We start from the raw sequence: 57671 nt of genomic DNA on the forward strand, positions 1-57671 counted from the left end.
TTGTTACCTATTATTAGAAGGTATACACGGTTTACCGAGATTATTGACCTCTGCCGGTGGCTTAAACTCAGGCATGATGATCCCGCAATATACCACTGCTTCTCTGGTCACAGAAAATAAATCTCTTTGTTTCCCACCTTCTGCTGATAGTGTACCTACCTCTATGGGTCAGGAGGATCATGTCTCTATGGGTAGTATTTCGGGTCGACAATTAAATCAAATCTTAGGTAATTTAGAAAAAATATTGGCTATCGAGTTAATGTATGCGGCACAAGCTATCGAATTTAGACGCCCTAATAAGTGCTCAGACATTATCGAACTTAACTTGAAAGTGATCAGAGCAAAAGTTGCTAAGCTGGAAGAAGATAGACTATTGAAGCCTGACATCGATGCCATGATTACCATGGTTAAGACACAAGCGTTTACCGTAAGCTTTAACCATTAATAAAGGGGTCATTGCTATGACAACAACGATGAATGTTCAAGAGCTAACGCTGTTAAAAGAGACTATTAAGCAAGGCATCCCTAGCCAATTACCACCAGTAAGGGTTTATCCAGCAGATGCCAATCGTGCTCCTAAGCGTAAAGACATTCTATCAGCTGACGAAAAACAGTTGGCCGTTAGAAACGCCTTACGTTACTTCCCGAAAGAATGGCATCAAGAATTGGCGGGTGAGTTTGCTCAAGAACTAAAAGATCTTGGTCGTATCTATATGTACCGATTCAAGCCAAATTATGCTTTAAAAGCACGCCCACTTAGCGACTATCCTGCACAATGTACTCAGGCCGCGGCAATCATGTTAATGGTTGATAACAACCTAGATCCTGCCGTTGCTCAGCATCCACAAGAGCTAATTACTTATGGCGGTAATGGTGCAGTTTTTCAAAACTGGGCGCAATACTTGTTGGTAATGAAGTATTTAAGTGAAATGGAAAATGACCAAACCTTGCATATTTATTCTGGCCACCCAATGGGGTTATTCCCGTCATCGCCAGATGCGCCTCGTGTTGTGGTAACTAATGGCATGATGATCCCTAATTACTCAAAACCTGATGACTGGGAAAAGTTCAATGCCTTAGGTGTCACGCAATACGGGCAAATGACGGCCGGTTCTTTCATGTATATTGGCCCACAAGGCATTGTCCATGGCACCACAATTACGCTGATGAATGCCTTTCGTAAAGTCCTTAATAATGGTAAGAACAAAGGCGAAACGACTAAGGGTAAAGTATTCCTAACATCAGGCTTAGGTGGCATGAGTGGTGCGCAACCTAAAGCGGGTAATATTGCTAACTGTATTACTGTCTGTGCAGAAGTGAATGAAAATGCAGCCACTAAACGTCATCAGCAAGGTTGGGTTGACGAGCTTATTGATAACATGGATGAACTGGTAACACGCGTCAAAGCAGCACAAGCAAATGAAGAAGTCGTCTCGATTGCCTACATAGGTAATATCGTTGATGTATGGGAGAGTTTCTATGAAAAAGACGTTTTCATTCACCTAGGCTCAGACCAAACGTCATTACATAACCCATGGTCAGGCGGTTATTACCCAGTAGATATTAGCTATGAAGAATCGAATCGATTAATTCGAGAAGAGCCGGAAGTGTTCAAAGTTAAAGTACAAGAAACACTTAAGCGTCATGCCGATGCAATAAATAAACATACCGCTAAAGGTACTTATTTCTTCGATTATGGCAACGCTTTCTTACTCGAAGCCTCACGCGCCGGTGGCGATGTTATGGCTGAAAATGGCATTGACTTTAAATACCCATCCTACGTGCAAGACATCTTAGGGCCAATGTGTTTTGACTATGGTTTTGGACCATTTCGTTGGGTATGTGCTTCGGGTAAATCTGAAGATCTAGATAAAACTGATGTTATTGCCGCAAGCGTGCTTGAAAAAATTATGCAAGAGTCGCCAGAAGAAATTAAGCAACAAATGCAAGACAACATTACTTGGATTAAAGACGCGAAGAAAAACAACTTAGTGGTTGGCTCACAAGCTCGAATTCTTTATGCGGATGCCCAAGGCAGAATGGAAATTGCTAAAGCCTTTAACGATGCCATTAAAAGTGGTGAAATTGGCCCTATAGTACTTGGTCGTGATCACCATGATGTCAGTGGTACAGATTCACCATACCGTGAAACGTCTAATATTTATGATGGTAGTCGCTTTACTGCCGACATGGCTATTCATAATGTTATTGGTGACAGCTTCCGTGGTGCCACTTGGGTTTCTATCCATAATGGTGGCGGGGTAGGTTGGGGTGAAGTAACCAACGGTGGTTTTGGTATGCTACTTGATGGAACTGATGATGCCGAACGCAAACTTAAATCTATGCTGTTATTTGATGTTAACAATGGTATTGCCCGTCGTAGTTGGGCACGAAATGAAGAAGCCAATTTTGCTATAAAACGAGAAATGGCCAGAACGCCTAAGCTTAAAGTTACCTTAGCTAGCCGAGTTGATGACGATATTATAAATAACTTATCACTGTAACAGGCTAAACCCTAGAGCTATTCCGTATGATCGGAATAGCTCTACAATTCCCCCCCATATACAGTGCTCTTTTACCATTTCTTATACTATTTTTTATACCGAGTAATATCAGCTACTCATCTAGGCTAAAGTGTCTATTTTTGGCAGCACTTTAAAATTTAAGATGGCTACCTAAACGGTACTTATCGCCTGGCGATGTTAAAATAGCGAAACTCACTACGCCTTGTTTTGACCAGGTACGACGTTTTACTTGTAAGCAGGGGATATTTGTTGCGATCTCTAATAGCTGACAAATTTCTGTGCTTGCTAATATCGCTTCTACTTCATGAGTTGCTTCTGTTAATGGCGCCACGGATGACAGGTACTCATGCGGGGTAATCATGGTGAAGTTTTGTAATAAATATTCAGGCACTAAACTGGCATTAACATAACGCTGCTCTAATTGAATAGCCTCACCATTTTCAAGATGTAAAATCTCCGAATAAAAGACGTGTTCATTATTTTTTAAATTTAATAAAATGGCTAATTCTTCGGTAACAGCTATTGATTTGAGTAATAATTGTTTGGCTTTATGTTGGTGGCCACGCTCACTAATTTCATCACTAATATTACGAATTTCTAGTAACGATGATTGCGACTTAAACGTTGCGACAAAGGTGCCGGCGCCTTGTGATCGTACTAAGATGCCTTGCTCAGTTAAATCTTGTAAAGCACGTCTTGCGGTCATACGACTAACATTGAATTGTTGAGTTAATTCATTTTCAGAAGGCACCTTGGCATGCTGTGGCCATTCACCTGACTCAATATTTTCACGGATATATTGTTTAATAATAGTATACTTAGCAGGCTTATCTTTTTTGCTTGAGTTATGGTCAGTGCTGTTACTAGAATGAACAGTAAAAGGGGCAGTAGAATTGGCAGTCATGATTATATTTGAGTGTGTTGAACTTCTTTACACCATCTCACATCTTTAATAAAAAGGCAAGAGTTGTATATACAAGTTGCGTATTGGTTATTTAAAAGGTAAAATTTTTCTATCATAGTGGACATGTTCACTTTCATCATTTTTTCATTAGGTCGCGGTATGATAAATTTTAAACAATGGCAAACTCTTTATATCAATGTAAATCTAGCCACCATGACTGATGGCAGCAATAGCTACGGTGAAATTACTCAAGCAGCATTAGCAATCAGTGATGGTAAAATTGCTTGGTTAGGCAAAGAAAGTGACTTGCCGGACGCTTTATTAGCTAAAGATAGCAACAGCTCGAGTCAGGCAGCAATTGATATTATCGATGGTAAAGGGCAATGGTTAACGCCAGGTTTAATCGATTGTCATACTCACCTTGTTTATGGTGGTAACCGTGCCAATGAATTTGAAATGCGCTTACAAGGCAAAAGCTATGAAGAAATAGCTAACGCTGGCGGTGGTATCGTCTCCACTGTGGCAGCTACGCGTAAGGCTAGTGAGCAAGAATTACTCGCCAGCGCTTTGCCGCGTTTAACCGCTTTGCATCAACAAGGTGTCACTACCGTTGAAATTAAATCAGGTTATGGTTTAGATACGGTTAACGAAATTAAAATGTTAAAAGTCGCTGGCCTGTTAGCGGCTGAACTGCCAGTGACCATCAAGCGTACTTTTCTTGGCGCCCATGCTTTGCCGACTGAGTATAAAGATAATGCCGATGGCTACCTTGATCTTGTTTGCAATGAAATGTTGCCGCAAGTTGTTAAGGAAAACTTAGCCGACGCTGTTGATGTGTTTTGTGAAGGTATAGGCTTTACACTTGAGCAAACCAAGCGTGTTTTTGATGCCGCCCAAGCGCATAACTTACCGATTAAAGTTCATGCCGAGCAATTATCTAACCTCGGTGCTTCTGAGCTTGCGGCAAACTATGATGCCTTGTCTTCTGATCATATTGAGTTCTTAGATGAAGCCGGCATTAAAGCGATGAAAAAATCAGGCATGACCGCAGTATTATTACCCGGTGCTTTTTACTTCCTGCGTGAGACACAATTACCACCAATAGACTTGCTTCGTAAACATCAAGTACCTATGGCCGTGGCCACCGATGCCAACCCAGGCACCTCTCCCATTCATAATATTCATTTGATGCTTAATATGGCCTGTACCTTATTTAAGTTAACACCAAGCGAGGCATTGGCAGGTATTACTTGTTATGGCGCTAAAGCATTAGGACTGACAGATTCTAAAGGTCAGCTTGCAGTTGGCTATGATGCGGATATTGCGCTATGGAATATCGAGCAACCGGCAGAGCTGTGTTATCAGTTTGGCGTCAACCCACTAGCGGCTCTGTACCAAGCAGGAAAAAGAGTTATTTAGTTGCGCTAATTTCTTTGACGTTAAGCCACTAACCGCTTTGTAGCAAGCACTATGTACTAAGCTGAGTGGCTCGTTATTTGTTGTAAATATTGCCTAGCTTGAGCGGGGTTGTTGGCAAAAATTCCATCTACCCCTAATGCTTTCATCTTTTTAATGTCAGGTAATTTATCCACAATATAAACATAAACCTTTAGCCCTCGTTGGTGAGCATCACTAACAAACTCAGCACTAACATAGTCGACCACAATATGGACGGAATAAGCGGCTAACTGCTCCGCAAATTTAGCATGTTCTAGTGGCAGGCAAGCGGTTAAGGCACCAAGATTAAACTCAGGCCTATGGCGATAGATTACTTGTAATAAGTGATGGTTAAATGAGGATAGTAGTATTTTATTAAAGTCTAATTTAAGCACAGCCTTAGCATCATCTAAGTATTGGAATAAGAGTGAAAGATCTTCTATTGCAATACCTTTGAGCTCAATATTAATAATGCATTGCTGAGCAACTACCGCTAAAGCTTCGTCTAGGGTGGGAATTACCGCTCCGTTACCCGCATCAAGTTGGCGTAATTGGACAAAGTTATGCGCTATTAATAAACCACTTCCTGAGGTGGTGCGCTCAAGATAGCGATCATGTATAACCATTAACTTGCCATCTACCTGATGGATATCAAATTCAACTGCAACGGTATCAGCCGTACATGCGGCGTTCAATGCTGGTAGGGTGTTTTCTGGTTCAAGGGCACTGGCGCCGCGATGTGCAAAAATTAGCATAGTGTTTTGCAGATGATTAATACATTGGTGATACTTTTGAGTATAATAGTGATAATTAAAAATGCACCAAAACATAAGTAGCGATTACATTGACCACATCAATCTTCCCAAAACGTTTAAACAAATACATTAGTGATTCTGGTTTCTGTTCGCGCCGTAGTGCCGATAAAATGATAGAAGATAACCGTGTCACCATTAATGATAAAGTGCCAGAGCTAGGTACCAAGGTGTTAGAGGGGGATGTCGTTAAAGTAGATGGCTATAATATCGAGCCAATTAGTGATGATAAATCGGATCGTATCTATATAGCTTATAACAAGCCTACTGGTATTACCTGTACTACGGAGAAGCATGTCAGAGGCAATATTATCGATGCTATTGGTCATAAAAAACGCATATTTCCTATTGGTCGTTTAGATAAACCCTCTGAAGGTTTGATCTTTCTCACCAGTGATGGTGATATTGTTAATAAGATATTAAGGGCAGAAAATGCCCACGATAAAGAATATATAGTGACAGTGGATAAACCCATCAGCGAACGCTTTATTTTGCGTATGTCTCGTGGTGTACCTATTCTAGGCACCATTACTAAACCTTGTATTGTGCGGGTGGAAAGTCGTTTTGTTTTCACTATTGTATTAACTCAGGGGTTAAATCGTCAAATTCGCCGCATGTGTGAATACCTTGATTATGAAGTGCTAAAACTTAAACGTTCACGTATTATGAACGTTGAACTGGGCAATTTAAGTCCAGGGCAGTGGCGAGATTTAACGAAGGAGGAAATGGCAGAAATTAATGCTGCGGTGCAGCACTCTAGTAAAACCGCGATTGATACCGCTCAGCCTAAAGCGCCATTAGATATGGATCAACTGACAAAAAAAATAGATGAAGACCTTAATATAAGTCAGTCGACTCCGTATCTGTACACGCCTAAAAAAACCACAGCAACTAATCAAGATACAGCCAAAAAATTGAGCCCTAGTGATATCTGGCCTACTCATGATAGTAAACCAGCAGAGAGAAATACGCTTAAACTAAACCCTAAGAAGTAGGTTTAGTGGGCTTTTTCCATGGAATTCACCTCAATATATATATACCCGTAACCATTCAAGATGCCTATTTCAGAGTGCTTGAGCAATTTCAATTCAAGGCGCTGTGATGAAATAATGGTTGTTCAGGAGAATATGCTCAGGATAATTGCTCCTGCATTATCTCATGAACTAAAAATGTTCACTGCCGCACAACTAGCGCGAACAAGTTCCCGCCTACGGGGTTCACCACAGGCAGCTTAGAAATATCGCCACGCATTGAAAAAGGCTAACGGATGCTAAAAACAATACTCTATGTTCACTGCCGCACAACTAGCGCGAATAAGTTCTCGCCTACGGGGTTCAGGTAGCTTAATAAGTATGAGATAACAATGAGTAATTATAGTGACGCTTAAGTATTAGACTTTAGCCTAATACTTAGTCAATTGATTGATGCCTTTAGATAAGTTGATAAAGAAATTTTTAAAAATATTATTGAAAAGTACATGTCTGCCGATAAATATAATAACCACTACTACCTCGTAAGTAGTGGTTACTCACCTAAGAAAATAAGAATTTAATCAATGTTTACCGACAGAAAATTAATAGTTGCCTACAATTATTTATTAATCATTTGGTGACATTTATTGCTTTAAATGAAAAATATCCCTTACCAGTTTGGAGAGAAATTAATGGCTTTTTTAAGTAATGTTTCAGTAAAGATGAAAATAAGTTTGTTAACTGGGGTTTTGCTATTAGCACTTATTTCAGTAGCTAGCTTTTCTATTATGCAACTTTTATTAATTAAGAGTGCTTTTATGCAATTCAGTCAAAGTGCCGTTGTATTAGAAACAACCATTCTAGAAGTAAATCGTGATTTGAATTATGTCTCGCGTTTAACGCGTAGCATTATGCTAGGAGATAATTATCAAAAAAACCACAATAAGCTTGAGCAGAGAATCAATGATATTTCTGGACACTTTGATAAATTAGCTCATACCGTAAAAATTGTTAGTGATGAACAAGTTAAATCTCAGTTGACTTCTTTAACATTAAAGTCGAAGCAGTCGACAATGAAATTCTTAAACGAAAGCTTACGTTTAATGAATACGCTGTCGGAAACAAGTAGCATATCAGAACAGCAAGCAGCGTGGAAAAAGTATAAAAAGGAGTTCAGTCCGCTAGCGAACAGTTCTAGAACGGACTTTGCCTCATTAAGGACGTTGGTTGATAACAATAAAGTCGTTATTTATCAGACCTCAGCAGATGCAGTCGAATCATCGTTGTCCGTGACAATAATCATTTCAATTACCGCTGTTTTAGTGTCAGTGCTACTTGGTTTTTTTACCATGAAAAGTATCATTACCCCACTTGAGAAGCTTAGACGTGCCTTTGAAGAAATTGAGTCTAGCTCTAACTTAACTATTCGTACTAACGTTGATTCTGGTGATGAGCTTGGCGCAGTAAGTAGGGCTTTTGATTCATTATTACAAAAATTTCATCATACCCTAACGGAGGTGGTTAGTATTGTTAATCGCTTACATAATGCCTCAAACCAATTGGCCAACTCTAGTGAAACCACCAGCTCACATATACGAAGTCAACGTCTGGAAACGGATATGGTTGCTACAGCTATGAATGAAATGGCAATGACAGCACAAGAAATTGCACAAAATGCTGCTAATACGGCTACAGGTGCAGAAGATGCTAACCAACAGGCGCTGCAAGGACGTGAGATAGTTTCAAATACAGTTAAGGGTATCTCTGATTTAGCATCAGGCATTCAAACGGCCTCAGAATCAATTGATAAAGTATCTAGTGATAGCCAAGAGATAGGTCGGGTTTTAGATGTCATTAAAGGTATTGCTGAGCAAACTAACTTACTCGCATTAAATGCTGCTATTGAAGCTGCAAGGGCAGGAGAACAGGGGCGTGGTTTTGCTGTAGTTGCTGATGAAGTTAGATCATTAGCATCTCGCACAGAAACTTCTACGCAAGAGATTCAACAGATGATTGAGCGCTTACAACAAGGCTCAGAACATGCAGTAATACTGATGAAAAAGAGTAATCAACAAGTGGAGAAGTCTGTTGAGCAAGCTAGCTCAGCGGGTGATGCACTGCAGAAGATTACAGAATCTGTTGCCTCCATAAATAATATGGCGGCGCAAATTGCTACTGCTGCAGAAGAGCAAACGAGTGTTAACGAGGAGATTAATCGTAATATTACTAACATTTCAACTATATCAGATAGTACTTCTGTTGAAGCTGAAAATACTCAGCACTCAAGTAAAGAGTTGGCTGAGCTGGCGAATAATTTGAATTTATTAGTGTCGGAATTCAAAGTATAAAGACTTTGTTTAATTAGCGTATGAGTACTTTAACATACGCTATTATTTGCAAGGATTAGCTTAGCTATTCAATGACATTTGATAATGAACCGCATCAAAATCGCCGATGGGATCAGTATGTAAATAAGCTCTGACAAAGCTCATGCCCATTTTTTTCATCACGCCGATTGAACCGGCATTATCGGCAACAGCTAGCGCCGAAACATGGCTAACATCCGTATTCGCGACCACGGCGTTTTTAACGGCTTCTGTGGCGTAACCCTTGCCCCAAGTGCTTTGGAAAAAACGCCAGCCTAATTCTAAATCTTTAACGTTGGGCGAGTCAGTAAAAAATGCCATAGGGCGGATTAATACCCAGCCTAAATACTCATCGGTTAATTTGTTGGATACTTGCCAAATTCCCCAGCCTAACTTGCTATCACGGTATTTCTCCATCCTAGGGATAAAAACACTATTAACTTGCTCCATACTAGTTGGCTTACCACCGTTCAGATATTTCATCACTTGTGGGTCTTGATCTATCTGCCACAAGGCTTGGGCATCTTGAGCGTCCATTAGCCTAAATTTAAGGCGTTCACTATTGTTGATATGCATAATAAACCTGTTGAGAAAGGATAAGAAAGCAAGCATAACGGAGAACGTCCGTTATGCTTGGTTGGTATTAGGATTTTTGCAGTAAGGGTTTTAAAAATCTCGCCGTATGTGAAGTTTTATGATCAGCTACCTGCTCGGGTGTGCCAGCCACTAATATTTCACCACCACCGGCACCACCTTCTGGACCTAAATCAATGATCCAGTCGGCAGTTTTTATCACATCTAAGTTATGCTCAATCACCACTACGGTATTACCATGGTCACGTAATCGATGAATAACATGCAGTAATTGTTTTATATCGTGAAAATGTAAACCCGTGGTCGGCTCATCTAAAATATATAAGGTTTTGCCAGTATCTCGTTTAGATAACTCTTTTGATAGTTTAATGCGCTGGGCTTCACCACCAGAGAGGGTTACTGCCGATTGGCCCAATTTTATATAACTTAAGCCAACATCCATTAAGGTTTGCAACTTGCGCTTTATCGACGGGATGGCCTGGTAAAATTCAAAGGCATCTTCAATGGTCATATCCAATACTTGATGGATATTTTTACCCTTGTACAATACTTCTAAGGTCTCACGGTTATAGCGCTTACACTTACAGACATCACAGGGCACGTAAACATCAGGTAAAAAGTGCATTTCAACCTTGATCATGCCATCACCTTGGCAAGCTTCACAGCGACCGCCTTTAACATTAAAGCTAAAACGTCCTGACTTATAACCCCGTGAACGTGATTCTTGTGTGGCGGCAAAGATGTCACGTACCGCGGTAAATATGCCGGTATAAGTGGCCGGGTTTGAACGTGGCGTTCTACCAATCGGGCTTTGATCAATGTCGATAACTTTATCTAAATGCTCTAAACCGTGAATGCTTTTATAGGGGGCAGGCTCATCAATGGTGGCACCATTTAGCTCAATATGAGCAAGTTTGTATAAGGTGTCGTTAATCAGTGTTGATTTTCCTGAGCCTGAAACCCCGGTAATACAGGTCATCAAACCGGTTGGAATCACTAAATTAACATTCTTTAAGTTGTTGCCGCTGGCACCTTTTAGCTCTATCACGGCTTTTTTATTAAAGGTATGACGCTTTTTTGGTATTTCAATTCTTTCTACGCCAGAAAGGTATCTACCCGTGAGTGACTCTTTACAGGCTAAAATATCCTCTACTGTGCCTTGGGCGATAATTTCACCGCCATGTACTCCAGCTCCAGGGCCTATATCAATGATGTGATCAGCCGCGCGAATGGCCTCTTCATCATGCTCAACCACAATAACGGTATTACCTAAATCACGCAGGTGTATTAAGGTGCTAAGCAAGCGTTCATTATCTCGTTGATGTAAGCCAATAGAGGGCTCATCTAGTACATACATAACGCCAACTAAACCTGCGCCAATTTGGCTTGCAAGGCGTATGCGTTGTGCTTCACCCCCCGATAGGGTGTTAGCACCGCGTGATAAATTTAGGTAATTAAGGCCAACATTAACCAGAAAGCCTAAACGTTGGTTTATTTCTTTTAATATCTTCTCGGCTACTTGGCCTTTTTGACCGGTGAGGGTCAAACCTTGGAAAAAAGTGAGGGCATCACTGATGGATAATTCAGCGATAACCGGTAACGGCGTATCATCAATAAAGACATTACGGGCCTCTAACCGTAAGCGACTACCATTACAGTCAGGACAATGATGTGAATTAAGATATTTGCCTAGCTCTTCACGCACCGAGTTGGACTCGGTTTCTTTATAGCGGCGCTGCATATTATTGATGATGCCTTCAAAGGGATGTTTACGCATCACCACATCACCACGGTCGTTCATATATTTAAATTCAATTTCTTGTTTACCACTACCATAAAGTACAACTTTTTGCGCTTCCGCGGATAAGCTGTTAAAAGGTTTATCCACTTTAAAGTTATAATGTTCGGCCAACGCTTGTAGCATTTGAAAGTAATAAAAATTACGTTTGTCCCAGCCACGGACCGCACCGTCAGCAAGGCTTAATTTTTCGTTGGCGATAACGCGACTACTATCGAAAAATTGTTCAATACCTAAACCGTCACAGGTTTGACAAGCGCCGGCGGGATTATTAAAGGAGAATAAGCGCGGCTCTAATTCTTCCATGCTGTAACCACAATGTGAACAGGCAAAATTAGCCGAGAACAGTAACTCTTCTCGGTCTGGCTCATCCATAAAGGCAACTTTTGCGGTCCCCCCGGTTAAGCCTAAGGTTGTTTCAAAAGACTCAGAAAGGCGTAACTGAATCTCATCACGCACTTTTAAACGATCAACGACAACTTCTATGGTGTGTTTTTTCTGTAATTCTAATGGCGGAGGATCGGATAAGTCACAAATTTCACCATCAATGCGGGCACGAATAAAACCTTGCGCGGCTAAGTTATCAAGCAGCTTTACATGTTCGCCTTTACGGTCTTGGATAATAGGAGCAAGTAGCATCACTTTTGTGCCTTGTTCAAGGGCTAAAACCTTATCAACCATTTGTGAAACCGTTTGTGCTGCGAGTGCTTGACCATGCTCGGGACAACGCGGCTCACCAACTCGGGCATAAAGTAAACGCAAGTAATCGTAAATCTCAGTGGTGGTTCCTACGGTTGAACGTGGATTATGAGAGGTTGATTTTTGTTCAATAGAAATAGCCGGCGATAAACCTTCAATATGATCAACATCAGGTTTTTCCATTAACGATAAAAATTGACGGGCATAAGCTGAAAGCGACTCAACATAACGGCGTTGTCCTTCAGCGTAAAGCGTATCAAAGGCAAGAGAAGATTTTCCTGAGCCAGAAAGACCGGTAATAACCACGAGTTTATCTCGAGGAATTGTTAAACTAATGTCTTTGAGGTTGTGTGTGCGCGCCCCTCTGACTTCAATACTTTTCATGCGTTTTTTAAACTCAACTAGCGATAAAATAGAACCGACTATTATGTCATAAAAACAACGCTATAAAAACTAGTCTCATGCTATTGCTCTTGTTTTCATCGTGGGCATTTTGTTGTGCAACTTTGCGTGTTAAACTAGCGGCCATTTTTCCTAGTTCTTCATTTTATTTAGGTTTTAGCAACGTTATGAGTGTTTCAGGTTTAAACCGTATTGAGAAAATAGCCGCCATCACCTTAGCCAGTGTCTTTGGTGTGCGCATGTTAGGCTTATTCATGATACTACCCATCTTTGCCATCTATGGTGAGCAACTTACGGGATATAGCCCTATTTGGTTAGGATTAGCAATTGGCGCTTATGGCTTAACGCAAGCTTTATTGCAAATACCTATGGGTATGCTTTCAGATAAGTTTGGTCGGAAACCCGTCATTCTGGCCGGTTTAGTGGTCTTTCTTATTGGTAGTATTGTCGCGGCAATGTCCGAGACTATATATGGTGTCGTGCTCGGGCGAGCAATTCAAGGTATGGGCGCTATTGCTAGTGCAGTACTCGCCTTAGCGGCCGATTTAAGTCGTGAAGAGCAGCGACCCAAAGTGATGGCAACCATTGGCATGTTTATCGGTTTATCCTTCACCCTTGCCATGATTTTAGGGCCAATAGTAGCTGATGTTGTCGGGTTAAGTGGTTTATTTTGGTTTACCGGTTTTCTGACCATTTTAGCCATGGCTATGATCCAATTTATGGTGCCTAACTCGGTGAATAAAGCTCCGCGTGGTGATCATGTCGCCTTACCAGCACAAATAAGCCGTTTAATACGTCATCCACAATTATCTCGATTAAATTGGGGCGTGTTCATTTTACATATGGCCTTAACAGCTTGTTTTGTTACCTTGCCGAAGCAGTTTGTTGCCAGTGGCTTGGCGCTGGAAAACCATTGGCAAATATACTTGCCGGCCTTACTCGGCTCTTTCTGTTTAATGGTGCCTTTTATGATTTTTGCCATTAAGAAGCAAAAAGAAAAACCTATGTTTAGCGCTGCTATTGCGCTATTAGCTTTGGCGCTATTTTTACTTTGGTTATTACCCAGTGGCTTTTGGAGTCTAATACTGTCAGTGGTGATGTTTTTCACCGCCTTTAACTATTTAGAAGCAACCATGCCGTCAATCTTATCTCGTATAGCGCCTGCCGGTGTTAAAGGTAGTGTTATGGGGGTTTATTCAAGTAGCCAGTTTTTAGGCGCGTTTGTCGGTGGTATTGTCGGTGGTTTTATTGCCAGTCAGTATGGCGAGCAAACTATTTTCTTAGTGATGGCTGTGGTCACTGTGATTTGGTTGTTATTAAGTTTTGGCATGCAGCCATTAAAAAAATCAAAAAGTTTTAGCTTTGCCACCAATATTACCGGTGAAGAAGAAGCCAATAAAATGGCTGAACTATTAATTAATATGCCTGGCGTTATCGAAGCAACACTCGTTCATACTGAATCGGTTGCTTATTTAAAAGTGGATGATAAAAAGGTTGATTTAGTCGCGATTAAAGCCTTGCTACAAAGCTAGGTCAGCGAGAGAGTTTTTCCTTGCCTAAAGGCATTTTAACTGCCACTGATATCCTTCATTTTGATTGGTAACGGCTATAGTCTAATCTCACCGAGCAAACGAGTAAAAGCACGCTAAACTAAGGGTTACCTTGTCCCTTAATTTAGCGAGTGCACTCATGTCTAATCATCACACTTACAAAAAAATTGAAATGGTTGGTTCATCGACAACCAGTATCGAAGATGCTATAGAAAATGCCTTGGCTGAGTGCAATAAAACAGTCAGCAATATGGATTGGTTTGAGGTCACAGAAACCCGAGGTCATATTGTCAATGGCTCGGTCGGCCATTATCAAGTGACGTTGAAAATCGGTTTTAAAATAGTGTCTAGTTAATATATACCCATCGAAGCAGCGTTTGAGCAACATCACTTCGTCGTTGCTGTAACTCATAATGGAACAACCATTATTTCATCACAGCGCATTGAATTGACATTGCTCAAGCACTCTGAAACATGCATCTTGAATGGTTACGGGTATAAGCCAACTCAGTTTTTATTTAACTTTGCTTTTCTCCGCTGAAGGAGGGATTTATTGAGCCTATTTGAGCGCAGCAATATAATCTTTTTTCTTATTAGCGCCGAGCGTAACTTCTATATCATCATCTTGTTGCTTGCCCAGTAGTGCCATGCCCATAGGGGATTGTGCTGTTATGACGGTAATATTTTGTTGAGCTAGTTTACAGCGGAAGCCACCTGCGGCAGGACCGATAAAGAACCAGTGGTTCATTGCCGTATCTGCAGATAATTGTACTAAAGCGCCTAAGGCGATATAGCTATTGTTGTTGAATGCCTTGGTATCTAGTGCTTTATAGGCATCGATATCCTGTTGTAAGTCAATTACTCGCTTAGATTGCCCCTCAGCTAAGTAGCTAGCCTCTATCGCTAGGGTATCATATTGTGTTTCCGCGACACTTTGATCATTAACCGCAGCGGCATGTGCTACATTGGCGGCACCAATGGCTTGTTGAAGGTCTTGTGTTAATGCAGTAAGCACTAGGTCAATTAATTGTTTTTTATTGGGCATAAAATTTTATTCTATCGCTATTTTAAATGTTTTACTCAGTAGCTGTGTTACTACTTAAGCTGAACTATGGCTAATGGCTGTTTGATATTTAAGTAAAATAAACAGGTTATATTTTATGGAAAAATTAACAAGCAATTAAAATCATTAACTAGCCAATCAATGGCTCAATTTATTCGATTAGTAAGACCAAACGATTATCAATAGCGGGTTATTTATCGACGTTTTAACGCAGAGAATCGAATAAAGGCGGTTGTTGAGCAAGTGCGCTTATCCAGAGTTCAGCTTACTTATTATAAGTGAATATTAACTCGGCGATGTTATCATAACTTGTGTTTTTGTCTAAATGTCAGTAAATTAATGAATATACATCAACTGGTACGACCAATAGCAGAGCATAATTATGACAACAACTGCCTACCCACATTTATTAGCGCCACTAGACCTTGGCTTTACCCAATTAGCTAACCGTGTTCTGATGGGCTCCATGCACACCGGCCTAGAAGAAGAACGCGGCGGTTTTGCTAAATTAGCGGCCTTTTATCAAGCCAGGGCAAAGGGTGGCGTCGGTTTGATTGTTACCGGTGGCGTTAGCCCTAACTTACGCGGCCGAATAGCGCCTTTTGGTAGCGAGTTATGTCACTTTTGGCAAGTAAAAAAACACCTGCAAGTTACTGAAGCAGTTCATAAATACCCTACTAAAATTTGTTTGCAATTATTACATACCGGACGATACGCTTATCATCCTTTTGGTGTTGCGCCGAGCAAAATTAAATCACCCATTTCACCTTTTACTCCTAAAGCGATGTCGGTTAGGCAAATTAAATCTACCATTAAAGATTTTGCTTATGCCGCAAAGTTAGCCGCTAAAGCAGGTTACGATGGCGTTGAAATTATGGGCTCTGAAGGCTATTTAATTAACCAGTTTTCTTGTCTTAGAACCAATAAACGTGATGATGATTGGGGCGGCAGCATTGAAAACAGAATGCGCCTAGGCATTGAAACCATTAAAGCGGTGCGCGCCAAAGTGGGTGAAAACTTTATTATTATCTTTCGTTTATCTATGTTGGATTTAGTTGAAGGCGGTAATAGTTGGGCAGAAGTGGTCACTATGGCAAAAGCCGTTGAAAAAGCTGGCGCGACCCTGATTAATACCGGTATCGGTTGGCATGAATCGCGTGTACCTACCATAGTAACCTCAGTACCTAGAGCAGCATTTACTTGGATTACTGAAAAAATGAAGCAGGAAGTTTCTATTCCGCTTATTACCACTAACCGAATTAATACGCCTGATGTTGCCGAGCGAGTGTTAGCGACAGGGCAGGCAGATATGGTCTCAATGGCGAGACCATTCCTTGCTGATGCCGACTTTGTTAATAAAGCGGCGGATAATAAAGCCGACGAAATCAATACCTGTATTGGTTGTAACCAAGCGTGTTTAGACCATGTTTTTGCCCAAAAACGTGCTTCTTGTCTGGTAAATCCTATGGCGTGTTATGAAACTGAGCTTGTTATTGAAAAAACACCACAAGTAAAAAAATTAGCCGTGATAGGTGCCGGGCCAGCAGGTTTAGCTTTTAGTGTTTATGCGGCTCAACGAGGTCATCAAGTTGAACTATTTGATAAAATGAGTGAAATTGGTGGCCAGTTCAATGTTGCTAAGCAAATTCCCGGTAAAGAAGAGTTCTTTGAGACTCTACGCTATTTTAACAAACAACTGAGTTTACACGGCGTTAAAGTACACCTTAATAGTGAGCAAAGTGCGGAAAATCTGCTCGCTGCAGGTTTTGATGAAGTGATACTGGCAACGGGTATTAAACCACGAAAGCTCGATATAGAAGGTTTAGCAGCCGGTTTTGCCAGCAAGAAAGTGCTTACCTATTTACAAGTACTACGTGATAAAATTGACGTTGGTAATAATGTGGCCATTATCGGCGCCGGTGGTATCGGCTTTGATGTGGCCACTTACTTGTCGGAAAAATCATTGACCAATGAACCGGATGCCTGGCTTAAAAATTGGGGGGTTGATAAAAGTTATCAACAAGGCGGAGCCTTATTAGACAAGAAGGATGTACCTAAACATAACCCAGAAAGGAAAATCACCCTGTTACAGCGTAAAACGACTAAAGTGGGTAAAGGCTTAGGTAAAACCTCAGGCTGGGTACATAGAGCCAATTTAGTTAAACAGGGTGTTACTATGGTTGCTGGCGCAAGTTATAAAGCCATTACCGATGAGGGCTTAGTGATTGAAGTTGATGGTAAGGAACAGTTATTGGCAGTTGATCATATAATTATCTGTGCCGGGCAGGAGTCGAATCGAGACTTGCAACAAGCACTTGTTGATGGTGGCATAACTGTGCACCTGATTGGCGGTGCTAATGTCGCTGTTGAGCTTGATGCAAAACGTGCGATACGCCAAGCGGCCGAATTAGCGGTGAAAATTTAACGGCATTCCACACTTATCTACCGATGTCCTAGCGGTTAACCGAAGAAAAAGTCTATATTTCTTCGGTTTATTATTGATATACTGTTGCGAATTAATTCTTTTTTAGATAGAGCACAGTGCAAGAAATAATTGTCGATGGCGGTGATATTAAGTTTTTTACCAGCCCTAAAGAATATAAGCAGCAGTTGTTATTATTAATTGCAGGCGCGCGTCAGCGTATTTTCATTACTGCTTTGTATTTACAAGATGATGACGCGGGTCGGGAAATTCTCCATGCGTTATACCAAGCGAAAGCAAATTTTCCCGAGCTAGAGATTAATGTTTTTGTCGACTTTAACCGCGGTCAACGTGGCTTAATTGGTGAAAAATCGAGCTTAGGTAACCGTGCCCTGTATTTACAGCTAGCGCAAGACTACCCACAAACGATTAATATCTATGGCGTGGCGGTAAAGCGCAAAGAAATCTTTGGTGTTTTGCACCTTAAAGGCATGGTCTTCGATAATAAGCTCTTTTATACTGGCGCAAGTATTAATGATATTTATTTACACCAGGGCGAGCGATACCGCTTAGACCGCTACTGTACTATTAATAGTGTCGCCTTAGCCGATAGTTTTTGTCATTACTTGAGCGCTACCTTTATTGATTCAGGCCTAGCACCACGGCTTAATCAAGCAAACTTGCCTGATGCCACTGAGCAAAAGAAAAACCTTGCACAGTTAAAGGTCCAGTTAAGAAAATCTCATTACATCGTAGCTTCGCAGCAAAATATTAGTCAGCCAAAGCTAGTCAATGAGAAAGTATTTATTACGCCGCTAGTAGGTTTTGGTCGCCGTAAAAACCAGCTTAACCAAGCTACCCGGCATCTAGTACAAAACGCTAACGATAACATGGTACTTTACACGCCTTATTTTAATTTACCGCATGCACTTGCCCGAGATGTTATCAAAGCATTAAAACGTGGTGTTAACATCACTGTGGTTGTTGGGGATAAAACGGCCAATGATTTTTTTATCAGTAATGCGGACGACTTTAGTACTATCGGTATTATTCCTTATGTTTATGAAATGTTATTAAAACGTTTTGTTAAGCGCTACCAAAATTTTATTGATAAAGGTTTATTGAATATTCATTTGTGGAAAGATAAAGATAATAGTTTCCACCTTAAAGGTTTACGTGTGGATGATCGCTACCATTTAATTACCGGCAGCAATTTAAATCCGCGTGCATGGGCACTGGATTTAGAAAATGGCTTACTTATTGATGATGCAAGTCAGCAGCTTTTAGCAACTACTAATGATGAATTACTCGATATTTTAGTGAATACCACTAAAATAGTGCATCATGCTGATATTGAATCAGTTAATGACTACCCGGAAAAACCACAAAAATTATTGAAAAAAATACGCATTGCCCAAATTGATAGGATTTTGAAGCGATTTTTATAGAACACCTCTTAGTTACTGTGAAACAAACGCCGTAAAAATGGTTGCAGGGAAAGTTACTTTTATGGCTAAATAATCGCCTAGAAAGATTTTTTTGCTTGCACCCTAATTTCAAAACTATTAATAGTGGGATTGTCACTTTGTGGCAAGGCAAAGTCGATATGGATAATGGGATGGTTACCGCCCGAATGTGGGGAGTGCAAGCGCAGACCCAAACCAACGGAGCCTAGCCAACCCTCCTCGATATTTTTAACCGTCGACTCTCCGTACGTTCGACCGGCATCGACAAAAGCAACAGCGGCTAAATCAAAGAGTTTAAAGAGATTGATTTGTGGATAGTACCTAATTTCTGCCGTGGCTTTAATGCTACTTTTTCCATGTTGATATTGTAAAGGGAAACCACGTAAACCAGTATTTCCGCCCATAGTCACTGGCTTATCTAAGTATTGATTTTTACTGGCTACATTGGTATTGCTTAAATAAAATCCCCAACGCTGATTGAGCTGATAAAAATACTCCGCTGTTAGCTTTACCAATAAACGACTATCCCTATGTTGATAAATATCATTCGCTAGTGCGAAGTCGAGTAATAGCAAAGCATTGTTATGTAGGTTAAAGCCTTTTTTTATCCGCATGTTCCAGATCGTCCATGCGGCGTTTTCTTTATTGCCATTACCTATACCTAGGCGAGAGTTAAGTTGCCAGCCATGGTTAAAGTCTTCTATTTGCGTGATCAAATGGACGTTGGTCAGCTTTCTAAAATCTTTTTCTATATATTCAAAAGCAAACCATGGGTAGAGTAAATCTCTATCTTCAGGTCGAACATTAGTGAGGGACGGGACGGTTAAATCATTATAGTGCTCACTTGTTAGCGCTGAAAAAGTGTTTTTATCTTGTGTTATGCCGACACGGTATCGTAGTAAACGACTGTCACTATTAAAGTTTAACCAGGCATAGTTAACTGCTTTGAAACTAATATCATGGCGATAAATACTTTGATCTTGACCATTTTGAAAAAGGGTATCGTTACGCGACTCTTCATTAAAACCTAAGTTATAAGCTGTTTTGGTATGAAAACCGGCAAACATTTTATGCAGAAATAAACTATATTGTTGACCATCATCATTATCGGCAAACCGTAACTTAACCTCGGTGTTTTGTTTTTGAAAAAGAGGGATGGTGGCGAGTAATTTATAACCCGAACGCTGGGTGTTACGGTATGCCTCAACTTCAGTATCTATGCCTAGGCCGAGCAAATTACTTTCTTTAATGCCAAAGCTATAAGTGTTTATGCCACCTTTACGGCCAAAACTTACCGTTGGCATCAATGACCAGTTATCCCAAGTAGTAATGGTGATATTTTCTCTACCATCATCACGGCTAACTTTGGCATCTCTGAGGTATTTTCTACTGCGTAAATGGCGTTCAAGCTCTGCCATATCAGCAAAGGTTTTTATACATTTATTGATAAAAAAACTGGCTTCGTTTTCTAGGGTGACAATTTTGGTATCAATGTGAATAGCATTGGCCCAGCGATGTAAAAAAGTAATGCCTTCTTCGTTTTCATCAAAGATTGTTTGGGGGTTGAACCTTATTTTTGGCTGATTGCTATTGCAGAGGATAGCTTCGTTTACGGCCTCTATCGCTGATTTTTCGGCGGTCTGTTTACTGACTGAATAATTGTGTGAGGCAGTGGCTGAGCTCGAGGTGTTCTTTACTGGTTCAGCTGCTTGTTTAGCTACTTGCTCGGCGGCAGAGACCGCACCACACAAAGCAGCAGTCAGTAGACCGGCCATGAATAATGAAGGTAGGCTTGTTATTGCATTATCTCGCCAAATAAGTGGGATGTTTTTTATAGGGGTTGGCGATAGGACATGACATTCTTTTATTTTTGTTATAGCTGCTAATAAAAACTGCATCGCGTACCTGAGTTAAGGCTAGAGTTAAATGTGTGATATTTAAAACATTACTCATTTAACTATAGCCTTAACTAGTCAATTAACCGTTTTTATTTAGTGTTTTGCTCGTTTAATACTATCAATTTTTTTGATTTTAGCGTCGTTAACCATTGTTCTTACTTGCTCAAGTAATAACTTGGCATCATAAACAATCCCGTCTTTTATGGTGTAATTTATGCCACCTGCGCGGATAGGCTTATTATTTTCATCTAAACGAAAATGTCCGGTGCCATAAAGCACTTTAAAATTACGCAATGGATTTTCGGCCACTATCACCAAATCTGCTTTTTTACCAACACGGATAGAGCCTATTTCGTCGCTCATGCCAAGTGCTTCTGCGCCATTGATGGTGGCTGATTGAATAACTTCTAAGGCATTAAAACCGGCTTCTCTTAGTAACTCTAATTCTCGAATATAACTGAAACCATAAATTTTAAAGATATAGCCTGAGTCTGAGCCTACGGTTACTCGACCACCATGGTTTTTATAATCGTTAACAAAACTCATCCATAGTTGGTAGTTTTTCTTCCACGCTATTTCATCATCAGTGGTCCAATCAAACCAATATGAACCATGAGCATTACGGTTAGGTTGGAAAAAGTCCCATAAGGTTGGCAGGGTATATTCTTTATGCCAGTCGGCATTCATATCACGCATTAAATCGCGATTTGCTTCATAAATGGTAAAGGTTGGATTTAAGGTGAAATCTAAACTGAGTAATTCATCACGCACGCTTAACCATTTCTCGCTATTTTGTTTTGCTGCCTGTTGCCATAACCGACCCGCCTCAGCAAACCTATGTTGTTCATTATTATAATTGTAATCTGGCGAGTAATTTTGAATTTGCTGATGTTCAAATAATGCTTCCGGAAGACCGTACCAATGCTCCATTGAGGTCAGCCCTAAGCGGGCTGAATCAAGGACATTCATATTGGTGACGTCAAGTTGCGCATGATGCATCATGCTACCTAAACCCTGTTTTTTCGCTGCGCTAAGTGCTGCTGTCATTATCTCGGGTGTTGCGCCAAAGAACTTAATTCCTTTAGCGCCTTTTTTAGCAATAGACTTAACCCATTGCTGCGCTTGTTTTACTGTCGTTATACTTTCATCTAAACCTAAACCAAAGCTAAAGTAGGGCATAATACGTGGTGCAGCTATAGTGTTTTCTTCACTACGCTTGACATGATCCATAACCCACTCAATACCATTAAAACTGCCTGGCTCTCGTACTGTGGTAATACCGTGAGCTAGCCAGAGTTTAAAGACATACTCAGCCGGAATGTTATCGGCACTGCCACCAATATGGCCATGCATATCAATAAAACCAGGCAGTACATATTGACCCTCAATATTAATTTCTTTATCACCTGGGCGAGCTATGGGACGTCGTGTTGGCGCAATAGGCACACCGGGGTTGCCCACATTGACTATTTGTACAATGCGATCATTTTCAATGACAATATCCATGGGTCCACGCGCGGGTGCACCTTCGCCATTAATGATAATACCGCCCCGAAGAATCAGTCGTTTATAAGGACCTTGACCTGTGGCTCTTTCAGGGGCTTTGGCATCAGCAGAGGCAAAGGCCAGCGTGGCAGTGCTAATATTCACTACTAAGGTGAACACTAGGTAAGCACAAAAATAACTAAGTAAGGTTAACGACTTATTCATGTATTTATCTCTAATATTTATGAAATTTCTAATGATAGTTAAGATACTTTATCTTATAAAATATAGTATCTTATAAGATAAAGTAATATAGCTGTAGGTAAATGAGTTGCAGTTAAGCTTAAAATGATAAAAAGGTTAGTTATGTTCAGTGAAAAAATGATGCCACACTTTAGTGATACCGATGCTTTAGGTCATATAAATAATACTAAACCACCCGTTTGGTTTGAAGGGGCACGAGCTGCTATTTTTAAGTTTTTTACCCCTGATTTGGATCCGAAAAAATGGCAACTGATCATCGCTAAAATTGAAGTGTCTTATCATGGTCAGTTATTTTATGGTCAAGAAATTGAGATAAAAACTTACATTAGCCGTATTGGTGGTGCCTCATTTGATGTTTATCAAGAGCTATGGCAACACGGTGAAAAATGCGTTTCGGGTACGGCTACTATGATACATTATGATTATAAAGCGCAAAATTCTAAAAAAATCACCGATGATATTCGAGCACAACTGGCCGAACACCTCATTGAAAATAAGGCAGCTTGAGCGACAATTTGTTAGCTTGTTAGGGACAAACTTGAATGATTTGCTATTAATTCTTTGCGATAACAATTAATTAGTGTTGAAAATCATCGTGGTTATTATAGGTGACTGCTGCTAAGCAATAGCCTTGAATATTTCTATAGTGAATTTAAATTAAATAAATGTGCTTTTTAACAAAAAATCACTCGAATTTGATCGCCGCTCACTATAGAATTACTCCCCTTAAACTAAATCTCAAAGACAAACTTTCTTTCTCTTAAAATAGGTAAAGAAACAGCGGTTGTCTTAATAGCTCAATCAATAGGATATTTTCATGGCGGGTGTAAATAAAGTAATCATTATAGGTAACTTAGGTAAAGATCCTGAGGTCCGTTTTATGCCAAATGGCAGCGCAGTAGCAAATATTACTGTTGCAACGTCAGAATCATGGAAAGACAAACAAACTGGTGAGCAAAAAGAAAAAACTGAATGGCATCGTGTTGTTATGTTTGGCAAACTAGCTGAAATTGCGGGTGAGTACCTTAAAAAAGGTTCAAAAGTATATCTTGAAGGCTCTTTGCAAACACGTAAATGGACCAATCAACAAGGTCAAGAGCAATATACCACTGAAATCGTCTTACAAGGCTTTAACGGGGTAATGCAAATGTTAGATGGTAAATCGTCTCAAGGGCAGAGCAGTGGCTTCTCTAATCAAGGGCAGCAGCAACAAGCACCACAACAAGATGGCTTCTCTAACCAAGGGCAGCAGCAACAAGCTCCAGCACAACAAGGTGGCTTCTCTAACCAAGGGCAGCAGCAACAAGCTCCAGCACAACAAGGTGGCTTCTCTAACCAAGGGCAGCAGCAACAAGCTCCAGTACAACAAGGTGGCTTTGCTAAGCAAGAGCAGCAGCAAGCTCCAGCACAACAAGGTGGCTTTGCTAAGAAAGAGCAGCAGCAAGCTCCGAAAGTGAATCCACAAGAACCATCAATTGATTTTGATGACGATATTCCGTTCTAAATGATATAAAACTATTAGTGTTAAATTAGTATGGTAAATAAATCATAATTTATCCTTATTAATTAATACTATAAGTAAAATATAAAGCCTCTATTTAATGTTAAGTTAATAGGGGCTTTTTTGTGTCTATATTTTTGTGCTTATAATATGTATAGGAAGATAAAAACATTGTTGCTAGCATCTTTTTGTTGCACAAATAAAGTTTTAATACGGAATCGTCGTGATTAACTCACCATCGGCAAGTTACCTAGTCACGGACCGTCTATAGACTTGTATAAAAAAATGAGGCAGTATCGAATATCAAGCTAGTCATTATCTCGAGGTAATAACTAACTGCCCTTCGTATAACACCAATGATATGGATTGGGGGTCTCTACCAGGAACCAATAAATCCTGATTACGAAGAGTTTAGTGCTTTAATGCTTTGCTCTTTGTTTGAATAATTTTATTCAAAAAAGTACTGAATGAACTTTTTAAATTATTGGGAACTAAGTCATGAAAGAATTTATCCAGTCCTTACCTAAGGTTGAACTCCATCTTCATATTGAAGGCACCCTTGAGCCTGAACTTATGCTTGCGCTTGCCAAGCGTAATCATATTGATATCCCGTTCAATTCAATTGCTGAGGTGAGAGATGCCTATAATTTTCACAACCTACAATCATTTTTAGACATTTACTTCCAAGGAGCCAATGTACTTATCAATGAGCAAGATTTTTTTGAGCTAACCTGGGCCTACTTACTGCGTTGCCAAGTAGATAATGTTGTGCATACTGAAATATTCTTTGATCCACAAGCACATACGCAACGTGGTATTTGTTTTGACACTGTGGTTAACGGTATTCATCGAGCACTGATAAAAGGCACTACTGAGCTAGGTATTAGCAGCAAATTAATTATGTGTTTCTTACGGCATTTGGATGAAGAGTCAGCATTTAAAACCTTAGCACAAGCACAAGACCATCAAGATAAAATTATTGCTGTCGGCTTGGATTCAACTGAGGTTGGTCACCCAGCAGCTAAATTTGAGCGAGTATTTAAACAAGCCATTAAGCAAGGTTTTTTAACGGTCGCCCATGCGGGGGAGGAAGGTCCAGCAAGTAATATCCATGAGGCATTGCGCTTACTACATATTACTCGCATTGATCATGGTGTTCGCTGCACCGAAGATGAAGAGCTAGTGAAGCAGCTGGTTAGTGAACGCATTCCACTTACCGTTTGTCCGCTCTCTAATATTAAGCTAAAAGTATTTGAGCGTATGGAACAACACAATATAGTTGCTCTGTTGCGCAAGGGCGTTTGTGTAACGATTAACTCTGACGATCCAGCCTATTTTGGTGGTTATATGACGGATAATTTTTTAGCGGTTAATCGAGCATTACCGATGAGCAAAGTTGAAATTGCTCAATTTACCTTTAATGCCATCGCGGCGAGTTTTATCTCGAAAAGTGAAAAACAGCGATTAATAACAATGACACAAAGGTATTTAGAGCAGAATAACTAGTTTCTGGTTAAATAGCGGCAATGCTTTCTTTGATTGTAAACATAAACGAAGCCGTCTTTTATAGATGAGTTTTACTTGCTATATCAGCTCTGTTTTGTCGCTTATTTCTTTTATCATCGACCAATATTCTCGGCGGATTTTAAATGCCTATAGCACTTTTAACTTTTATGTTGCCTCTAATTAGGGAAATATCTTCGATTGCCCTGCGCTTTATTAGTACGGTTGCTCTAGCCACCGTTCAGCCGCTAGAAGACTCGCCACCGCGAGAGAACTATCAACAACTAACACACTTTGGTGATAGCCCTGCTAATCTAACGGCAAGTTACTTATCGCAGCTTTAGATTTTATTTTATTAAGCTACAAGGTGGGATGTTTGCATTGAATAAGGTGAGAAAGTTTGGGTGTAGGTCTAAAAATTTTTTACTAAAATATACTCCCATGTTTTTTTTACCCACTTCGACACTTAAATATTCATCCATCGATCTGTTTTTGTTTTTGACCATAAGTGCAAAAACCAACGAATTCTCTAACACCGCATCCATTCGACCCGCATCGAGCATTCTCATTAATACGGTTTCACTAAGGTGCTCTGCACCAATATTATAGTTATTTATTTTTAAATAATTCATCGCATTAGAGCTAAACCTAGCACCAACGGTAAAATTTACTTTTATATAGTCAATGGAATATAGCTGCAATTGTGCCGGGAAATATTTTTTTAAAAAATAGAACTTACGTATTTGCGGGATAAAGACCGATGAGAGCTCGGCATAGCGGTCTCTTTTATCACTTTGAGAGGCTGAGAAAAAACCATCTAAGGCGCCAGACTTAGTTAACGCTTGCGCGCGAGACCAAGGCAGCTTGTTTATTTCATAGGGCTGTTTAATGCGTGCCATCACACAGTCCAAAGCTTCAACCGCAATGCCTGCAGCCCCCGATTTTAAGTCAAGGTGATATGGCGGCCATGCCACCTTGGTACCTAGCTTCACGGTATAGGATGATTCAGCCTGAATAGCAGGACAAATTAGCAAATAGAGCAATAATAAAAATACAATTTTTAAATAAACCACGGTAAAAAAATGCCTCAAATAATTGTTATGAACATATTAAAGTTTACTGTCTAATCTGTGTTTAGCAAGGTAGCTGAACACAGTTCGGTTAAGATATTTTGACTAGCAGACTATGACAATTGTTTATCATTTCAAAGTTAAGCAAGTAGAGGAAATGTATGCCTAGGCGGTTTGCTAGAGCTAGCAGTGAATAATCGATAAATAAAAAGGCCAAGCGAGTGCTTGGCCTTATAAGTTCTGAGAGTGTTTACCGTTAAAAATCAACAATACTGGGGCTGTCAGCTGAAATATGAACTGTTTGTAAGTTGTCTTCAACGGGTTGTGATTTAATGTCAACTGAGGGAATCGTTAATCGCTCATATAGAATATTATCATCAGTTTCACTATTACATCGTAATGCTAGGGTATAATCACCTTCAGGCACAAAACCTATGCTGTAAGTGCCTTTAACATCAACAGTACCACTAACATCAACATTAGTTGCTGCTAGTGGCGCTATTGCCGTTGGCACTGGACCTACAAATGAGACATCATTACTATCAAAAAGATCGGCTAAGTCTGCTGACTCTGTTAGTGTGCCATCATACAAATAAACCATACAAGCACCTAAATTAGTGTTAATAGCAGAAACTGTACCTGAAATATCACCATATAAACTGACGATGCGTACGCCATGGGGCTTAATGATATAGCCATTTTTCGCTGGGTCATTACCGCGTAAAACTAAAGATTGGCTGAGGTCGAATTCGATGGTATAAGCCGGTTTATCATCAACTTGTACGGCATCACTATGAACAGTAAATTCACCCAGTCTTAAACGAGAGCTAGGGATTTTAATATCATATTTTTCGCCATTGCTTGCTAATACCACATAAGAGCCAGCATCATCGACGTTTAATTCCATGGTATAAACACCATCGTCTAAGCTTATGCCTTGCGCCTCATCAATAATTTTAATTTGCCGTGTACCAGTCAAATCGCGTAAATTTACCTGAATGCTATCAACCAAGGCACCTTCATAGGTAAATCTTTCTATCAATATTTCTTGTTTACCATTACTTTCATCTGTATTGATTACTTTAATACTATCTATTTTAATCATGACTATTTCAGCGTCATCTACGGGCGCATCGCTAAGCCCTAAAGAAAACTTTGCTTGTTCTTTATTGTCTGAATTACAAGCAGTTAAAAATAGAGATAAGCAGGCAAGTATGGCAATCGCGTGTTTATTTAACATATTAAGGGTCCTAAAATTTCATCGTTAAACGACCTTCCATTACAGTTAAGTAATTTAGTCTATTTGTCCAATAATAGCACTTGTCTATTAAAGTGCGCGAATGATGGTATAAAGAGTATTTTAAAGCAAGAAGAGTGTGATTTATTCGTAGCACCGAAGCCAACAATGAGTGTTGATTTTCTTTTGTCCAGTATTGACTATGCTCTCAGCAAAGCATCTAATATGTCGCAGTGAAATAACATTAAAAAAGGTGTCGTATGGCTATTAACAATATCACTGATAGCGCATTACTAGTAAAGAAGTCACGAAGAACAATTCAGCGATACATAGCTAACGGCAAGCTAACAATGGTACGTGACACGTTAGGTAAACCACAAATTGATACTACTGAGTTAATACGTGTTTTCGGTGCGTTATCAAAGGTGTCGCAGAAAAAAATAGCTAAAAAGTCGCAGCATGTCGCGGCGAATTCATCGAAAAAAAACAACACCATTAAATTAACAACGGATGAACTTGAAGATATCATTACTCGCGCGGTAGAAAAAGCACTGAGTAAAGCGATACCGCTATTGATTGAACATAAGAAAACAGCACCAATACCTGAAGCCATTACATCAACGGCTCCAGTAGCTCATAAAAGCAGAAAATCAATACGGCCAATACCACTAATAAATAGGCCTTTCACGGCTAAAAAGAAAGAACGTAAAAATGGTTATGCTGCAGCTTTTGGCCTTCCTAATGTTATTACCGAGGTTATTCATTTACGGATAATGAAGTTACATGGTGAGGGCTTCACATTACGAGAGATTGAAAAAGAGGTCAGTGTTAGTCAAACATCAATACAACGGACGATTACCGTTAGTGCCTAACGAAATTAGTGAATCCGATAGCGTAAATTTCTGGGTCATGCTCATAGAATAGACGGTCGACAGTGGCAAGGTAGCATCACCTAACGCTCACTTTGAGATAAATAAAGACAAAATTAGCGTCAAGTTCGATGATAACTGAATCTTAAAATTTCATAGGCTGCTCGGGTTTCGATAAAGTCATCGGCACAGCCGCCTTTATCAGGGTGACTAATGACAATTCTTTTTTGGTAAGCCTGACGTATATCAAACCAATCCACCTCTTGCTCTATCCCTAGGGTAGCCAGAGCAGCATCAATCTTATCTACCGCACTATATCTTTGCCAAAAACTAGAAAAGAGTGTCTCAACCTCTTCAACAGTGATGTTATTCAAATTAGACCAGTCCAAATAGTAGCGGGCCAGGTCAGTGTCGCGCGTGGTCAGTGTGTCTTTAGCCCCAGAGCGATTCGGCATCATACAGATTTCTAGTGGAAAAATTGTAAGTGAAAATCCCTCTGTTTGAATATCACGTTGAATTTGATAAAGCGCGTTCATAACAAAAAAATTCTTTTGGAAAATCACTATCTGAGGATCGACATCCCTTAGAATAAGTGAAAGAAAGTCCTGCTGACAAAGAGCCACCAAATCAACCAGCGAGCAGGAACTGTTCTGTTCTCTTAAATATCCCAGTATTGAAATAATAAAAGGATTGGTCATTGGTTTTGGTTCCCTTGTAATTTACGGCTTAGACAACGCTGTCAGCAGGCTCAGTATAAGCTACCGTTAAAATAGTAGCAGCTATTACCACAATATAGTCTTTCAAGCCTTAAGTGAGTAATTTACCTAAATGGATATATTTATTAATAATTAAGCAAGCAGTTTTTGGCAAATTGACACCGTTGATCGTTTTTTTAAGTGTAGATGTTCGCAAAACTCTGTTAGTGCTTGCGCTCTACCCACAGCACCATGAAAACATTGCCGATATTTACATTACTCGGTCCAGTTGCCTGGGGCTCAAAGCATGGTTTCTGACCGCGACAAATGATAATACCCTTAAGTCTTTTAAATTCTCACGGAATCCTGCCTCTTGCCGTGGACCTAGGATAAATAGTTAATTTGACAACAATAAATAAGTAAAACACTAATTCATTAGTCAATTTAACCACATAGTGAATTGTTAATCGGTGTTTTTAAATGTAACTTACTGTTACATATAGAAAATGAGTAACTGGCATAGCTTGTGCTATTTTTAATGCATTATTAAAAATACGGAAATATCTAATGCTTACTTTTTCTAAAACATCACTTCTTGTTTCAGCACTGCTGACAACCGCCTTTTTAACCGCGTGTTCAGAGCCCGAAGCGAAGGAGGAGGATAATAAAATTGCAGAATTTGCCATACCTGTAATGGTGGTGAGTATCGAGCGTAAAGACATTTCATCAAATTTCCACACCACAGCGATATTAGAATCTCGTAATGAAGCGGACATTATCACCCGCGTGACCGGTATTATTGAAGAGCTAACGGTTGAAGAAGGTGATTTTGTTGAAAAAGGTCAACTGCTGGCTAAAGTTGATGCTAGACGTTATCAATTAGCACTCGATAAAGCGGAAGCTGAACTTGCCGGTATTAAGCAGGAGTTGCAGCGTTTGTCTTTAATGGTCGAAAAGCAATTAGTGAGTGCACAAGCCTCAGATAAATTGAAATATCAGCATAGAGCTGCGATAGCGGCAAGAGACTTAGCCGTCCTAGATTTGCTGGACAGTCAAATTGTTGCGCCCATTTCAGGTTATATTTCCCAGCGCCTTATTAAAACGGGTCACTTTACCCAAGGCTATCAAAAATTATTCCATATTGTTGACCAATCAAGTTTACAAGCTGTGGTTTATTTACCGGAACATAAGCTGAGCTATGTGAAATTAGGGCAACAGGCCTTATTAAACTTTAGTGCTCGACAAGGGCAACAATTTATTGCGCAAGTACGGTCAATTTCTCCGGTAATCGACAGCCGCAGTGGTACTTTCAAGGTGATTTTGTCTTTAGCTAATGACGAGTTGCAATTAAAGCCAGGTATGTTTGCACAAATCGCTCTGACTTTTGCTACCCACAAAGATACCTTAACTATTCCAACGGATGCCATCATTACCCTTGATAACCAAAGTAAAATTTACTTAGTAAAGGATAATAAAGCGGTAGAAGTGTTAATCAACAAAGGTTTTGTGCAAGAGCAACTGACCGAGATAAGTGGTGAGTTACATGAAGGTGATAGTGTCGTAGTTAACGGTCAACATAACCTCAAAGCAAACGCCTTGGTTGAAATATTAAATGCCAAACCTAGCGCAGAAGATAGTTTCAATGATGAAGAGTTAATCGAGACCGACACGGTAATCGTAATAGCGACTAAATAGAGAGTCAGTAGCATGAATATTTTGATTGATAGCTTATTCTTAGTGGTTGCCAAACACCCGGTAGCCACCATTTTAATAATTTTTATTGCCTTGTTAATCAGTAGTGTAAATACCATTGGAGCATTATCATGAGTATTGTTGATGTGGCGATAAAACGTCCGGTTACCATATGGATGTTTACTTTTGCCGTCATGCTTTTTGGTTTAGTGGGCTTATCTCGGCTGGCGGTTAACCTGTTACCGGAACTGTCTTATCCTACCTTGACTGTGCGCACTAACTATATAGGAGCCGCCCCTGCTGAAATTGAGCAATTAATTACTAAACCCATTGAAGAAGCGGTTGGTGTGGTAAAGGGATTAAGGAAAATAAGCTCGGTATCTAAAGCGGGGCAGTCAGATGTGTTACTTGAGTTTGACTGGGATGTTGCTATGGATATCACCAGCTTAGAAGTGAGGGAAAAGCTCGATCTTATTCGTTTACCCCTTGATGTACAAAAGCCACTTATTTTGAAGTTTAACCCGTCTTTAGATCCCATTATCCGTTTGGGTTTGCAAACTTCAGATAATTCGGTGGCTGGCTTAACTGAGCTACGAACGTTTGCTGAATATGAGGTGAAGCGCCAATTAGAATCACTACTCGGTGTGGCATCGGTAAAGTTAGGTGGTGGTCTTGAACAAGAATATCAAGTTGTTATTGATCAACACAAGTTGGCGCAGCTTAATTTAAGTAGTCAAGATATCATTAATCGAATTCATGCCGAAAATATCAACATTTCCGCCGGTAAGTTAATTGAGGGCAATACTCAATACCTAGTGCGTACGCTGAATCAGTTTACTCATATCAGTCAAATTGGCGATCTGGTGGTTTATCGCGAAAATGAGAAAATAATCACCCTAAGTGATATTGCTACCATTGTTGATGGTTACAAAGAACGCACCGATATAACCCGTATTAACGCTGTTGAGGCGGTTGAATTAGCCATCTATAAAGAAGGTGATGCTAATACGGTGCAAGTGGCAAACTTAATCAATAATAAGCTCGATGCCATTAATAAGTTATTGGGGGATCGCTATCAATTAACCGTGGTCTATGATCAATCAACCTTTATTACTAATGCCATTAGCGAGGTGAAATCAGCGGCGATCATTGGTGGTTTATTGGCAATGTTCATCCTATACCTTTTCTTGCGCTCGATTATCCCAACCCTTATTATTTCTTTATCAATACCGGTGTCGGTTATTGCCACATTTAACATGATGTATGCTAACGATATCAGTCTTAATATCATGTCCCTTGGTGGCATTGCCTTAGCAATGGGGTTACTGGTCGATAATGCCATCGTGGTGTTGGAAAATATTGCCCGCTATAAAGAGCAGGGCTTGAATGTTGTTGAAGCTGCTCGAAAAGGCACTAAAGAAGTGAGTGGCGCTATTATTGCCTCAACACTCACTACGTTGGCTGTTTTTGTGCCGTTAATTTTTGTCGAAGGTGTCGCCGGACAGCTGTTTGCCGATCAAGCCATGACAGTCGCTTTTGCCCTCATTGCTTCATTAGTTGTGGCGCTAACCTTGATACCAATGCTGGCTTCAAGACAGATGTCGCCAGCAGCAGAGCAAGAAAAAGACGATAGTGATGTGGACAAAATTAGTTTTAAAGCGTTGGTTTGGACTAAAAAAATAACCTTTATCTTAGCTTTACCCGTTAAAGTTATTTTTATTTGGTTGCCTATGCTTATTACCCGTATTGTGCTTATGGTTTTTCATGGGATTAATAAAGTCGCTGCCTTTATCATGAAGCCACTTAGCGCCGGATTTAATTTTGTCTTTGAGCGGTTAGCCGCATTTTATGACAAATCGTTAGCTCTAGCGTTAAAACATGGTGTTAGTACCTTACTGATCAGCCTAGTCTTTGCGGGTTCAGCTTTCTTTATCTTACCTAAAATAGGGGTGGAATTATTACCGCCTTTGGCGCAAGGAGAGTTTTATCTTGAACTTGAGCTTGCTCCGGGTACACCGCTGGCAGTAACAGACAACACCATAAATAAAATAGCTCAACAATTACAGCAAGATAAACGCATTAAAAGTACCTATTCATTAACGGGTCGAGGCAGTTTAATGACCAGTAATGCGGATAAAGGTGGTGAGCATCAGGCTAGGTTGCAAATAATGCTGCATGATAGTCAAGATGAACGACAAGTGATGGCGGATATTCGTCAGTATAGTGAAAAAATTGTTGGCGCTACTACCCAATTAAACCAACCGGAATTGTTTACTTTTAGTAAACCAATCAGCATAGAATTGGCAAGTTATGATCTTAACTTGCTAACCAGCTACAGTAATAAATTAACAACATTGATGCACCAAGATGCACAGTTTGTTGATGTTGCCAATAGCCAACGTAAAGGGCAACCAGAACTAGCGATACATTTTAATCAGCAAAAAATTGCTCAGTTAGGCTTGAATGCACCCGATATAGCACGACTTGTTGCGGTGAACATCGGCGGGAATATTGCCAGTAAATATACCTTACTTGATCGAAAGATAGATATTTTAGTACGTAGCGCTGCCAAGCAACGTGATTCTATTGCCGATTTAAGGGAGCTTGTGGTTAACCCCAATAGTGACTTTCCTATCACACTTGACAGTATCAGTACTATTGTTGAGACCGTTGGTCCAGCGCAAATTAACCGCATTAACCAACAGCGTGTTGCGATTATTAGTGCCAATATAGCGATGGGCGATCAAAATAGTGCCTTAGCTAAGGCCAATGAATTAATCGAGCAATTAAAACTGCCGTTAAGCGTAGTAGCGACTTTTGGCGGACAAAGCGAAGAAATGCAACAGTCATTTAACTCCATGCTGATGGCATTAACCTTGGCGGTATTTTTAGTTTACCTAGTGATGGCTTCTAAGTTTGAGTCATTATTACAACCCTTATTAATCTTGTTCAGCGTACCGCTAGCCGGTGTTGGCTCTATTTATGGCTTATATTTATTTGGCTGTAATATCAGTGTCATCGTCTTTATTGGTTTGATTATGTTGGCGGGTATTGTGGTGAATAATGCCATTGTTTTACTTGATAGAATTAACCAATTACGTGGCCAAGGTTTAGATAAAGCTATGGCTATAACGCAGGCTGCTCAGTCTCGATTACGTCCTATTATAATGACGACACTTACCACAGCACTGGCCTTGCTTCCTATGGCCTTCGGGGTGGGCGAAGGGGCCGAGCTCAGAACGCCTATGGCGATAACAGTAATCAGCGGTCTACTTTGCTCAACGCTATTAACCTTAATCGTTTTACCTGTGCTTTATCATTTGTTTGATCATAAAAAAATTGCTTCGCTGACCGTTGACGGTTTATGTGTTGAAGAGAATAACGAGCCTGGCATAAGCGCATTACCGGAGCCACAAAATGTCTAATAGTAGCTTTAACTTAACTGCGCTGGCGCTTAAAAAACCAGTAACCACCTTGATGCTTTGTCTAACCATGTTGATGATGGGTATAGCGGCAACACAGTTACTGCCCTTGGAAAAATGGCCGGGTATCGACATCCCTGAAATGATGATAAGTGCGCCGTATCAAGCATCAAGCCCTGCAGAAGTCGAGCGCTTAGTGACTAAACCCCTAGAAGAAGCACTGGCAACTATGGGGGGCATAAAGCGACTTAGTTCGCGCTCAACAGAGCATGGCGCAGAAATAAGTATTGAAGTTGCATGGGAAACTAGTTTAACGGGCAAAGCGATAGAAGCGCGTGAGAAAATTGATGCCATTCGTCATTTATTACCGGAAGATTTACAACGTGTCTTTGTCTATCAGTTTTCAACTGCGGATATGCCTATTTTAACGCTGCGTATTTCCAGTGAACGTGAACTGAAAAACAGCTTTCAGCTGCTCAATAATTATTTGAAAAAACCACTGGAGCGCCTGCCTGGCGTTTCAAAAGTTGAGCTTTATGGCGTAGACCAGCGACAAATATCTATCCGCTTAATGAGCGAGCGCATGGCAAGTCATAACATTGATGTTTTGCAACTAACAAAAATGCTACAGGCCCATAACTTTACCATCAATGCTGGCTCATTAAGGTCAGCAACGAATACTATTCGCATTAGTCCTAAAGGTGAGTTTACTCAACTAAATGATATACGAGGCCTAGTGGTTAAAGATAACGTTTATCTTGGCGATATTGCGCAGGTGTTATTTGAGCAACCAGAAAGAATCGACGGTCGACATTTAGATAGAAGTTACGCTATTGGCGTCAATATTTTTAAAGAATCCAGTGCTAACCTGGTCGATGTTGCGGGCCGAGTTGTTAGCGCGGTTGATGAAATATCGCAAAGTTCGCAGTTTAGTGGTATCAATATTTTTATGATGGAGGATCAGGCAAAAGGGGTGACCGATTCATTGTCGGCCTTGTTAATGGCTGGCGCCATTGGTGCGGTACTATCCTTTATGGTGTTATTTCTTTTTCTGCGCAACACTACCGCAACTATTCTGGTGGTGGCATCAGTACCCTTTTCTATTTGTATCACCTTAGCGGTTATGTACTTTTTAGGCTACTCACTGAATATTCTGTCAATGATGGGACTATTATTAGCGGTCGGTATGTTGGTTGATAACTCGGTAGTGGTGACGGAGTCAATTGCTGCCGAACACAGGAATAATCCAGCAACGACTCAGCAAGAAAAAATTCGCAATATATTGCGCGGTGTTGATAAAGTCTCCTTGGCCGTCATGACAGGCACATTAACGACCATGATAGTATTTCTGCCAAATATTATTGGCGAAAAGGTACAAATCACCGTTTTCTTAGAGCATGTCGCTATTGCCATCTGTATTTCCTTAGCGGCCTCGTTATTGATTGCTAAAACCTTGCTGCCCTTATTATTATCTAAAATTCCACTGGAAAATCTTGTTGCTAGCTCAAGCAAAAAATCGAACCATAGTGAGAAAAACTCAACGGTTAATAATGGCAGTATGCGCTATAAAAAAAGCCTTTCCTGGGTATTAGCTCACCCCAAAATTACCGGCTTTTGCGCCTTGTTGATTTTAGCAAGTTCGGCGATTCCTATGGGAGTGATCACCTCAGATAATAATGACAATCAAGACGGAACCCGCCTATTTATGCGTTATCACGTTGAAGGTCAATTTCCACTTGAGCATGTAGAAGCCATGGTGAATCGTATGGAAGCCTATTTGTATGAACATCAAGAGGAATTCTATATTGATTCTGTTTACAGTTATTACAGTGGTGAACGGGCCTCTTCTACCTTGTTACTCAAAGAAAGTCGCGATATTTCCATGAATGAATTAAAAGAACGCATTCGAAAAAATATGCCGGCATTTTATGCTGCTAAACCCGACTTTGGTTGGCAGAGTGCTAAAAGTGGTGGTGTTAGTGTCACCTTGTTGGGCGCCTCAACAGAAATGTTAATGACGCTCTCTGAGCAAATCGTGCCGATACTTGCCCATGTTGACGGCTTAACCGATGTAAAAAGTGATGTATCTCAGCATCAAAAAGAAATGGTGGTGGTAATAGATCGCTTTAAAGCGAACCAATTGGGGCTTGATTCTCGACAAGTTGCACAAATTGTCGGCACGGCGTTACGGGGAGTTGAACTACGCAGCTTCCGTCATGATCCTAATGGTGAAGTAAATATTCGCTTACTTTATGATGAAAAACTTAAGTACTCGTTAAATCAATTGAAAAAATTGCCTATTACTAAAATTGATGGCCAAAATATTACCCTAGAAAGTGTTGCTCAATTTACGGTTCAGCCAAGGCTGGCAGCAATTTATCGTGAAGAAAGACAAACCGCCTTGACCATAGGGGCAAACATGAATGATATAACCATGGAGCAAGCCAAAGAACGTATTGAACTAGCCATGGCTAGTTTTGATTTACCGGCAGGGTACACCTGGAAATTGGGACGTGGTTTTAATCGCCAGCAACAAGAGCAAAATATTATGTTGGTGAATATGTTGTTGGCTTTAGCCATGATTTATATAGTGATGGCGGCTTTATTTGAGTCGTTATTATTACCCGCGGCTATTATTAGCTCGATTTTATACTCCATTGTCGGTGTCTTTTGGTTTTTCCTGCTTACGGGTAACAGTATGTCGGTGATGGGCATGATTGGCATTTTGATACTGATGGGCATAGTGGTCAATAATGGCATTGTCTTAATTGATCAAATAAATCAGATGTCACCAAATATTGAGCAATTGGAAGCCGTGATCGCCGATATATGCGTTACTCGACTTCGCCCGGTGTTAATGACTGTGGCGACAACCGTATTAGGCATGGTGCCACTTGCGCTAGGCTCAACACAACTCGGCGGTGATGGTCCATCTTACGCACCGTTGGCTGTGGCCATTATAGGTGGTTTAACATTCTCAACAGTGACTAGTTTGTATCTTGTTCCTTGGTGTTACTTGATGTTTAGTAGGCTGGCGAGGAACTCAAGCATAGGCTTTAATAAGGCAAATACCTTTGCTAAGCGTATTGCCAAGGTGTAATGAATCATTGAAAATATGCTAATAATGAATAGCAAAAAGCCAGTAAAGTTAAGCTTTACTGGCTTTTTATGTGCGGATACAAAGCTTTATTTTGAGTTTTACTCTGCCTTGGTTTGTTCCCTGCGTTTTGCTTCTTCAATGCGCCATGTTTGTAATTTAAGATAATAACCATCCCATACACAAGGATTACAGGCACCACCACCACAACAGTCATCGTCGGCTGGCGCTAGGGGTTTTTCATGGGGATTTGACATAAGCGTTGTTAACTCAAAATAAGTGAAATATTTACCGCGCTAGAATAACAAAAAAGCTCTGCATTTGCAGAGCTTTTAATATGTACAGGATGTACGGTATTCAGAAAATGCAGGACGCACATTTTCGATATGTACAGGATGTACGGTATTCAGAAAATGCAGGACGCACATTTTCGATATGTACAAGATGTAAGCTAGCTCACGGAGACAGCAGGTCTAGGAGTGAGCAATAGTGTTTTCTAACAAAAACTAGTCAAGTTCAGCTAACTTCTGCTCTAAGTAATGAATGTTAGCACCACCATTAACAAAACCTTGATCATTTAAAATATCTTGATGCAAAGTAATATTAGTTTTAATACCGTCAATCACTAATTCGGCTAAGGCATTACGCATACGCGCAATAGCAACATCACGGTTATCACCCCAAGTGATTAGTTTACCAATCATAGAGTCATAATGTGGCGGTACAGAATAACCAGCATAAATATGAGAATCCCAACGTACACCTAAACCACCTGGTGGGTGGAAACGGGTAATCTTACCCGGAGACGGAATAAAAGTACGAGGATCTTCCGCATTTATACGACATTCAATTGAGTGACCTGAAATTTTAATATCGTCTTGGGTATATGATAATGGTTGACCAGCGGCAATACGTAGTTGCTCTTTGATCAAGTCAACACCCGTGATCATTTCCGTTACTGGATGTTCAACCTGAATACGGGTATTCATTTCAATGAAGTAGAATTCACCATTTTCATATAAGAATTCAAACGTACCAGCACCGCGATAGTTAATTTCAAGACAAGCATTACAACAACGCTCACCAATTTTGGCGCGCATTTCAGGGGTAATACCTGGAGCAGGTGCTTCTTCAACCACTTTTTGATGACGACGTTGCATTGAACAATCACGCTCACCTAAGTGAATTGCGCTGCCCTGACCATCTGCAAGGATTTGAATTTCAATATGACGTGGATTTTCAAGGAATTTTTCCATGTAAACCATATCATTTTTGAAAATAGTACCCGCTTCTATTTTGGTTAAGGCAATAGCCTCGACTAATTCTTCTTCGCTACGCACTACACGCATGCCGCGGCCACCGCCGCCGCCAGCCGCTTTAATGATTACCGGGTAACCGATGCGTTTGGCATGAGCCTTATTTTGCGCTTCATCTTCAGTCAATGGGCCATCAGAGCCAGGTACACAAGGCACTCCCGCACCTTTCATCGATTTTATTGCCGCAACTTTATCACCCATAATACGGATGCTGTCTGCCGTTGGACCGATAAAGATAAAACCAGAGTTTTCAACTTGTTCAGCAAAATCAGCATTTTCTGCTAAAAAACCATAACCTGGATGAATAGCAACCGCATTGGTTACTTCTGCTGCGGTAATTATTGCCGGAATATTAAGGTAGCTATCAGGTGCTGGTGCTTTACCAATACAAATGGTTTCATCCGCTAATAAAACGTGTTTAAGGTCTTTATCAGCAGTTGAATGAACAGCCACGGTTTTGATACCAAGCTCTTTACAAGCGCGCAATATTCTTAAGGCAATTTCGCCACGATTGGCGATAACAACTTTATCTAACATGGAATAACCCTTATTTCTGAATATATATGGGCTTATTCAATGATGAATAGCGGTTGGTCAAATTCAATTGCGTCTTCATTTTTCGCTAAAATTTCTTTAATAACGCCAGACTTGTCCGCTTCAATTTGGTTCATCATTTTCATTGCTTCAACAATACATAAAGTATCGCCAGCATTTACATGTTTACCGACTTCAGCAAATGCGGGTGCATCAGGTGAAGCGGAAGCATAGTAAGTACCAACCATAGGAGAACGAACGATATGACCAGTAGGTGCTGGAGCCGCTACTTCAGCAACTGGAGCCGCAACTGGAGCCGCAACAGGGGCCGCAATAGGGGCGGCAATAGGCGCTGCTGCAACGATAGTAGCACCACGACAAATGCGTACTGATTCTTCACCTTCAGAGATCTCTAGCTCGTTGATACCGGACTCTTCAACCAGTTCGATAAGTTTTTTTATTTTACGAATATCCATTGGGACACCTTAATTTGGGTTACTAAAATTAATATTTTTTAATAGTAGGTTAATGTTTGCTCATTAACTGCTGCGTTTGTAATTGATGGTTATTTGTCGTTTGCTGCTTTGTTTAAGTAGGTGCTTGCCGCTTCTAGAGCGAAGCTATAACCTTGTGCACCAAAACCACAAATAACACCTTGGGCGATATCAGATAAATATGAGTGTTTTCTAAAAGCTTCACGCGCATGCACATTTGATAAATGTACCTCTATAAAAGGTATGGCCACAGCAAGTAAAGCATCTCTAAGGGCGACACTAGTATGAGTGTATGCAGCCGGATTAATGATGATGAAATCTACCTGCTGGAACCCTTGGTGAATCGCATCGATTAATTCATGCTCAGCATTGCTTTGTAAATGTTTTAACTCAATATGTTTTTCAGTAGCTTGTTGGTTCAACTCAGCAATAATGTCAGCTAAGCTTTGTGTACCGTAGATGCTAGGTTCCCGTTTACCCAGCATATTTAAGTTTGGGCCATTTAACACTAAAACTGTAAACTTTATGCTCATCTTCTGCTAAAACACCCTTAAAAATCATTAGGGCTAATAATTACATAAAATAACGGCGCTGTGAACTAAAAAGGTTAACTTTCAACTGTTTTTTTGTTATTGGCGATAATCACTATGTTTTCGAAGAATATAGCTGCAAAGTACTGGTCAAACCTCTTTATGCAGCCGCAGGTGTTTGATTTTTTACTGATTTGGGCTATCATTACCTAGTTATAGTTATTACTGTATTGATTTTTAAAAGTATTTTTACATTTCTTTAGCTTTATTGTAGGGCCTCCTTATTAAATACTATTTTCTGGCTATTGTACTTATACTAGCGTGCCTTGTGAGCTCACAAGTGTCAGCTATTGAAGTAATCACTCATCCACAAGTTGTTGAACGTAGTTTAACTAAGTCCCAGTTACGGCGTATTTATACTATGCGTCAGTTACGCTGGAGTGATAACCATGCTATCACGGTATTTGTTTTACCTAGTCAGGATGCTCTGCACCAACGTTTTGCTAAAGAGCGTTTGCAAATTTTTCCCTATCAACTCAATCGTATCTGGCATAAATTGACTTATTCAGGATTAGGCGTAGCACCGGCGGTGGTAAAGTCTGAACAAGAACTTATTCAAGCTGTCAGTAACACTCCTGGAGCTATTGGTTATATAAGTGAGGCAACGTTAATAAAACTAAGTCAAAGCTATAATAACTTTAGTCAAGGCGCCCTTAATATGGATGATGGGCAAAAGGTTAGCGTTAAAGGAGTAATAAATGTTGTCAAAATTAAAGATTAATGTTGCTGTAGAAGTATCGAGCAGAGTTAATAATTTGTTTTGTGCTCGATTTTTTCTTGCCCGAACATACTTGTTCGTTTTATTGTTAGTGGCTGGTGGTGCGACTACAGTGCAAGCAGATTATGCTAACTCGCAAGATTTTCAACTACATGGTTTTATTTCACAAGGCCTTATTGACGTAAACGGTAGTGATTTTGTTAATGATGACGGTGGACTATCGGCAGAGCTAACCGAAATTGGTCTCAATGCTTCCTATCAATTAACAAATAAGTTTCGCTTGGCCGCTCAGGTGGTTTATTTAGATGGTGGCAATCGTTATTCACAAGGTGCCCGGGTAGATTATGCGCTGTTAGACTGGTCTGCGTTTACTAATGAGTCTTGGCAGGCTAACGTATATTTTGGCCGATTTAAAAATAATCATTGGCTTTATTCAAGCTCTCGAGATATTCCCTTTGCCAGACCCAGTATTATCCTACCACAATCTGTTTATTTTGATGGTTTTAGAGATATCGCTGTCGGTAGCGATGGTATCGCGGCGAAATTAAGTCACAGTACCGATGAATATGGTAACTTTGATTGGCAATTAAGCTATGGTTCCTCACCTATTTCAGATGAACAAACTAAGAATATATTGAGTGAGTATGCTCAAGGGACTGCTGAGCAAGATTATGATGCGCAAGCAAGTATCTATTGGCAACCGGCATTTTCGCCTTGGCGTTTTGGGCTATCATTGCTTGAGGCTGGCTTTATCTATGACCAAGGTGGTGTTGGTAGCGGAGATGTTTTCTTTGATAGTGATTTTACCTTTCAATTTTATACCATGAACGCCATTTATGAAGGCGAAAAATGGGAGTTTAGTGGTGAAATATATCAGCAACGATTTACCATAGATGGCTTTTATTTCCCGGCTTTTCAACTCGATAATATGGGTCAAGGCTTTTATTTACAATCACGCTATAAGTTAACGCAACAATTAACGCTGTTAGCTCGATATGAAGATTTCTACCTAAATAAAGAGGATAAAGACGGTAAAGAATTACAACAGATCACCGGCGGAGCTATTCCATATTATTTTGCTTTTCATAAGGATATCACCCTAGGTGTTAATTACGACATTACCAGTAATTTTAGCATGCGCATGGAGTATCATTGGGTGAAAGGTGCGGGCAGGCTAACGCCTGTGGTCGTGCCTAATACCATCATTAATAATGCTGAAGATTGGCAAATGTGGGCCGTACAATTGATGTATTGGTTCTAGCAGTAGTATTATCATGAATAAAAAATTTGTTGGTGTACCAACCAAATTATTGATACTAATTGTATCAACCTTACTCTTTTTAGCTGTGGGTTTCTCCTCGCTGTCCTATTGGCGTTTGCAGCAAGATTATCGAGAATTTCAGCAAAATAATACTGTGCAAGGTCAACTGCAAGTTAACTTACACAATAATATCTTGCGTACTAAAATAACGGTCTGGTTAGAAACATTCACTGATTTGATCGAATTATCTGAGCAAGATGACTTCTCTTCTCTAACCAAACAGCTTGAAAAACAATATGACGCTTTGCAATTACACCTCAATGTAGAAGATATTTGGTTAGTGGATGATCATCAAAATATTTTGTTTTCAACCAACGACTTCCCTCAAGCTGTACAGGAAAATATTGCCCAAGTGTTCAGGCTACAAGAGCCCAAGCATAGGATTTATTGCCCACAAAACTGCCAATTACTGTTGAGTTTACCCTTGCTCAATAAGTTAGGGGATATGGTTGTTGTGACTATGAGCACTTCATTAGTTGATATGCTATTTGCGCTAAAGACCACCTTAGATAGAGATGTAGCGGTTATTCGTATCGAAAACCAAGATAATAATGTCATTAATATTGCCAGTGCAAAAGTTATTTCAGCGTCGAATATGAGACTAACGGAGTCCTTGTTAACATTGAATAGGTCTGACTCAACGTTAAACACTATCCTTGAACAAGGCCTGCAACTTAATATTGGCAATAATAGCTATTTACTTAATTTACTTGAGCTGGCCAAGCAGGGGAAACAGGGCTTTTATTTAGTCTTAATTGATGATGTATCGGCCTTTAAGGCTAAGAATGATGCTTATCAACTGCGTTTTATTGTCTCTTTAAGTATTATTTTTATCTTGTTAGCCGCCTTTGTTTATTATATCTCTAGCCCGTTTACCAAACGATTATTGTTACTCTCTAATGCACTGCCTCTGTTAGCGCAAAAAAAGTTTGATGAATTTCGACAAGTTGATCTAAAAAGGCCGCGCATTTTTGCTGATGAGTTGGATGTGTTAGCGCATGCATCACAAGAACTTAGTTTTGAACTAGAGCAGCTTAACTTAGTGGTCGAGCAAAAGACCAAAGAGTTAGAAAATATCGCCATGTATGACCTACTTACTGGCTTGCCCAATAGAAATATGCTGAACTATCAGCTACGTAAATCACTTGCCAATATTGCTCGTCATAAAAGTGGTGTCGCGGTACTGTTTCTCGATTTAGATGACTTTAAAAAGGTTAATGATAGTAATGGTCATAATATCGGCGATAAACTACTGATCCAAGCAGCAGAACGTGTGCGCGTTTGTGTTGGTGATATAGATTTAGCCACTCGCTTTGGTGGCGATGAATTTGTCATCGTACTCAGTCATCTTAAAAATATTGGCGAGGCTATTGAAGTCGCTGAAAAGCTACTGTTACAGTTTAAAGAGTCGATTAAATTGGGTTCAAATATATTCTATGTCTCTACCAGTATCGGCATCGCTTATACCGAATCGGCTATTGAGAAGTCTGATGACTTGATCAGTCATGCTGATATTGCCATGTATGAAGCAAAAGATAATGGTGGTGGACAATATCATGTTTACCACCCCGAAATGTTTCAACGTGTTGCCCATCGAGTGATGCTCGAAGGTGAAGTAAGGCAAGCGCTAGCCAAGCAACAATTTAGTTTAAGTTTACAGCCACAAATCTGTGCTAAAACGAAAAGGCTATATGGTTTTGAGGCACTGTTACGCTGGCAGCACCCTGAACGCGGAATGATCTCCCCGGAAGACTTTATCCCCATTCTAGAAAACTCACAGCACATGATTGAGCTCGGTTATTGGATTATCCGCCGATGTTTTGAGTTAGCGGTAGCCATTAAAAAATATGGTTTAGCTAATTCACGAATAGCCATTAACTTATCTGCTGGCCAGTTTATGGATAGTAATTTACCGCACTTCTTAACAGAATTATTACTAGAATTTTCTCTTCGCGCTCAGGATTTTGAATTAGAGTTAACCGAACAAACCTTAGTAAAAGATATGGATCACACCATCGCCATGATGCAGTCGTTAAAAAGGATTGGCTTTAGTTTTGCTATTGATGACTTTGGTACAGGTTATTCATCACTAGCCTATTTAAAGAAAATGCCGGTGGATGTTATAAAAATAGATAAAAGCTTTATTTTTGGCATGCTTGAAAATCATTCTGATTTTCAAATTATCACCTCAACTATTGCTATGGTAAAAAACCTAGGCTTAATCGTGGTGGCGGAAGGCGTTGAAACTAAAGCGCAATTACGTAGTTTGACTGAAAATGATTGCGATATTATTCAAGGTTACTATTTCTCTAAGCCAATACCTGAAGCAGAATTGTTCGCCGTGTTAGATAAACACACCACAGCAGGTTACTGGAAAGTTGCTAAAGAAGTTACTATTGAAGTAACTGAAGGTAAGTCAGCCTAAGACAATTAATCTGTTTGGCTGCTGTTCAGTCAATCTAAGCAAGATGGACTGAACAGATTTCACTGATAAATTGACTATTCAACCGTTTAACTATTTAAATATTGTTTGAATGTGAGCAGTAAACTCAGTGGCATTTATAAAGCCGGTGGTGCGCTGCTTGGTTAATTCATTGCCTTGTAAATCAAAAAACAAGATGGAGGGTAAGCCCAAAATAGTATAATGCTGCACAAGCTCGGCATTATTGCTAGAATCAAAGTCAGTCATATCAATCTGTAACCAAACACTATTACTCAGCGCTTGCTGAACCTGGCTATCAGTAAAGGTATACTTTTCAAATTCCTTACAAGCAATGCACCAATCAGCATACAAATCTAACATCACAGTTTTACCTTGTTGATTCGCATTTTTCACTTCGTTTTGCAGTTGCGCTAAAGACGTTACTTGTTTAAAACTGGCATGTTGAGCACTATTGTTAGCCGTATTCGTGTTTGGATAGACTAGTTGGTAGGCCATATTGGCACCAAAAAACAGCATCAAGAATATAACTAAAGAGCGCAAACCGTACCAGAAACCTTTTTCTTGCTGGTTTTTTTGCGTTGCCGCATGATTTTGGTTGGCAACATAGAAATAACTAGCACTGACTAATAGCAATAATGCCCAGAGCGCTTGGCTAGCCACTTCTGGAATAAATCGCTCAAGTAAAAATATGGGTACGGCTAACAATAGTAAGCCGAAGATATTCTTAATGATATTCATCCAGGCTCCCGCTTTTGGTAATAACTTGCCGCCAGAGCTGCCTAGTACTAACAAGGGTAGACCCATGCCCAAACTTAAGGCATATAAAGCAGAGGCGCCAAGGACTACATCACCTGTTTGTGAAATATACAACAATGCCCCTGTTAAAGGTGCGGTAGTGCAGGGTGAGGCGACCAGTCCTGAGATCACGCCCATCATTAACACACCGGTATAGGAACCACCTTTTTGTTGGTTACTCATGGCATTAAGCTTGTTTTGCCAACTAGCAGGTAAGGCTAAATTAAACAGACCAAACATAGAAAGGGCTAGGAAAATAAATAAAACACTTAAACTAATCAGTACGATAGGGTGTTGAAATACCGCTTGAAACTTGGCTCCTGCTAAAGCAACGACAATACCCAGTAAGGTATAAGTTACCGCCATACCTTGTACGTAAACAAAAGATAAGGTAAACGCTTTCTTCGTGGTTAAGGGGGTGCCTTTTTTACTTTGGCCAACAATAATCCCAGTTAAAATAGGGTACATAGGGAAAACACAAGGCGTAAAGGACAGCAATAAGCCACCGACAAAAAAAGCTATAAGCGTTAATAGCAAACTCTCTTGCTTGAGCATATCGACCAGCTGATGTTGCTCACTTTGTTGAACTTCACCTTGCTTTAGCTGAGTCTTATTATGGTTATTTACCGTAAGAGTACTTGCGTTATTGTCACTTGTGCTAAATAAGGATGAAAATACGGAGGCATCATCAGCTGAACTTATTTTACTTAATTCTATTACCTTGCTCGTGGGCGGATAACATAGGCCTTTTTCCGCACAACCTTGGTAGGTGACTTTAATACTGCCATTACTTGAGACCTGCTCAAGATTTATGACAAAGCTTAAGTGTTCAGTAAATACTTTTTGAATACCAAAAAATTCATCTTCATGGTCTATACCTTTCGGTAACTCAACCGGAGTAAAGGTGATGTTTTCACCCTTAAACTTAAATTGATGACGGTAAAGGTAATAGCCAGCAGCTATATCGAAGCTAACTTCTAATTGGTTGTTTTTTTGATAAAAGTTGAAGGTGAATGCTTGGTCTACTCTTAAGAATTCATCATCATTACTAAACAAGCTAGTGTTAGATATATCAAAAATTGATTGCTTCTCTTGCGCTACTGCCGGAAGAATCGTAAAGGTTGTTAATATAATTAAGCATAGGGAAAGTAAATTTTTCATTCAGTCTACTTCAAAGAATTGGAGATCCAGTTTAAATAATGCTTATCACCTTGCTGGATATTCAAGGCAATAATTTCCACCACGTCATATGGGTGTAATTGATTAATTCGTTCGTTTAAGGCGGCGAAGGTGTTTTCATCGGTTTTTATCAGCAATTGCACTTCATTATCACATTGCAATTCGCCTTGCCAATAATATACTGAGGTGATGTTAGGGATAATATTAACGCAGGCAGCAAGTTTTTCTGTAACTAATTGCTGAGCAATATTTTGGGCTACGGTTTCATTTGGGCACGTTGTTAATACTAATTGATACAATTTTGTTACCTAATTCCTGCAATCTTGTTGATAGTATACCCTGAGTATTAAGGAAAACTTAGGGTTAATATTTATACTCATTCACTGGTCTTGAAAAAGACCTGTTTAGCCCAATATAAGTTTCATAGAAATAAGGAATTATTATGTTTCAACTATTATTTGTGCTGTTTATCATTATCCCTGTCATCGAAATAGCGGTAATTATGCAAGTGGGTGCCTTACTTGGTCTTTGGCCAACCATTGCTATTGTTATTTTAAGTGCATGGCTTGGGGCTAAATATGTCCGTCAACAAGGCTTGGTAACTTTACAGTCAGTACAAACTAAAATGGCACAAGGTGAAATGCCTTCTGAAGAAATAGTCACCGGTTTAATGTTATTAGTGGCCGGTGTTTTATTAGTAACACCTGGCTTTGTTACCGATATTTTCGGCTTGTCGTTACTGGTACCTAGTGTACGTAACGCTATAGCCAATAAAGTACAACAGCATATCAAGATTAATCAGTTTGGCGCCGGCGCTGCCTTCAATCACGGCGCATCGGGCAATGTCTATCAACATGAAAATACCAGTGAGCCATTTACTTCGTCGAGAGCTTCAGCCAATAAACCTATTTCACATCATCAAGGCGAGACTTTAGAAGGTGAGTTCAAGCGTAAAGATTAGTGAGAGCAACCCCATTACCTAAACACTTTGCACGGGTCTAAAGAGCCAATATATTAGTACTTTCACTGTCAATCGTTCGCGATTACCCAAGCAAGCGCTTTGTGGTGATAAATGACCCGCAGTGAATTAGGTAAAATTAATCAATGAAAAGGGTATTTGATAGTTTTAGCAGACTAAAGTTTTTTAGCTTAGGGCTTGTGAAGATTTATTTTATCCCCATTACTATTAGCAACAAAGATTGGTGTTAAATGCTTATTACTCATTTAATCACTACCCCATACAACAGAATCATTTTGGAGAAAAAAAATGGCTATTCGTCCACTACACGATCGTGTGATTATTAAACGTAAAGATGCAGAATCAAAATCAGCTGGCGGTATTGTTTTAACTGGTAGTGCCGCAGAAAAATCTACCCGCGGTGAAGTTATTGCCGTAGGAAATGGCCGTATTTTAGATAACGGTGAAGTTCGTGCCTTAGACGTTAAAGTTGGCGATAACGTGATCTTCAGTGAAGGTTATGGCGTTAAAACTGAAAAAATTGATGGTGAAGAAGTTCTTATTTTAAATGAATCTGACATTTTAGCGATTGTTGAATAATTCACTGATTTTTAACCTGATGTTGAGCATAATTTTGGCTCTATCCCAACAAATTAATAGGAAAAGATAATGGCTGCAAAAGAAATTGTATTTGGTAATGACGCACGTGCAAAAATGTTACGTGGTGTCAATATTTTAGCTGACGCGGTAAAAGTAACTTTAGGTCCTAAAGGCCGTAATGTTGTGTTAGATAAATCGTTTGGTGGTCCAATGATCACTAAAGACGGTGTAACTGTTGCGAAAGAAATTGAATTAGAAGATAAATTTGAAAACATGGGCGCGCAAATGTTAAAAGAAGTTGCGTCTAAAGCTAACGATGAAGCGGGTGACGGTACTACTACTGCTACTGTTTTAGCTCAAGCTATTGTTAACGAAGGTTTAAAATCTATTGCTGCGGGTATGAACCCAATGGATCTTAAACGTGGTATCGACAAAGCGGTTATCGCCGCAGTTGCCGAGCTTAAAAAATTATCTCAAGATTGCACTGACAATAAAGCCATTGAGCAAGTTGGTACAATTTCAGCTAACTCTGATGAAACTGTTGGTAAAATCATTGCTACCGCGATGGAAAAAGTAGGTGCTGAGGGCGTTATCACTGTTGAAGAAGGCCAAGCCTTAACGGATGAGCTAGATGTTGTTGAAGGTATGCAATTTGACCGTGGTTATTTATCACCATATTTCATCAACAACCAAGAAAATGGCAGTGTTGAATTAGAAAACCCATTTATTTTATTAGTCGATAAAAAAATCTCTAACATCCGTGAATTGTTAACCACGTTAGAAGCTGTGGCTAAATCAGGTAAACCATTACTTATTATTGCCGAAGATGTTGAAGGTGAAGCCCTAGCCACATTAGTGGTTAACAACATGCGCGGTATTGTTAAAGTTGCCGCGGTTAAAGCGCCAGGTTTTGGTGATCGTCGTAAGTCGATGTTACAAGATGTTGCCACCTTAACTGGCGGTACAGTGATTTCTGAAGAAATTGGTTTGGAACTGGAAAAAGCAACGTTAGAAGACTTAGGTCAAGCTAAACGTGTAGTTATCACTAAAGATAACACTATCATTATTGATGGTATTGGTGATGAAGCTGATATTAAAGCACGTGTTGAGCAAATTCGTGGTCAAATTGAAGAGTCATCTTCAGACTATGATAAAGAAAAATTACAAGAGCGTTTAGCTAAATTAGCTGGCGGCGTTGCGGTTATTAAAATTGGCGCAGCGACTGAAATCGAAATGAAAGAGAAAAAAGCTCGAGTAGAAGATGCTTTGAGTGCTACCCGTGCTGCCGTTGAAGAAGGCGTAGTTGCTGGTGGTGGTGTTGCTTTTGTTCGTGTAGCTCAAGCCATTAAAGATTTAGAAGGCGCTAACGAAGATCAAACACACGGTATTAATGTTGTTATCCGTGCGATGGAAGCTCCACTTCGTCAAATCGTTGCTAACTGTGGTGATGAACCTTCAGTGGTACTTAACGAAGTACGTAATGGTAAAGGTAACTTTGGTTACAATGCCGGTAACAGTACTTATGGCGATATGTTAGAAATGGGTATTTTAGACCCGACTAAAGTAACACGTAGTGCTTTACAGTTTGCTGCTTCGGTTGCAGGCTTAATGTTAACTACTGAAGCTATGATCACTGATGCACCAACCAAAGATGCTGGCGGTGCTATGCCAGACATGGGCGGCATGGGTGGTATGGGCGGCATGGGCGGCATGATGTAATTTATGCTGGTCTAAATTGTTAATTTCATCGTTGCTTTATAGTTCGTTTAAGAAACACTAAACGTCACCATAAAGCGCCTTGAATTAAACCATTTATCCTGCGCATAAAGCATTAACTGCTTATAGCACTTCCTTGCTATAAATAATAAAAACTCACTTCGGTGAGTTTTTTTGTTTTTATATTTTGCTATAGAATAACAGTGCAGATATTTTACTCGCTTAGACGTCTCACACTAGCCGCTACATAATCAGTACACTTTACTAACAATTATCGACTTGTAAATTTGTATTTTTGCCAGTAGATTGGTTTAATCCATTTAGTTATGCCAATAAGGTTATATTTATGAAAACATTATTAATTTCTCTAGCCTTTATTTTGATGGGCTGCGCAACTCCAGGAGTGGAGCGTGCAAGTCAAAATAAAATAATAAAAGTGTTTTATGCGTCGGTTGAGTCGATAAATCAGGTCGAGCTTTCATCTGAAGTTAAAACAGGCATTGCCAGCGGAGCTGCAGTTGGAATTATCGATAACATCGATGGTAACCACGAGGATATGATTGCTGGCGCCTTAGCGGGGGCTTTGGTTGGAGCAATATTTACCGCAATATTTGAAGGCAGTAATGTTGCTTTCGAATACTCGTTACATTCGGTGGAAGAGGGCGATTTTTCTGTTATACAAAAAGACAGAATTGATCTGCAAAGTAATTGTCTCAAGGTTAGAATTGCTGCAGAAGTAGTACTATCTCCAGCATCTAAAGATAAGTGTCAATTTAACCATAATACTAAGCAACAAATAAAAATAGAAAATAGCATATACACCTCTGAATATTAACGAATGTCATTGTTATGATTAATTCAGTATTCACCACGCTAATTTTCTCTGTGACCATAAACCTGATCTATTCAGCTGGTATTTCAGGACGTTGTGTTAATAATTTTCAGAGGGGTGTCTTCTACTTTTCTAGAAGCTTTCCTGTAGAAAAACATATTGCCTTCTATTAAGTAAAGAGATCAAGTCAGTGATAACGGTATTGATGTTGCTCGTATTCTTCATCAACGCATGGATCTCTCAAAACATTTCTAATCGTATCTTGGTAATATTATAATCATGCATGAAAGCCATATTAATAAACTTGCCAAAATAGATACTCGTCTTCAATTATTAAATGAAGAGCGGCTTGCTTTGCTTAATGATCGCCAAGCGTTAGATAACACAACATGAAGCTGAATTAGCCCAAAATTTCAATCTACACGCCTCTCCTGAAGCTAAAATTGACCTTGTTCTTTCATGTCTTTAGGGTGGGTTTTATCATTTTTGCAAGTTTTTCTCATAGGGCTGATCCTATCGAAAGAGGCTGCCAGATAATACACTCGATTCTTTAAGTTGCGGTAACGTGTAGCCATCTGAGTAATAGCTATAGGTCATTGTATTACCGCGTGCATACTAGCAATCACCATCCATCGATATAGTTTGAATTTATTATAACGAAGAGTATAATTAATAATGTACTTAATAATGCACTTAATTAAGTACGTTATTGTGTTTTATGTGTGAGGTGATTTATGGCAGTTCAATCTATATTGGCTGAAAAAACGGTTTCAGTAACCGAATTAAGAAAGAAACCATGTGATTATTTTATGGACGAACCAGTTGCAGTTTTATCAAATAATAAAACTGTGGGTTATATGGTAGGTACAGAACTTTATGAACAGATGGTAAAACTTATCGAGTCACAGTCTAAAACGTCTCGTTTTAGACCATCCAGTGCTCGGCTTGCGATAATTGCCGAACACGGCGCAGAACACTTGCTTAAAGCATCACTGGACGAGTTGGGTGATTTTTCAGAGTGATACGAGTATTTAAAAGTAATATTATCCGTCAGATATTAACTGATGACTAATTAGATGCGTTAGTTATTTATTTCAAAAGTTATAAACTCACAGGTAATACACCTGAGTATTTTGGTCGAGATGTACCTTATGACCACCCTAACAACTTGCCAATAGTGTTAACTGAAGAGATTCAGCATATTCATTTAGGCAGTGAAGATAAACCTTTGCCTCTAAGAAAGCTTCAATTCTATCAAACCAGTGATATACATCTTGTCTATTGCCAAGGCTCATTAGATGAAAACTGTTATCTACTGATGACAATATTATCACCTGACGCTCATAAACAAGCCAAGTCTAGGAATATTATGTTTAAGCTTGGTGTGATGGCTGAAAAGTTTAGAAATCAATATTAAAAATAAGAAGCTTTCAGATGAGAAATATTGGAAACATGGCAGAGAGCTTACTAAGTATGTGGTGTGCGGAAGCAGGCCCTAAAATTGCAAATGCTTTAAACTCAATATCAAATTCGTCTTGTGCCAGTAGTGCTAATTGCTCCAGCTTTGCTGCCATGACCCTGAAAAAACGGTGGCCATTGCGGCGATCTACAAGGTTAAAATATTGTTAATAAGTTTAAGCATTGAACGTTGAATTTTTATGACGGTTGTTAATATTTATTTCTCTTTTAGCATAAAATTCTTGCATATTTATTCTATAAAAAATTTGCACTAAGGTAATGCTGGCCTGGCTTGTATCGGTTCTTAATAGATTATTTGAATTACCATCGGTAACAGAATTTAATTTAATGTATTTATATACTTAATTATCGAATTAAGTCAGTATTGAAGCGTTAATAGATATTTATAGGATTGAATAATGAAGAAAAATATTAGTTTAACCATTGTCCTTTTTAGCAGCTTATTGGTAAGCGCTTGTGTGACTGTACCCCTAGAGCCACAAGCGAAGAGAAATCAATTGGCCATCTCAAGTGTACGAGATATACCTATTTCTTATTCTCCAGGCAGTACGTTTTCTTTGGCACCTCAGTATGTCAAAGAAACTTCATTAAAAGCTGAGCAGACCCAAGCCGTATATAAGCTTTATGCTGATGCTATTATTAGCGATTTAATGAAGCATGGTTTTTACAATACCCGCAATGCCGAAAACACTACTTTTTATGTTGGTTTTGGTGTTGCCTTAGCCAGTGATTTATCAGATGAAACCATCAATCATGAATTTGGTATTACGCCAGGTTTACCGGGCCGTGATGGTTTGAAAAAAGGTAGTTTTTTGATTTATATCGAAGATGCTCGCACGGGAAAAAAAGTTTGGCGTGGTGCAGTACAAGGCTTTGTTCATGAAGATAGTAATGAAGCACAAAAAATATATCGTACTGCCGCGATTGTTAGCCGTGTGATGAAACAGTTCTACGCTACAAATTAACACCTACAGGTAGCAATTTTACACAGTTTTTAGCGCTGATTTTTGTTTTACTACAGTTGAACATTTAATGAGAGGATGGCATATGAAACAATTTATTTATATGGTTACACTGTTAATTTTGACGTCATTAATGGCGCCTGGTGCATTTGCGGCAAGTAGTGAAGTAACCTGGACTGATTATAAAAGCTATCGTGATATTAATGCCGGTAATGAAAACCGTAAGTCATTTCGAGAGCGTATCTTTCGGGACTTTGAAAAGCACTTTGCTAAATTAGCGGCAACCTTGCCTGAGGGGCAAGTACTTAAAATTGATGTCACAGATGTTGATCTTGCTGGCGATACTCATGCTGCTGGCATACACAGAACCCGTATTGTTAAGCAGATTTATAGACCACGAATGAATTTTTCTTATCAACTGTTTGATGCCGATGGCAAGCTAGTTCAATCGGATGAAGTGGTGGTAAAAGATATGAACTTCATGTCGGGTAGTAACTTGAAATATCGCCATAAATCCTTGGGTTATGAGAAGAAGATGCTCGATGACTGGTTTGATAAAGCCTTTAAAGACTTGCGGGTAAAAAAATAGTACTTGAGTAAAACTACTAAATTAAAAGTCACTACGGTGACTTTTATATTGCCGAAAATTGTATTTCCCCCTGAAGTGATTAAGTAATTAAGTTATTATCTTTGCCCTATTACTTTATGTTATCGCAAGGAAAAGGCGCAATGAAGCCCGCTCAACATACTACTATTTTTGACCCTTCTCCACTTACCCTAATCATGCTCTTATTTATACTTCTCATCAGCCCAAAGGTATTGAGCGCCCATTCAGCAAGTAATAATGGTGAAGTACTATCCATTAAAAACATGCTCGATAGTAAAAAAAAATCGCAACAAAGCTTACAGCCAGATGAATATGATGTGCCGCAAGATGAATATGAACGCGGTCAACCTCGCAGTGCTATGGCCGGATATTTACGTGCTATGCGAGCGGGTGATCTAGCCTTAGCGACACATTATTTAGATTATCGCAACCTGTCAGAAAAAACTTTAAGTGTTGGTAAAGAAGAGTTGGCGAGACAATTATCTGTGGTGTTAAACCGAACCTTATGGGTTGATCTCAATAGTATTAGTGTCAGAAAAGAAGGGCGTAAAAATGACAACCTACCCTCGTATAGAGAACGGGTAGGGCAAGTAGATTACCAAGGTAATATGGTTGATATTTTATTACAACGTATTCCTCGAGCAACAGATAAAGTGAGCATTTGGAAAATATCAAATGCCACGGTTGAGAAAATCCCACGCTTATTTAAGCGTTATTCTTATTCTCCTCTGGGGGAGTTCTTAGCCAAAAAATTACCGGCAATAGACCTCTTTGGCGTCATGCTCTGGCAATGGTTATATTTCACCTTGATGATGTTGATATATTACCTTATTGCCAAAGTCTTTACCTGGCTGACAGCCTTTAGTATCAAACGTGTTTATCATAAGGTGTCTGAAGATGTTTTACGGTTTATTAAAGAGCCGATAGCATTATTAATCGCGGTGATTTTTGCCCGTAGTTTTAGTGATGAAGCCAATGTTACTATTGCCGTTAGGGCGGTGACTGAAGGCAGTACTTTATTAATTATTGCTTGGTGCTGGGTCTGTTTTCGTTTTATTGATTTAATGAAAATAATATTGGCAGAAAAATTTATTGCTCAAGATAAACCGTTAGCGGTGTATTTGTTAAGACCTGCTGGCACAGTAATAAAGCTCATTATATTTAGCATTGCTGCTTTGAACTGGCTGGAAAATCTTGGTTTTAATGCTTCTACCTTATTGGCTGGTTTAGGTATTGGTGGCTTAGCTATTGCACTGGCTGCGCAAAAAACCGTAGAAAATATTATCGGAGCTATTACCTTATACACTTCGGCGCCGGTTAAGATTGGTGATTTTTGCCGCTTTGGTAATAGCTTTGGTGTGGTAGAAGAAATAGGTTTACGCTCTACCCGTATTCGAACGTTAGAAAGAACGGTTATTTATGTCGCCAATGCAAAGTTTATTGACATGAACATTGAAAACTATGCTGAGCGAGAAAAAATAGTTTTTCGACCTAAGATATTCTTAGCACCAAGTACGCAAAAAGAAAATATCGATGCTTTACTGGTAGCCATTAGGGCTATGCTCAGTTCGACCGAGATGGTTGCTGAATCACCGCTGCGTAGTCATTTTAAAGCCTATACCATTTATGGCTTTGAGCTGGATATTTTGGCTTATATTAAAACCACAGACTTCGATGTTTATCTTGATGAAATCAATCAACTCAATCTGAATATTCTCGCTTTATTGAACGAGCATGATTGTAAAGTACAAGTCATGGCAGAAAGAGTTGCTGAGTAATTGACCTGCTTAAGTTATTGAATGTAGCTTTGCTCAAAGTTAGCGAGTACTGTGAATAGCTGCTCTATCTTTTTAACCAAGGCTATTAAGTGCCCTTGCTCTTTATTGGCTTGCCACTGTAAAAGATCATCGGCAATTTCTTCAACATAAGGTTGGAAGGTGTTGGCTGAACAGGTAAAGCTAGCATCGGCGGTAAAAATAGCTTTAAAGCTGGCTTTCTTCTTTTCACGTAAATCGGCTAAGGTGGCATCAGCGGTTAACGATCTTTTTAAAATCACTGAAATATTTTCAATAAGTTGTTGTTCAATTGCTTTAGTCATAACACTTCTTACTTTGAGGATTGTTCTTTATTTTGTCAATTATGCCAGATTGATTGGCGTTTTGTTAGCTTGACCAGCAATTTCTCGTACTAACTTAGGCATTAAAAAACCAGGTAAGCGAGCCAGCATCTCTTTAACTATTGCCACGGCATCGGCTTCTGCTACATCAAAATGGGCCGCGCCTTGCACAGCATCAAACAGGTGCAAGTAGTAAGGCTGAATACCGGCATCAAATAAAGTCTCACTTAAGTTACTTAAGATCTCAGCATCATCATTTACCCCACGCAACAGCACACTTTGGTTAAAGAGTGGAATACGCGCTGCCCGCAGTGGTTCAAGTGCCGCGATTAACTCATCATTAATTTCATTCGGGTGATTGATATGCAACACCATGGTGGCTTTTAAACGTGAATTTTTTAACAGGGAAACAAGGCTTGCTGTGATGCGGTTAGGGATTACTACGGGTAAGCGAGTATGAATACGCAAACGTGTTACATGGGGAATGTGTTCTATTTGCTCAACCAGCCAAGCCAAGTGATTGTCGTTAGCCATCAAGGGATCGCCACCACTAAAAATAACTTCGCTGACTTCATTATGGGCAGCAATATAATCAAGGGCACTTTGCCAACGCTTTTTATTAGGGCTGTTATCTTGATAAGGAAAATGACGGCGAAAGCAATAGCGACAATTAATCGCACATGCCGATTTTACTATCATCAATACGCGGTTTTTGTATTTATGCAATAAGCCTTCGGCGACCGTATCATGTTCAAATAAGGGATCAGTAGAGTAGCCCTCAGTAAGTGAAAATTCTGTGGATAATGGCATGACTTGTTTGAGTAGCGGATCGTTAAAGTCGCCTTTTTTCATGCGCTTAATAAATGACAGCGGCACACGCACAGGAAATAAACTCCGTGCTTTGAAATGTTGTAAATAGTCATCAGGGGCAATATTAACTAAGGCTAATAGTTGTTCGGGCTCGGTCACTACCTCGCGCAAGTCTTTTTGCCATGATTTTTCATCACAAAGATGCAAATCGTGATCAATTTGGGTTATTATCTGCGGCAATTCTAATTTCAATTGAACATCTCTTACTAGCTACTGCTGCCATTATAACGGTTATAGACTAGTGAAGATCAAATAAATAACTAAGTAATCAATAAAAGAGCACTTCTTACTATGGCTAATATCAGTACCAATCAGTTCAAAACTGGACTTAAAATCATGCTTGATGGCGAACCTTGTAACATTCTTGAAAATGAATTGGTTAAGCCAGGTAAAGGCCAA

Annotated in this window: 48 protein-coding genes and 1 riboswitch (2 of these 49 cut by a window edge); of the genes, 30 read left to right on the plus strand and 18 right to left on the minus strand. The window is 39.7% G+C overall.

What is annotated here, in order from left to right; all coding sequences use genetic code 11:
• Positions 1-445, plus strand: the 3' end of a protein-coding gene (hutH, locus tag ASU03_RS03020) for a histidine ammonia-lyase (protein WP_057830409.1). It extends 1073 nt beyond the left edge of the window; the window shows 445 of its 1518 coding nt (coding positions 1074-1518); the start codon falls outside the window, past its left edge; the stop codon is at positions 443-445.
• A gap of 16 nt (positions 446-461) precedes the next feature.
• Complete coding sequence (locus tag ASU03_RS03025) at positions 462-2504, plus strand: urocanate hydratase (protein WP_057830410.1); 2043 nt, start codon at positions 462-464, stop codon at positions 2502-2504.
• A 151-nt stretch (positions 2505-2655) separates the two neighbouring features.
• Here ASU03_RS03025 and hutC read toward each other — a convergent pair whose 3' ends face one another.
• Positions 2656-3429 (minus strand): histidine utilization repressor, encoded by a 774-nt coding sequence (hutC, locus tag ASU03_RS03030; protein ID WP_082627119.1) that lies wholly within the window; start codon positions 3427-3429, stop codon positions 2656-2658.
• 159 nt (positions 3430-3588) lie between these two features.
• On the opposite strand from hutC, the gene hutI reads away from it, so the two are divergent.
• On the plus strand, positions 3589-4848 hold the full coding sequence (gene hutI, locus ASU03_RS03035; protein WP_057830976.1) for an imidazolonepropionase: 1260 nt from the start codon (positions 3589-3591) through the stop codon (positions 4846-4848).
• A 56-nt stretch (positions 4849-4904) separates the two neighbouring features.
• On the opposite strand, the gene ASU03_RS03040 is transcribed toward hutI, so the two are convergent.
• Entirely contained in the window at positions 4905-5621 is a 717-nt protein-coding gene (locus ASU03_RS03040) for a glycerophosphodiester phosphodiesterase (RefSeq protein ID WP_057830411.1), read from the minus strand.
• Positions 5622-5791: 170 nt separating this feature from the next.
• Between ASU03_RS03040 and ASU03_RS03045 the strand changes: the two genes are divergently transcribed.
• Together ASU03_RS03045 and ASU03_RS03050 are read left to right on the plus strand one after the other, a co-directional pair.
• Positions 5792-6673 (plus strand): pseudouridine synthase, encoded by an 882-nt coding sequence (locus tag ASU03_RS03045; RefSeq protein WP_231731501.1) that lies wholly within the window; start codon positions 5792-5794, stop codon positions 6671-6673.
• A gap of 668 nt (positions 6674-7341) precedes the next feature.
• Positions 7342-8997: a methyl-accepting chemotaxis protein gene (locus ASU03_RS03050; RefSeq protein ID WP_057830413.1), complete on the plus strand. Its 1656-nt coding sequence runs from the start codon at positions 7342-7344 to the stop codon at positions 8995-8997.
• 60 nt (positions 8998-9057) lie between these two features.
• Here the strand turns inward: ASU03_RS03050 and ASU03_RS03055 are convergent, their stop codons facing one another.
• Together ASU03_RS03055 and uvrA are read right to left on the minus strand one after the other, a co-directional pair.
• Positions 9058-9591, minus strand: coding sequence for a GNAT family N-acetyltransferase (locus ASU03_RS03055; RefSeq protein WP_057830414.1), 534 nt, complete (start codon positions 9589-9591; stop codon positions 9058-9060).
• Positions 9592-9658: 67 nt separating this feature from the next.
• The gene (gene uvrA, locus ASU03_RS03060; protein WP_057830415.1) at positions 9659-12490 is read right to left on the minus strand and encodes an excinuclease ABC subunit UvrA; all 2832 of its coding nucleotides are present in this window, start codon (positions 12488-12490) and stop codon (positions 9659-9661) included.
• A 185-nt stretch (positions 12491-12675) separates the two neighbouring features.
• Between uvrA and ASU03_RS03065 the strand changes: the two genes are divergently transcribed.
• Complete coding sequence (locus ASU03_RS03065) at positions 12676-14040, plus strand: MFS transporter (RefSeq protein ID WP_057830416.1); 1365 nt, start codon at positions 12676-12678, stop codon at positions 14038-14040.
• Positions 14041-14197: 157 nt separating this feature from the next.
• The gene (locus ASU03_RS03070) at positions 14198-14413 is read left to right on the plus strand and encodes a dodecin (RefSeq protein ID WP_057830417.1); all 216 of its coding nucleotides are present in this window, start codon (positions 14198-14200) and stop codon (positions 14411-14413) included.
• 204 nt (positions 14414-14617) lie between these two features.
• Here the strand turns inward: ASU03_RS03070 and ASU03_RS03075 are convergent, their stop codons facing one another.
• Positions 14618-15103: a GreA/GreB family elongation factor gene (locus ASU03_RS03075; RefSeq protein WP_057830418.1), complete on the minus strand. Its 486-nt coding sequence runs from the start codon at positions 15101-15103 to the stop codon at positions 14618-14620.
• Between the two features lie 400 nt (positions 15104-15503).
• Between ASU03_RS03075 and ASU03_RS03080 the strand changes: the two genes are divergently transcribed.
• Both ASU03_RS03080 and pssA read left to right on the plus strand, forming a co-directional pair.
• Positions 15504-17546 (plus strand): oxidoreductase, encoded by a 2043-nt coding sequence (locus tag ASU03_RS03080; RefSeq protein WP_057830419.1) that lies wholly within the window; start codon positions 15504-15506, stop codon positions 17544-17546.
• Between the two features lie 116 nt (positions 17547-17662).
• Positions 17663-18991, plus strand: a complete 1329-nt coding sequence (gene pssA / locus ASU03_RS03085; RefSeq protein ID WP_057830420.1) for a CDP-diacylglycerol--serine O-phosphatidyltransferase — start codon at positions 17663-17665, stop codon at positions 18989-18991.
• Positions 18992-19068: 77 nt separating this feature from the next.
• Here the strand turns inward: pssA and ASU03_RS03090 are convergent, their stop codons facing one another.
• Together ASU03_RS03090 and ASU03_RS03095 are read right to left on the minus strand one after the other, a co-directional pair.
• Positions 19069-20907, minus strand: a complete 1839-nt coding sequence (locus tag ASU03_RS03090; RefSeq protein WP_057830421.1) for a BamA/TamA family outer membrane protein — start codon at positions 20905-20907, stop codon at positions 19069-19071.
• Positions 20908-21000: 93 nt separating this feature from the next.
• Positions 21001-22617: an amidohydrolase family protein gene (locus ASU03_RS03095; RefSeq protein WP_082627121.1), complete on the minus strand. Its 1617-nt coding sequence runs from the start codon at positions 22615-22617 to the stop codon at positions 21001-21003.
• Positions 22618-22758: 141 nt separating this feature from the next.
• Between ASU03_RS03095 and ASU03_RS03100 the strand changes: the two genes are divergently transcribed.
• From ASU03_RS03100 to ASU03_RS03115, 4 genes are all read left to right on the plus strand, one after another.
• Entirely contained in the window at positions 22759-23163 is a 405-nt protein-coding gene (locus ASU03_RS03100) for an acyl-CoA thioesterase (protein WP_057830422.1), read from the plus strand.
• Between the two features lie 310 nt (positions 23164-23473).
• Positions 23474-24160, plus strand: coding sequence for a single-stranded DNA-binding protein (gene ssb, locus ASU03_RS03105; RefSeq protein ID WP_057830423.1), 687 nt, complete (start codon positions 23474-23476; stop codon positions 24158-24160).
• A 320-nt stretch (positions 24161-24480) separates the two neighbouring features.
• Positions 24481-24580, plus strand: a riboswitch (purine riboswitch).
• A 75-nt stretch (positions 24581-24655) separates the two neighbouring features.
• Positions 24656-25663 (plus strand): adenosine deaminase, encoded by a 1008-nt coding sequence (locus ASU03_RS03110; protein WP_057830424.1) that lies wholly within the window; start codon positions 24656-24658, stop codon positions 25661-25663.
• 143 nt (positions 25664-25806) lie between these two features.
• Positions 25807-26004, plus strand: coding sequence for a hypothetical protein (locus ASU03_RS03115; RefSeq protein WP_057830425.1), 198 nt, complete (start codon positions 25807-25809; stop codon positions 26002-26004).
• A 3-nt stretch (positions 26005-26007) separates the two neighbouring features.
• On the opposite strand, the gene ASU03_RS03120 is transcribed toward ASU03_RS03115, so the two are convergent.
• Positions 26008-26733 carry a transporter substrate-binding domain-containing protein gene (locus ASU03_RS03120; RefSeq protein WP_057830426.1) on the minus strand — a complete coding sequence of 242 codons (726 nt, stop codon included), beginning with the start codon at positions 26731-26733 and terminating at the stop codon, positions 26008-26010.
• Positions 26734-26986: 253 nt separating this feature from the next.
• Positions 26987-27970 carry a DUF4382 domain-containing protein gene (locus ASU03_RS03125; protein WP_057830427.1) on the minus strand — a complete coding sequence of 328 codons (984 nt, stop codon included), beginning with the start codon at positions 27968-27970 and terminating at the stop codon, positions 26987-26989.
• 257 nt (positions 27971-28227) lie between these two features.
• Here ASU03_RS03125 and ASU03_RS03130 point away from each other — a divergent pair, with 257 nt between their 5' ends.
• Complete coding sequence (locus tag ASU03_RS03130) at positions 28228-28839, plus strand: hypothetical protein (RefSeq protein WP_057830428.1); 612 nt, start codon at positions 28228-28230, stop codon at positions 28837-28839.
• Between the two features lie 119 nt (positions 28840-28958).
• On the opposite strand, the gene ASU03_RS03135 is transcribed toward ASU03_RS03130, so the two are convergent.
• Complete coding sequence (locus tag ASU03_RS03135; protein ID WP_057830429.1) at positions 28959-29534, minus strand: DNA-J related domain-containing protein; 576 nt, start codon at positions 29532-29534, stop codon at positions 28959-28961.
• A gap of 564 nt (positions 29535-30098) precedes the next feature.
• On the opposite strand from ASU03_RS03135, the gene ASU03_RS03140 reads away from it, so the two are divergent.
• The 3 genes from ASU03_RS03140 to ASU03_RS03150 all read left to right on the plus strand — a co-directional run bounded on the left by ASU03_RS03140 (position 30099) and on the right by ASU03_RS03150 (position 37745).
• A complete protein-coding gene (locus ASU03_RS03140; protein WP_057830430.1) occupies positions 30099-31226 on the plus strand; it encodes an efflux RND transporter periplasmic adaptor subunit in 1128 nt (375 codons plus the stop codon).
• A 128-nt stretch (positions 31227-31354) separates the two neighbouring features.
• Positions 31355-34648, plus strand: coding sequence for an efflux RND transporter permease subunit (locus ASU03_RS03145; RefSeq protein WP_057830431.1), 3294 nt, complete (start codon positions 31355-31357; stop codon positions 34646-34648).
• Complete coding sequence (locus ASU03_RS03150; RefSeq protein ID WP_057830432.1) at positions 34641-37745, plus strand: efflux RND transporter permease subunit; 3105 nt, start codon at positions 34641-34643, stop codon at positions 37743-37745. The genes ASU03_RS03145 and ASU03_RS03150 overlap by 8 nt, the downstream gene beginning before the upstream one ends.
• A gap of 98 nt (positions 37746-37843) precedes the next feature.
• On the opposite strand, the gene ASU03_RS19710 is transcribed toward ASU03_RS03150, so the two are convergent.
• The 4 genes from ASU03_RS19710 to aroQ all read right to left on the minus strand — a co-directional run bounded on the left by ASU03_RS19710 (position 37844) and on the right by aroQ (position 40619).
• Positions 37844-37999 carry an oxidoreductase-like domain-containing protein gene (locus ASU03_RS19710; protein WP_082627122.1) on the minus strand — a complete coding sequence of 52 codons (156 nt, stop codon included), beginning with the start codon at positions 37997-37999 and terminating at the stop codon, positions 37844-37846.
• A gap of 249 nt (positions 38000-38248) precedes the next feature.
• Positions 38249-39595: an acetyl-CoA carboxylase biotin carboxylase subunit gene (gene accC / locus ASU03_RS03155; protein WP_057830433.1), complete on the minus strand. Its 1347-nt coding sequence runs from the start codon at positions 39593-39595 to the stop codon at positions 38249-38251.
• A 32-nt stretch (positions 39596-39627) separates the two neighbouring features.
• On the minus strand, positions 39628-40068 hold the full coding sequence (accB, locus tag ASU03_RS03160) for an acetyl-CoA carboxylase biotin carboxyl carrier protein (protein WP_057830434.1): 441 nt from the start codon (positions 40066-40068) through the stop codon (positions 39628-39630).
• 89 nt (positions 40069-40157) lie between these two features.
• Positions 40158-40619 carry a type II 3-dehydroquinate dehydratase gene (gene aroQ, locus ASU03_RS03165; protein ID WP_057830435.1) on the minus strand — a complete coding sequence of 154 codons (462 nt, stop codon included), beginning with the start codon at positions 40617-40619 and terminating at the stop codon, positions 40158-40160.
• 325 nt (positions 40620-40944) lie between these two features.
• Here aroQ and ASU03_RS03170 point away from each other — a divergent pair, with 325 nt between their 5' ends.
• The 3 genes from ASU03_RS03170 to ASU03_RS03180 are packed head-to-tail and all read left to right on the plus strand — an operon-like array spanning position 40945 to position 45140.
• A complete protein-coding gene (locus ASU03_RS03170) occupies positions 40945-41397 on the plus strand; it encodes a hypothetical protein (protein ID WP_197411183.1) in 453 nt (150 codons plus the stop codon).
• Positions 41375-42655 (plus strand): hypothetical protein, encoded by a 1281-nt coding sequence (locus tag ASU03_RS03175; protein ID WP_057830436.1) that lies wholly within the window; start codon positions 41375-41377, stop codon positions 42653-42655. Before ASU03_RS03170 ends, ASU03_RS03175 begins: the two co-directional genes overlap by 23 nt.
• 13 nt (positions 42656-42668) lie before the next feature.
• A complete protein-coding gene (locus tag ASU03_RS03180) occupies positions 42669-45140 on the plus strand; it encodes a putative bifunctional diguanylate cyclase/phosphodiesterase (protein ID WP_057830437.1) in 2472 nt (823 codons plus the stop codon).
• 90 nt (positions 45141-45230) lie between these two features.
• On the opposite strand, the gene ASU03_RS03185 is transcribed toward ASU03_RS03180, so the two are convergent.
• Both ASU03_RS03185 and cutA read right to left on the minus strand, forming a co-directional pair.
• Complete coding sequence (locus ASU03_RS03185; protein WP_057830438.1) at positions 45231-47114, minus strand: protein-disulfide reductase DsbD; 1884 nt, start codon at positions 47112-47114, stop codon at positions 45231-45233.
• A gap of 5 nt (positions 47115-47119) precedes the next feature.
• Positions 47120-47431, minus strand: coding sequence for a divalent-cation tolerance protein CutA (cutA, locus tag ASU03_RS03190; RefSeq protein ID WP_057830439.1), 312 nt, complete (start codon positions 47429-47431; stop codon positions 47120-47122).
• Between the two features lie 143 nt (positions 47432-47574).
• Between cutA and ASU03_RS03195 the strand changes: the two genes are divergently transcribed.
• The 9 genes from ASU03_RS03195 (at position 47575) to ASU03_RS03235 (ending at position 56064) form a co-directional block, all read left to right on the plus strand.
• Positions 47575-48093, plus strand: a complete 519-nt coding sequence (locus ASU03_RS03195) for an FxsA family protein (protein WP_057830440.1) — start codon at positions 47575-47577, stop codon at positions 48091-48093.
• A 306-nt stretch (positions 48094-48399) separates the two neighbouring features.
• Positions 48400-48690 (plus strand): co-chaperone GroES, encoded by a 291-nt coding sequence (locus tag ASU03_RS03200; RefSeq protein ID WP_057179817.1) that lies wholly within the window; start codon positions 48400-48402, stop codon positions 48688-48690.
• A 69-nt stretch (positions 48691-48759) separates the two neighbouring features.
• A complete protein-coding gene (gene groL, locus ASU03_RS03205; protein ID WP_057830441.1) occupies positions 48760-50409 on the plus strand; it encodes a chaperonin GroEL in 1650 nt (549 codons plus the stop codon).
• 343 nt (positions 50410-50752) lie between these two features.
• Positions 50753-51241: a hypothetical protein gene (locus tag ASU03_RS03210; protein ID WP_197411184.1), complete on the plus strand. Its 489-nt coding sequence runs from the start codon at positions 50753-50755 to the stop codon at positions 51239-51241.
• A 731-nt stretch (positions 51242-51972) separates the two neighbouring features.
• Positions 51973-52260, plus strand: coding sequence for a type I toxin-antitoxin system antitoxin YafN (yafN, locus tag ASU03_RS03215; protein ID WP_057830442.1), 288 nt, complete (start codon positions 51973-51975; stop codon positions 52258-52260).
• Between the two features lie 65 nt (positions 52261-52325).
• Positions 52326-52655, plus strand: coding sequence for a type II toxin-antitoxin system YafO family toxin (locus ASU03_RS03220; RefSeq protein ID WP_231731502.1), 330 nt, complete (start codon positions 52326-52328; stop codon positions 52653-52655).
• A 460-nt stretch (positions 52656-53115) separates the two neighbouring features.
• Positions 53116-53682 carry a DUF4136 domain-containing protein gene (locus tag ASU03_RS03225; protein ID WP_057830443.1) on the plus strand — a complete coding sequence of 189 codons (567 nt, stop codon included), beginning with the start codon at positions 53116-53118 and terminating at the stop codon, positions 53680-53682.
• Positions 53683-53764: 82 nt separating this feature from the next.
• Entirely contained in the window at positions 53765-54268 is a 504-nt protein-coding gene (locus tag ASU03_RS03230) for a DUF3016 domain-containing protein (RefSeq protein ID WP_057830444.1), read from the plus strand.
• Between the two features lie 140 nt (positions 54269-54408).
• Positions 54409-56064: a mechanosensitive ion channel family protein gene (locus ASU03_RS03235; protein ID WP_057830445.1), complete on the plus strand. Its 1656-nt coding sequence runs from the start codon at positions 54409-54411 to the stop codon at positions 56062-56064.
• Positions 56065-56078: 14 nt separating this feature from the next.
• Here the strand turns inward: ASU03_RS03235 and ASU03_RS03240 are convergent, their stop codons facing one another.
• Complete coding sequence (locus ASU03_RS03240; RefSeq protein ID WP_057830446.1) at positions 56079-56384, minus strand: hypothetical protein; 306 nt, start codon at positions 56382-56384, stop codon at positions 56079-56081.
• 39 nt (positions 56385-56423) lie between these two features.
• Positions 56424-57464: an EF-P beta-lysylation protein EpmB gene (epmB, locus tag ASU03_RS03245; RefSeq protein WP_231731472.1), complete on the minus strand. Its 1041-nt coding sequence runs from the start codon at positions 57462-57464 to the stop codon at positions 56424-56426.
• Between the two features lie 99 nt (positions 57465-57563).
• On the opposite strand from epmB, the gene efp reads away from it, so the two are divergent.
• On the plus strand, positions 57564-57671 hold the 5' portion of the coding sequence (gene efp, locus ASU03_RS03250; RefSeq protein WP_057830447.1) for an elongation factor P. It continues 468 nt past the right edge of the window; only the first 108 of its 576 coding nucleotides appear in the window; its start codon is at positions 57564-57566; its stop codon lies beyond the right edge, outside the window.

The sequence above is a fragment of the Colwellia sp. TT2012 genome (genome assembly GCF_001440345.1).
Classification (GTDB): domain Bacteria; phylum Pseudomonadota; class Gammaproteobacteria; order Enterobacterales; family Alteromonadaceae; genus Colwellia.

Excerpts from the sequence above, each read along its gene's own strand:
- accC (WP_057830433.1), bottom strand. The coding sequence starts at position 39,595 with ATGTTAGATAAAGTTGTTATCGCCAATCGTGGCGAAATTGCCTTAAGA.
- ASU03_RS19710 (WP_082627122.1), bottom strand. The coding sequence starts at position 37,999 with ATGTCAAATCCCCATGAAAAACCCCTAGCGCCAGCCGACGATGACTGT.
- uvrA (WP_057830415.1), bottom strand. The coding sequence starts at position 12,490 with ATGAAAAGTATTGAAGTCAGAGGGGCGCGCACACACAACCTCAAAGAC.
- ASU03_RS03100 (WP_057830422.1), top strand. The coding sequence starts at position 22,759 with ATGTTCAGTGAAAAAATGATGCCACACTTTAGTGATACCGATGCTTTA.
- ASU03_RS03055 (WP_057830414.1), bottom strand. The coding sequence starts at position 9,591 with ATGCATATCAACAATAGTGAACGCCTTAAATTTAGGCTAATGGACGCT.
- ASU03_RS03200 (WP_057179817.1), top strand. The coding sequence starts at position 48,400 with ATGGCTATTCGTCCACTACACGATCGTGTGATTATTAAACGTAAAGAT.
- ASU03_RS03075 (WP_057830418.1), bottom strand. The coding sequence starts at position 15,103 with ATGCCCAATAAAAAACAATTAATTGACCTAGTGCTTACTGCATTAACA.
- ASU03_RS03240 (WP_057830446.1), bottom strand. The coding sequence starts at position 56,384 with ATGACTAAAGCAATTGAACAACAACTTATTGAAAATATTTCAGTGATT.
- ASU03_RS03070 (WP_057830417.1), top strand. The coding sequence starts at position 14,198 with ATGTCTAATCATCACACTTACAAAAAAATTGAAATGGTTGGTTCATCG.
- ASU03_RS03195 (WP_057830440.1), top strand. The coding sequence starts at position 47,575 with ATGTTTCAACTATTATTTGTGCTGTTTATCATTATCCCTGTCATCGAA.
- yafN (WP_057830442.1), top strand. The coding sequence starts at position 51,973 with ATGGCAGTTCAATCTATATTGGCTGAAAAAACGGTTTCAGTAACCGAA.
- ssb (WP_057830423.1), top strand. The coding sequence starts at position 23,474 with ATGGCGGGTGTAAATAAAGTAATCATTATAGGTAACTTAGGTAAAGAT.
- ASU03_RS03115 (WP_057830425.1), top strand. The coding sequence starts at position 25,807 with ATGCCTATAGCACTTTTAACTTTTATGTTGCCTCTAATTAGGGAAATA.
- accB (WP_057830434.1), bottom strand. The coding sequence starts at position 40,068 with ATGGATATTCGTAAAATAAAAAAACTTATCGAACTGGTTGAAGAGTCC.
- ASU03_RS03025 (WP_057830410.1), top strand. The coding sequence starts at position 462 with ATGACAACAACGATGAATGTTCAAGAGCTAACGCTGTTAAAAGAGACT.
- ASU03_RS03090 (WP_057830421.1), bottom strand. The coding sequence starts at position 20,907 with ATGCAGTTTTTATTAGCAGCTATAACAAAAATAAAAGAATGTCATGTC.
- ASU03_RS03145 (WP_057830431.1), top strand. The coding sequence starts at position 31,355 with ATGAGTATTGTTGATGTGGCGATAAAACGTCCGGTTACCATATGGATG.
- ASU03_RS03125 (WP_057830427.1), bottom strand. The coding sequence starts at position 27,970 with ATGTTAAATAAACACGCGATTGCCATACTTGCCTGCTTATCTCTATTT.
- ASU03_RS03135 (WP_057830429.1), bottom strand. The coding sequence starts at position 29,534 with ATGACCAATCCTTTTATTATTTCAATACTGGGATATTTAAGAGAACAG.
- ASU03_RS03080 (WP_057830419.1), top strand. The coding sequence starts at position 15,504 with ATGACAACAACTGCCTACCCACATTTATTAGCGCCACTAGACCTTGGC.
- ASU03_RS03130 (WP_057830428.1), top strand. The coding sequence starts at position 28,228 with ATGGCTATTAACAATATCACTGATAGCGCATTACTAGTAAAGAAGTCA.
- groL (WP_057830441.1), top strand. The coding sequence starts at position 48,760 with ATGGCTGCAAAAGAAATTGTATTTGGTAATGACGCACGTGCAAAAATG.
- ASU03_RS03095 (WP_082627121.1), bottom strand. The coding sequence starts at position 22,617 with ATGAATAAGTCGTTAACCTTACTTAGTTATTTTTGTGCTTACCTAGTG.
- ASU03_RS03040 (WP_057830411.1), bottom strand. The coding sequence starts at position 5,621 with ATGCTAATTTTTGCACATCGCGGCGCCAGTGCCCTTGAACCAGAAAAC.
- ASU03_RS03065 (WP_057830416.1), top strand. The coding sequence starts at position 12,676 with ATGAGTGTTTCAGGTTTAAACCGTATTGAGAAAATAGCCGCCATCACC.
- ASU03_RS03140 (WP_057830430.1), top strand. The coding sequence starts at position 30,099 with ATGCTTACTTTTTCTAAAACATCACTTCTTGTTTCAGCACTGCTGACA.
- ASU03_RS03175 (WP_057830436.1), top strand. The coding sequence starts at position 41,375 with ATGTTGTCAAAATTAAAGATTAATGTTGCTGTAGAAGTATCGAGCAGA.
- ASU03_RS03235 (WP_057830445.1), top strand. The coding sequence starts at position 54,409 with ATGAAGCCCGCTCAACATACTACTATTTTTGACCCTTCTCCACTTACC.
- ASU03_RS03230 (WP_057830444.1), top strand. The coding sequence starts at position 53,765 with ATGAAACAATTTATTTATATGGTTACACTGTTAATTTTGACGTCATTA.
- aroQ (WP_057830435.1), bottom strand. The coding sequence starts at position 40,619 with ATGAGCATAAAGTTTACAGTTTTAGTGTTAAATGGCCCAAACTTAAAT.
- ASU03_RS03180 (WP_057830437.1), top strand. The coding sequence starts at position 42,669 with ATGAATAAAAAATTTGTTGGTGTACCAACCAAATTATTGATACTAATT.
- ASU03_RS03185 (WP_057830438.1), bottom strand. The coding sequence starts at position 47,114 with ATGAAAAATTTACTTTCCCTATGCTTAATTATATTAACAACCTTTACG.
- ASU03_RS03045 (WP_231731501.1), top strand. The coding sequence starts at position 5,792 with ATGATAGAAGATAACCGTGTCACCATTAATGATAAAGTGCCAGAGCTA.
- ASU03_RS03110 (WP_057830424.1), top strand. The coding sequence starts at position 24,656 with ATGAAAGAATTTATCCAGTCCTTACCTAAGGTTGAACTCCATCTTCAT.
- hutI (WP_057830976.1), top strand. The coding sequence starts at position 3,589 with ATGATAAATTTTAAACAATGGCAAACTCTTTATATCAATGTAAATCTA.
- ASU03_RS03050 (WP_057830413.1), top strand. The coding sequence starts at position 7,342 with ATGGCTTTTTTAAGTAATGTTTCAGTAAAGATGAAAATAAGTTTGTTA.
- ASU03_RS03150 (WP_057830432.1), top strand. The coding sequence starts at position 34,641 with ATGTCTAATAGTAGCTTTAACTTAACTGCGCTGGCGCTTAAAAAACCA.
- hutC (WP_082627119.1), bottom strand. The coding sequence starts at position 3,429 with ATGACTGCCAATTCTACTGCCCCTTTTACTGTTCATTCTAGTAACAGC.
- ASU03_RS03225 (WP_057830443.1), top strand. The coding sequence starts at position 53,116 with ATGAAGAAAAATATTAGTTTAACCATTGTCCTTTTTAGCAGCTTATTG.
- ASU03_RS03210 (WP_197411184.1), top strand. The coding sequence starts at position 50,753 with ATGAAAACATTATTAATTTCTCTAGCCTTTATTTTGATGGGCTGCGCA.